This is a genomic window from Streptosporangium sp. NPDC049376, from assembly GCF_044466505.1.
Lineage (GTDB): Bacteria > Actinomycetota > Actinomycetes > Streptosporangiales > Streptosporangiaceae > Streptosporangium.
The window spans coordinates 110517-166575 of record NZ_JBITMT010000006.1 but is presented as its reverse complement, the minus strand read 5'-3'; the positions used below and the strand labels follow the sequence as shown (position 1 = coordinate 166575).

General features: G+C 71.6%; 51 protein-coding genes and 1 riboswitch (1 of these 52 running past the window's edge). Of the genes, 33 read left to right on the top strand and 18 right to left on the bottom strand.

Annotation, left to right across the window (positions count from 1 at the left end):
• Positions 1 to 119: 119 nt before the first annotated feature.
• Positions 120 to 701 (top strand): TIGR03086 family metal-binding protein, encoded by a 582-nt coding sequence (locus tag ACIBVQ_RS18820; RefSeq protein ID WP_399178793.1) that lies wholly within the window; start codon positions 120 to 122, stop codon positions 699 to 701.
• A 146-nt stretch (positions 702 to 847) separates the two neighbouring features.
• On the opposite strand, the gene ACIBVQ_RS18815 is transcribed toward ACIBVQ_RS18820, so the two are convergent.
• A complete protein-coding gene (locus tag ACIBVQ_RS18815) occupies positions 848 to 2089 on the bottom strand; it encodes an FAD-dependent monooxygenase (protein ID WP_399178791.1) in 1242 nt (413 codons plus the stop codon).
• Between the two features lie 112 nt (positions 2090 to 2201).
• Here ACIBVQ_RS18815 and ACIBVQ_RS18810 point away from each other — a divergent pair, with 112 nt between their 5' ends.
• From ACIBVQ_RS18810 to ACIBVQ_RS18780, 7 genes are all read left to right on the top strand, one after another.
• Positions 2202 to 2744: a TetR/AcrR family transcriptional regulator gene (locus tag ACIBVQ_RS18810; RefSeq protein WP_352012579.1), complete on the top strand. Its 543-nt coding sequence runs from the start codon at positions 2202 to 2204 to the stop codon at positions 2742 to 2744.
• A 192-nt stretch (positions 2745 to 2936) separates the two neighbouring features.
• The gene (locus tag ACIBVQ_RS18805; RefSeq protein WP_399178789.1) at positions 2937 to 3575 is read left to right on the top strand and encodes a biotin transporter BioY; all 639 of its coding nucleotides are present in this window, start codon (positions 2937 to 2939) and stop codon (positions 3573 to 3575) included.
• A gap of 7 nt (positions 3576 to 3582) precedes the next feature.
• A complete protein-coding gene (locus ACIBVQ_RS18800; RefSeq protein WP_399178787.1) occupies positions 3583 to 4971 on the top strand; it encodes a class I adenylate-forming enzyme family protein in 1389 nt (462 codons plus the stop codon).
• Between the two features lies 1 nt (position 4972).
• On the top strand, positions 4973 to 6127 hold the full coding sequence (locus ACIBVQ_RS18795) for a thiolase family protein (protein ID WP_399178785.1): 1155 nt from the start codon (positions 4973 to 4975) through the stop codon (positions 6125 to 6127).
• A complete protein-coding gene (locus ACIBVQ_RS18790; protein ID WP_362781306.1) occupies positions 6128 to 6802 on the top strand; it encodes an ABC transporter ATP-binding protein in 675 nt (224 codons plus the stop codon). It abuts the gene before it with no gap.
• Positions 6799 to 7404, top strand: a complete 606-nt coding sequence (locus tag ACIBVQ_RS18785; RefSeq protein WP_399178782.1) for an energy-coupling factor transporter transmembrane component T family protein — start codon at positions 6799 to 6801, stop codon at positions 7402 to 7404. The genes ACIBVQ_RS18790 and ACIBVQ_RS18785 overlap by 4 nt, the downstream gene beginning before the upstream one ends.
• A 48-nt stretch (positions 7405 to 7452) precedes the next feature.
• Complete coding sequence (locus ACIBVQ_RS18780) at positions 7453 to 8733, top strand: MFS transporter (RefSeq protein ID WP_399178780.1); 1281 nt, start codon at positions 7453 to 7455, stop codon at positions 8731 to 8733.
• Between the two features lie 54 nt (positions 8734 to 8787).
• Here the strand turns inward: ACIBVQ_RS18780 and ACIBVQ_RS18775 are convergent, their stop codons facing one another.
• Both ACIBVQ_RS18775 and ACIBVQ_RS18770 read right to left on the bottom strand, forming a co-directional pair.
• Positions 8788 to 10110: a M16 family metallopeptidase gene (locus ACIBVQ_RS18775; protein ID WP_399178778.1), complete on the bottom strand. Its 1323-nt coding sequence runs from the start codon at positions 10108 to 10110 to the stop codon at positions 8788 to 8790.
• Positions 10107 to 11417: a pitrilysin family protein gene (locus ACIBVQ_RS18770; protein ID WP_362916891.1), complete on the bottom strand. Its 1311-nt coding sequence runs from the start codon at positions 11415 to 11417 to the stop codon at positions 10107 to 10109. Before ACIBVQ_RS18770 ends, ACIBVQ_RS18775 begins: the two co-directional genes overlap by 4 nt.
• A 255-nt stretch (positions 11418 to 11672) precedes the next feature.
• Between ACIBVQ_RS18770 and ACIBVQ_RS18765 the strand changes: the two genes are divergently transcribed.
• Entirely contained in the window at positions 11673 to 13949 is a 2277-nt protein-coding gene (locus ACIBVQ_RS18765) for an FdhF/YdeP family oxidoreductase (protein ID WP_399178776.1), read from the top strand.
• Here the strand turns inward: ACIBVQ_RS18765 and ACIBVQ_RS18760 are convergent.
• The 7 genes from ACIBVQ_RS18760 to ACIBVQ_RS18730 all read right to left on the bottom strand — a co-directional run bounded on the left by ACIBVQ_RS18760 (position 13927) and on the right by ACIBVQ_RS18730 (position 22817).
• The gene (locus ACIBVQ_RS18760) at positions 13927 to 14670 is read right to left on the bottom strand and encodes a L,D-transpeptidase family protein (protein WP_399178774.1); all 744 of its coding nucleotides are present in this window, start codon (positions 14668 to 14670) and stop codon (positions 13927 to 13929) included. The genes ACIBVQ_RS18765 and ACIBVQ_RS18760 overlap by 23 nt on opposite strands.
• Positions 14671 to 14809: 139 nt before the next feature.
• A complete protein-coding gene (locus ACIBVQ_RS18755; RefSeq protein ID WP_399178772.1) occupies positions 14810 to 16234 on the bottom strand; it encodes a choice-of-anchor A family protein in 1425 nt (474 codons plus the stop codon).
• Positions 16235 to 16353: 119 nt separating this feature from the next.
• On the bottom strand, positions 16354 to 16719 hold the full coding sequence (locus ACIBVQ_RS18750; RefSeq protein WP_362916883.1) for a DUF488 family protein: 366 nt from the start codon (positions 16717 to 16719) through the stop codon (positions 16354 to 16356).
• A gap of 270 nt (positions 16720 to 16989) precedes the next feature.
• Entirely contained in the window at positions 16990 to 19833 is a 2844-nt protein-coding gene (locus tag ACIBVQ_RS18745) for a BTAD domain-containing putative transcriptional regulator (protein ID WP_399178770.1), read from the bottom strand.
• Between the two features lie 122 nt (positions 19834 to 19955).
• Positions 19956 to 20972: an alpha/beta fold hydrolase gene (locus tag ACIBVQ_RS18740; protein ID WP_362916879.1), complete on the bottom strand. Its 1017-nt coding sequence runs from the start codon at positions 20970 to 20972 to the stop codon at positions 19956 to 19958.
• A gap of 317 nt (positions 20973 to 21289) precedes the next feature.
• Positions 21290 to 21607, bottom strand: a complete 318-nt coding sequence (locus ACIBVQ_RS18735) for a molybdopterin synthase sulfur carrier subunit (RefSeq protein ID WP_399178768.1) — start codon at positions 21605 to 21607, stop codon at positions 21290 to 21292.
• A gap of 67 nt (positions 21608 to 21674) precedes the next feature.
• Positions 21675 to 22817 carry a globin domain-containing protein gene (locus tag ACIBVQ_RS18730; protein WP_399178766.1) on the bottom strand — a complete coding sequence of 381 codons (1143 nt, stop codon included), beginning with the start codon at positions 22815 to 22817 and terminating at the stop codon, positions 21675 to 21677.
• A 469-nt stretch (positions 22818 to 23286) separates the two neighbouring features.
• Between ACIBVQ_RS18730 and ACIBVQ_RS18725 the strand changes: the two genes are divergently transcribed.
• Entirely contained in the window at positions 23287 to 23973 is a 687-nt protein-coding gene (locus ACIBVQ_RS18725) for a gamma-glutamyl-gamma-aminobutyrate hydrolase family protein (protein WP_352012562.1), read from the top strand.
• A gap of 15 nt (positions 23974 to 23988) precedes the next feature.
• Here the strand turns inward: ACIBVQ_RS18725 and ACIBVQ_RS18720 are convergent, their stop codons facing one another.
• Positions 23989 to 24606: a class I SAM-dependent methyltransferase gene (locus ACIBVQ_RS18720; protein WP_386189289.1), complete on the bottom strand. Its 618-nt coding sequence runs from the start codon at positions 24604 to 24606 to the stop codon at positions 23989 to 23991.
• A 261-nt stretch (positions 24607 to 24867) separates the two neighbouring features.
• Between ACIBVQ_RS18720 and ACIBVQ_RS18715 the strand changes: the two genes are divergently transcribed.
• From ACIBVQ_RS18715 to ACIBVQ_RS18670, 10 genes are all read left to right on the top strand, one after another.
• Complete coding sequence (locus ACIBVQ_RS18715; protein WP_352012560.1) at positions 24868 to 25287, top strand: hypothetical protein; 420 nt, start codon at positions 24868 to 24870, stop codon at positions 25285 to 25287.
• A 389-nt stretch (positions 25288 to 25676) separates the two neighbouring features.
• Positions 25677 to 26111, top strand: a complete 435-nt coding sequence (locus ACIBVQ_RS18710) for a DoxX family protein (RefSeq protein ID WP_352012559.1) — start codon at positions 25677 to 25679, stop codon at positions 26109 to 26111.
• Between the two features lie 262 nt (positions 26112 to 26373).
• The gene (locus tag ACIBVQ_RS18705; RefSeq protein WP_352012558.1) at positions 26374 to 26928 is read left to right on the top strand and encodes a CDP-alcohol phosphatidyltransferase family protein; all 555 of its coding nucleotides are present in this window, start codon (positions 26374 to 26376) and stop codon (positions 26926 to 26928) included.
• A gap of 3 nt (positions 26929 to 26931) precedes the next feature.
• Positions 26932 to 29433, top strand: a complete 2502-nt coding sequence (locus ACIBVQ_RS18700) for a mannose-1-phosphate guanyltransferase (RefSeq protein ID WP_352012557.1) — start codon at positions 26932 to 26934, stop codon at positions 29431 to 29433.
• 246 nt (positions 29434 to 29679) lie between these two features.
• The gene (locus ACIBVQ_RS18695) at positions 29680 to 30192 is read left to right on the top strand and encodes an FHA domain-containing protein (protein WP_399178762.1); all 513 of its coding nucleotides are present in this window, start codon (positions 29680 to 29682) and stop codon (positions 30190 to 30192) included.
• Between the two features lie 26 nt (positions 30193 to 30218).
• Complete coding sequence (locus tag ACIBVQ_RS18690; RefSeq protein WP_352012555.1) at positions 30219 to 30869, top strand: MerR family transcriptional regulator; 651 nt, start codon at positions 30219 to 30221, stop codon at positions 30867 to 30869.
• Positions 30870 to 30948: 79 nt separating this feature from the next.
• The gene (locus ACIBVQ_RS18685) at positions 30949 to 31419 is read left to right on the top strand and encodes a bifunctional nuclease family protein (protein WP_184713884.1); all 471 of its coding nucleotides are present in this window, start codon (positions 30949 to 30951) and stop codon (positions 31417 to 31419) included.
• Positions 31420 to 31563: 144 nt separating this feature from the next.
• Positions 31564 to 32184, top strand: coding sequence for a MerR family transcriptional regulator (locus ACIBVQ_RS18680; protein WP_184713883.1), 621 nt, complete (start codon positions 31564 to 31566; stop codon positions 32182 to 32184).
• A 14-nt stretch (positions 32185 to 32198) separates the two neighbouring features.
• Positions 32199 to 32290, top strand: a riboswitch (glycine riboswitch).
• A 159-nt stretch (positions 32291 to 32449) separates the two neighbouring features.
• Positions 32450 to 35305, top strand: coding sequence for an aminomethyl-transferring glycine dehydrogenase (gcvP, locus tag ACIBVQ_RS18675; protein ID WP_362918689.1), 2856 nt, complete (start codon positions 32450 to 32452; stop codon positions 35303 to 35305).
• 81 nt (positions 35306 to 35386) lie between these two features.
• Positions 35387 to 36169: a hypothetical protein gene (locus ACIBVQ_RS18670; protein ID WP_399178759.1), complete on the top strand. Its 783-nt coding sequence runs from the start codon at positions 35387 to 35389 to the stop codon at positions 36167 to 36169.
• A gap of 17 nt (positions 36170 to 36186) precedes the next feature.
• Here ACIBVQ_RS18670 and ACIBVQ_RS18665 read toward each other — a convergent pair whose 3' ends face one another.
• Positions 36187 to 36567 carry a hypothetical protein gene (locus tag ACIBVQ_RS18665; protein WP_352012552.1) on the bottom strand — a complete coding sequence of 127 codons (381 nt, stop codon included), beginning with the start codon at positions 36565 to 36567 and terminating at the stop codon, positions 36187 to 36189.
• A gap of 82 nt (positions 36568 to 36649) precedes the next feature.
• Here ACIBVQ_RS18665 and ACIBVQ_RS18660 point away from each other — a divergent pair, with 82 nt between their 5' ends.
• The gene (locus ACIBVQ_RS18660) at positions 36650 to 37255 is read left to right on the top strand and encodes an alpha/beta family hydrolase (RefSeq protein WP_352012551.1); all 606 of its coding nucleotides are present in this window, start codon (positions 36650 to 36652) and stop codon (positions 37253 to 37255) included.
• A gap of 12 nt (positions 37256 to 37267) precedes the next feature.
• Here the strand turns inward: ACIBVQ_RS18660 and ACIBVQ_RS18655 are convergent, their stop codons facing one another.
• On the bottom strand, positions 37268 to 37459 hold the full coding sequence (locus ACIBVQ_RS18655; RefSeq protein ID WP_352012550.1) for a DUF5999 family protein: 192 nt from the start codon (positions 37457 to 37459) through the stop codon (positions 37268 to 37270).
• A gap of 357 nt (positions 37460 to 37816) precedes the next feature.
• Positions 37817 to 38422: a TetR/AcrR family transcriptional regulator C-terminal domain-containing protein gene (locus ACIBVQ_RS18650; protein ID WP_399178756.1), complete on the bottom strand. Its 606-nt coding sequence runs from the start codon at positions 38420 to 38422 to the stop codon at positions 37817 to 37819.
• Positions 38423 to 38602: 180 nt separating this feature from the next.
• Between ACIBVQ_RS18650 and ACIBVQ_RS18645 the strand changes: the two genes are divergently transcribed.
• From ACIBVQ_RS18645 to ACIBVQ_RS18635, 3 genes are all read left to right on the top strand, one after another.
• On the top strand, positions 38603 to 38983 hold the full coding sequence (locus tag ACIBVQ_RS18645; RefSeq protein ID WP_352012548.1) for a hypothetical protein: 381 nt from the start codon (positions 38603 to 38605) through the stop codon (positions 38981 to 38983).
• 287 nt (positions 38984 to 39270) lie between these two features.
• On the top strand, positions 39271 to 39915 hold the full coding sequence (locus ACIBVQ_RS18640) for an NAD(P)H-dependent oxidoreductase (protein ID WP_362781342.1): 645 nt from the start codon (positions 39271 to 39273) through the stop codon (positions 39913 to 39915).
• Entirely contained in the window at positions 39912 to 40229 is a 318-nt protein-coding gene (locus ACIBVQ_RS18635; protein ID WP_352012546.1) for a multidrug efflux SMR transporter, read from the top strand. The genes ACIBVQ_RS18640 and ACIBVQ_RS18635 overlap by 4 nt, the downstream gene beginning before the upstream one ends.
• 61 nt (positions 40230 to 40290) lie before the next feature.
• Here the strand turns inward: ACIBVQ_RS18635 and ACIBVQ_RS18630 are convergent, their stop codons facing one another.
• The 3 genes from ACIBVQ_RS18630 to ACIBVQ_RS18620 form a co-directional block, all read right to left on the bottom strand.
• Positions 40291 to 41628 (bottom strand): RNA polymerase sigma factor, encoded by a 1338-nt coding sequence (locus tag ACIBVQ_RS18630; RefSeq protein WP_399178753.1) that lies wholly within the window; start codon positions 41626 to 41628, stop codon positions 40291 to 40293.
• A 185-nt stretch (positions 41629 to 41813) separates the two neighbouring features.
• Positions 41814 to 42203: a hypothetical protein gene (locus ACIBVQ_RS18625; RefSeq protein ID WP_399178751.1), complete on the bottom strand. Its 390-nt coding sequence runs from the start codon at positions 42201 to 42203 to the stop codon at positions 41814 to 41816.
• 48 nt (positions 42204 to 42251) lie between these two features.
• On the bottom strand, positions 42252 to 43427 hold the full coding sequence (locus ACIBVQ_RS18620; protein WP_399178749.1) for an AMP-binding protein: 1176 nt from the start codon (positions 43425 to 43427) through the stop codon (positions 42252 to 42254).
• Positions 43428 to 43561: 134 nt separating this feature from the next.
• Here ACIBVQ_RS18620 and menB point away from each other — a divergent pair, with 134 nt between their 5' ends.
• The 9 genes from menB to clpB all read left to right on the top strand — a co-directional run bounded on the left by menB (position 43562) and on the right by clpB (position 53915).
• Complete coding sequence (menB, locus tag ACIBVQ_RS18615) at positions 43562 to 44407, top strand: 1,4-dihydroxy-2-naphthoyl-CoA synthase (protein WP_352012710.1); 846 nt, start codon at positions 43562 to 43564, stop codon at positions 44405 to 44407.
• A 156-nt stretch (positions 44408 to 44563) separates the two neighbouring features.
• Positions 44564 to 46219 carry a 2-succinyl-5-enolpyruvyl-6-hydroxy-3-cyclohexene-1-carboxylic-acid synthase gene (gene menD / locus ACIBVQ_RS18610; protein ID WP_352012543.1) on the top strand — a complete coding sequence of 552 codons (1656 nt, stop codon included), beginning with the start codon at positions 44564 to 44566 and terminating at the stop codon, positions 46217 to 46219.
• 63 nt (positions 46220 to 46282) lie between these two features.
• Complete coding sequence (locus ACIBVQ_RS18605; RefSeq protein ID WP_352012542.1) at positions 46283 to 46963, top strand: DedA family protein; 681 nt, start codon at positions 46283 to 46285, stop codon at positions 46961 to 46963.
• A gap of 84 nt (positions 46964 to 47047) precedes the next feature.
• On the top strand, positions 47048 to 47518 hold the full coding sequence (locus tag ACIBVQ_RS18600; RefSeq protein ID WP_352012541.1) for a general stress protein: 471 nt from the start codon (positions 47048 to 47050) through the stop codon (positions 47516 to 47518).
• A 117-nt stretch (positions 47519 to 47635) separates the two neighbouring features.
• A complete protein-coding gene (dnaK, locus tag ACIBVQ_RS18595) occupies positions 47636 to 49534 on the top strand; it encodes a molecular chaperone DnaK (RefSeq protein WP_399178746.1) in 1899 nt (632 codons plus the stop codon).
• Positions 49527 to 50030 (top strand): nucleotide exchange factor GrpE, encoded by a 504-nt coding sequence (locus ACIBVQ_RS18590; RefSeq protein WP_352012539.1) that lies wholly within the window; start codon positions 49527 to 49529, stop codon positions 50028 to 50030. The genes dnaK and ACIBVQ_RS18590 overlap by 8 nt, the downstream gene beginning before the upstream one ends.
• A complete protein-coding gene (locus ACIBVQ_RS18585; RefSeq protein WP_362918700.1) occupies positions 50027 to 50980 on the top strand; it encodes a DnaJ C-terminal domain-containing protein in 954 nt (317 codons plus the stop codon). The genes ACIBVQ_RS18590 and ACIBVQ_RS18585 overlap by 4 nt, the downstream gene beginning before the upstream one ends.
• A complete protein-coding gene (locus ACIBVQ_RS18580) occupies positions 50980 to 51300 on the top strand; it encodes a chaperone modulator CbpM (RefSeq protein ID WP_352012537.1) in 321 nt (106 codons plus the stop codon). Before ACIBVQ_RS18585 ends, ACIBVQ_RS18580 begins: the two co-directional genes overlap by 1 nt.
• Positions 51282 to 53915: an ATP-dependent chaperone ClpB gene (gene clpB / locus ACIBVQ_RS18575; protein ID WP_352012536.1), complete on the top strand. Its 2634-nt coding sequence runs from the start codon at positions 51282 to 51284 to the stop codon at positions 53913 to 53915. The genes ACIBVQ_RS18580 and clpB overlap by 19 nt, the downstream gene beginning before the upstream one ends.
• Positions 53916 to 54028: 113 nt before the next feature.
• Here clpB and ACIBVQ_RS18570 read toward each other — a convergent pair whose 3' ends face one another.
• Positions 54029 to 56059: the 3' portion of an AAA family ATPase gene (locus tag ACIBVQ_RS18570; protein WP_399178743.1), read on the bottom strand. Its footprint extends 225 nt past the window's final position; the window shows 2031 of its 2256 coding nt (coding positions 226-2256); the start codon falls outside the window, past its right edge; its stop codon occupies positions 54029 to 54031.

Genomic DNA, 56059 nt, shown 5'->3' with positions numbered 1-56059 from the left:
CATCTGCGAGACGACGGAACCGGACGCAGGCTCGAACACCGGGGCTGGAGATCGGCCCCGGATATTGTCTGAGCCCCGCGGTAGCGTCCCTGGCGACGCCGACGAGAACGGGGAACCCCATGAGTGACATCGCCACCCGCTATCGAACCCGTGCCGACATCTTCGCGGCCAAGATCGCCGCTGTGGAGCCCGGCCGCTGGTCCGACCCGTCCCCCTGTGAGGAGTGGACCGCGAGAGACGTCGTCGGTCACATCATCGACATGCACGCCGTGATGCTCAGGCCCCTGGGCCGGTCGCTGAGCCCCGCGCCGTCCGTCGCGCAGGACCCGCTCGCCGCCTTCACCGCGGCCCGCGCCGACGTGGAGGCCCTGCTCGACGACCCGGCCACCGCAGAGAGGAAGGTGGACACCCCGACCGGCAACATGTCCGTCGAGCAGCACATCGACCAGGTCGCCAGCGCCGACATGGTGCTGCACGGCTGGGATCTGTCCCGGGCCACCGGGCAGGACGACACGATCGACCCGGCCGAGGTCGAGGCGATGTGGCCCCATGCTCAGTACATTCCCGATGAGATGCGCATCCCCGGTGCCTTCGGCCCCGGGGTCGTCGTCCTGGGGCCGGAGGTCGAGGTCCCCGACGACGCCCCGCTCCAGCACCGCCTTCTCGGCTTGTTCGGCCGCGACCCGAACTGGTCCGCCTGAACCGGGGAGGGCGGAAGCCCCGGTCCGCGCGTCCGGGCCGGGAGGAGAGCTCGCCCATGCGTCCTTGGTCACGGTCCGCTTCATGAGCCCAGGCAGGAGAAAGAAGCACGCACACGGGTGGGAGAGGGGGTCCTCCGGCGGGGCGATCAGCCGGTGACGCCGGTCCTGGGGGTGAGGCCGCGTGAATAGTCCTTCGTCCTGACCTCGTCGTGCAGGCGCAGCCCCCTGGCGCCCATGTCGGTCAGGGTGCGGGCGGCGGAGGTGGGGATGTGGTTGATCAGCCACATCCCCCACGTCAGGGTCCGCAGTGCCCCGGGGCTGGTGGGGATGAGCCGCTTGGCCGCGCCGACGGCGAAGGAGCGGCTGCGCCGTACGTAGTCGCCGATCTCCCGCTCGTAGGCGGGGAAGGCGCGGGTGTGGTCGCCGCCTGACTCGGCCAGCTCGCCCGCCAGGACGTAGGCGCCGACGACGGCCAGACTGGTGCTGCCGCCGACCGCGGGGCCCGGGCAGTAGCCCGCGTCCCCGGCCAGGCTCACCCGCCCCCGTGACCAGGTGTCCATGCGCAGCTGGGTGATCGAGTCGAAGTAGAACGCCGTGGCGCGGTCGAGCTCCTCACCCAGCAGGCGGGGGACCTCCCAGCCCATCCCGGCGAACTGCTCCCGCAGCAGTTCCTTCTGCCGGGCGACGTCCCGGTGGTGATAGTCGAGTTCGGCCGGAGGGCGGAACAGGAAGACGGCGCGGGCGTCGTCCAGGTGGGCGCCGCCGTACACGCCGACCATCCTGTTGACGCCGGTGATGCCCGATATGCGGTCGCGCAGCCCCAGATAGTTGGGGATCGACATGACCGCCAGGTAGGCCCCGATCCAGGCCGTGTAGCGCGACTCGGGGCCGAAGACCAGGCGCCGGACGTTGGAGTGCAGCCCGTCGGCGCCGATGACCAGGTCGAACCTGCGGGCCGGTCCCCGTTCGAAGGTGACCTCGACGCCGTCGGCGTCCTCGGTCAGGGAGGCGATGGAGTCGTCGAAGACGTACTCGACGTCGTGCCGGGTGGCCTCGTACAGGATCTCGCCCAGGTCGTCGCGCATGATCTCGGCGTGCCGGTCGGACACGACGCGCATCAGCCTGCCGACGTCGAGTGTGTGCGGGCGGTCGCCGTTCTCCGCCAGGAAGGAGAGCCACTCGGTGCCGGTCTTCCTCGCCTGGACGGCCCCGGCCAGTCCCATCCTGTCGACGATGTCCATGGCCGGGCGGAACAGGTCGACCGCGTGGCCGCCGGCCTTGCGGGGGGAGGGGGCCCGCTCGACGACGGTGACGGCGAAGCCGTATCTGGTGAGCCAGTAGGCGAGGACGGGCCCGGCGACGCTGGCGCCGGAGATGAGGATCCGCATGCGCCGTCTCCTTACTTAACGGGAGGTAAGTTAATTACTTAACGATAGGTAAGCACGGTTGACGGCGGGGCGCAAGTCTTACTGAACGATAGGTAAGCGATACTCTTGGCTCATGGCGAGGCCCTCGGACACCAAGATCCGCATCCAGGCGACGGCGCGTGAGCTCTTTCGTGAGCAGGGTGTGCAGAACACCAGCCTCAAGCAGATCTCCGACCGGCTCGGCATCACCAAACCGGCTCTCTACTACCACTTCTCCTCACGGGAGGAGCTGGTCAGGAGCATCCTGCAGCCCGTCATGGACACCCTGGAGGCGTTCGTCATCGGGCGTGAGCCGGGGGAGGGGCGGCTACTGCTCGAAGACTACTTCGATCTCATCTGGCGCTACCGCGAGGAGATCTCGATGGTGCTGCACGCGCCGACCGTGCTCGCCGAGCTGGAAATGGTCGATCGGATGTGGCGCTGGCGCAAGGAGCTGACCGTGCTCCTGCTCGGCCCCGCTCCCTCGGACGCCGCCCGGATCCGCTCGACCGTGGCGCTGGGCGGCATGGCCGACTGTGTGGTCGAGCACGCGGATCTCCCCGCGCAGGAGGTCAAGGCCGCCGCCGTCGAGGCCGCGCTCGCCGCCCTCGGACCGCTCGGCCAGGCGACCCCCTGAGGATCACCGAAAGGCGCTTTTCGGGCACCTAAAGTGACCGTATACCCTCCTTCGTACGAGTATGGGTGGTGTACGGGTGGGGACCGGTATCCGTTCTCCCAGACGGCCGTGTGGAATGTTGTGGGGTTCCTCCATGCGTGACCCGGCACCTCCTGGTGTGGGATCGACCTCATGACAGATGAAGGGAAGACGGTGTCACAGCAGGAAGGGACGGCGGGCTCCTCGGCGGGCTCCTCGTCGGGCCGAGGCTTCTCCACCGGAGATCTGGCCAGGGTCAGCGTGTTCGCCGCGCTGATCGCCGTGCTCGGACTGCCCGGGGCGCTGAACGTCTTCGGCAACGCGGTGCCCATCACCCTGCAGACGTTCGGCGTCATGCTCGCCGGAGCGATCCTGGGCACCTGGCGGGCCGGGCTCGCCGTAGCGGTCCTCATGGCGCTCGTCGCGACGGGACTGCCGTTGCTGGCCGGCGGCCGTGGCGGACTCGGCGTCTTCGTCGCGCCCTCCGCCGGGTTCCTGATCGGCTGGCTGCCCGGCGCGATGCTGACCGGCTGGATCGTCGAGCGCGGCGGGCGCACCCCGGGCATCGTCCGCCTGCTGATCGCCTGCCTCCTCGGCGGCGTCGGGATGGTCTACCTCCTCGGCATTCCCGTGCAGGCGGCCGTCACCGGCGTCTCCCTGGGACAGGCCGCGCTGCTCAGCCTCACCTTCCTGCCCGGCGACCTGATCAAGGTGGTGCTCGCCTCCCTGGTGGTCAGGGGGACGCAGCGGGCCTACCCCGACGCCGTCCCCGCCGTGCGGCACGAGCGGCTCAAGGCCGCGGGGAGGCGTTGACCCGCCCATGCCGGTGGCCCTTCAGGTGGTGCGACACGCCTCGGAGCACCCGCGCCGGATCGCGCTGCGCGCTCCAGGAGGCGACCTGAGCTACGCCGGGCTCGCGAGGCGGACGGAGGCCGCCGCGGCGGCACTGCGGAGCCGGGGGATCGGCCGGGGCGCGCTGACGGCGCTCAGCCTGGCCGACCCGGCCGAGTTGCTCGTCGCTGTGCTCGCCGCGGACCTGGCCGGTGCCACGCCGCTGGTCTGCGACCACACCTGGGAGCGGGAACGGCGCGAGCGGATCATGGCGACGGTCCCGGCCCACGTCCGCGTCGAGGCCCCGCTGCCCTCGGACCCCGGCCCCGTCCCGGTGGACTCCGGGGCCTCGCCGCAGGACCGGGCGTGGGCCTGCTTCAGTTCGGGCAGCACCGGCAGGCCACGCGCCGTGGTACGAACCCGCGCGTCGTGGACGGGTTCGTTCCCGCACCTGAGCGCGCTCACCGGGATCGGCCCAGGCGACGTCGTGCTGGTCCCCGGCCCCCTGACCTCCTCCCTGTACGGCTTCGCGGCCGTGCACGCCCTGGCGACCGGCGCCACGGCCGTCGTCCCCGGCCGCTGGCCGGCGAGGCCGGCCGCCCACCTGGGCGACGTGACCGCGGTCCACGTGGTGCCGCACCGGCTGCCCGCCGTACTCGACGCGCTGCGGGAGAGCGGCGGTGCACGGGGGCAGCTGCGCACCGCGGTCGTCGGCGGGGCGGCGCTGGGCGCGGGCGTCCGTGACCTGGCGGTGCGGGCCGGGGTGGACGTGGTCGCCTACTACGGCGCGACCGAGCTCTCGTTCGTCGCCGCCGACACCGACGGCCACGGCCTGCGGCCCTTCCCCGAGGTGGAGATCCAGGTCAGGACCGATCCGGGCCAGGAACTCGGTGAGGTGTGGGCGCGCTCGCCCTGGCTGGCCGAGGGATACCTGACGACCGGGACGGGCCCGCTGCGGATCGACGGCGACGGCTGGGCGACGGTCGGCGACGTGGCGGAGCCGTACCGGGCGGGGGAGGTTCTGCGGCTGCGCGGCCGGGGCGGCGGCGCGATACAGACCGGCGGCGCGACCGTGGTGCCGGAGGACGTCGAGGAGGTCCTCCGACGGGCACCGGGGGTCGACGACGTCGTGGTCGTCGGCTCACCGCACCCGGAGCTCGGCTCCGTGGTCACCGCGATCCTGGAGACGGACGGTCCCCGGCGACCCTCACGCGCCACGCTTGAGGAGGTGGCGCGCGGCGGCCTGGACGCCGCGCAACGGCCAAGGCGCTGGTACGCCGTCCGCAGCCTGCCGCGAACCCCGGCGGGCAAACCGGCGCGCGGCCTGCTCGCCGCCCGCCTGGCCGACGGCGACCCGGACATCAGGCGGCTCACCTGACATGAGACGGGACCCATCCTCACGGCCGGTCGTCGTCGCGGCCCGCCGCGGCCCCATCGGCACCGCCTTCCACGCCTTCAAGGAACTGACGGTCGAGGCGCTCGCCGCCCCTGTCATCGACGCCGTCGCCCGGGACGTCGCCCACCTGGGCCCGCCCGTCGAGGACGTCGTGCTCGGCAACTGCACCGGCCCCGGCGGCAACGTCGCACGGATCTGCGCGCTGGCCGCCGGGCTGGGCCACGGCGTCCCCGGCGTCACCGTGGACAGGCAGTGCGGCAGCGGCCTGGCCGCGATCCTGCTCGCGGGGAACGCGGTCGCCGCGGGAGAGACGGACCTCGTCGTCGCCGGAGGGGTGGAGAGCGCCTCGACCGCTCCGCTGCGGATCCGCCGAGGAACGGCCGTTCCGTACGAGCGGGCGCCGTTCGTCCCCGCGGGGTGGCACGACCCCGAGATGGGGCCCGCCGCCGAGGCGCTGGCCGCCGCGCGCGGTGTGACCCGCGAACGTCAGGACGCCTACGCCCTGCTGAGCCACGCCAAGGCGCTGGCCGCGCGGGAGGCGGGCCGGTTCGCCCAGGAGATCGTCACGGTCGGCGGCCGGGACGACGACCAGTGGCCGCGCCCGCTGCGCGCCCGGTCGCTGGCCCGGCTGCCCGCCGCGTTCGTGCCCGGTGGCACGGTGACCGCGGGCAACTCCTCTCCGGTCAGCGACGGGGTGGCGGCCGTCGCCCTCGTGCCGGAGTCGCTGCGGGCCGAGCTCGGGCTTGCGGGACTGCGGCTGCGGGCCGGAGCCGTCGTCGGCTGCGACCCCGCGCTTCCCGGACTCGGACCGGTGCCCGCCGTACGGCGGGTGCTCGAACGCGCGGGGGCCGGCCTCGGGGAGGTCGTCGCGGTGGAGATCGTGGAGGCGTTCGCGGCGCAGGTGCTCGCGGTGACCGACGAACTCGGCCTCGACCCCCTCGGCGCGGACGCGGAGCGGGTCTGCGCGGACGGCGGCGCGCTCGCCCTCGGCCACCCGTGGGGCGCGACCGGCGCCGTGGTGGTCACCAGACTGTTCAGCAGGCTCGTACGGCAGGGCGCCCCAGCCGGGACACTGGGACTGGCCACGGCCGCGGTCGGCGGCGGCCTGGGCGTCGCCGCGTTGTTCGAGGTGGTGTAGATGATCGAGATGAACGACGTCGGGGTGCGGTTCGGGCGGCGTGAGGTGCTGCGCGGCATCACGGCCTCGCTGACCGAACGCAGGATCGGCGTGGTCGGGGCCAACGGCTCGGGCAAGAGCACCCTCGCCCGCCTGGTCAACGGCCTGGCCCTGCCGACCTCGGGCGGCGTCACCGTCTTCGGGCTCGACACCCGCCGTGACGCGGCCAGGATCAGGCGCCGGGTCGGGTTCCTGTTCAGCGACCCCGACGCGCAGATCGTCATGCCGACGGTCGCCGAGGACGTCGCCTTCTCCCTCAGGCGTGGAGGGCTGACACGGCAGGAGATCGACCTGCGGGTGCGGGAGGTCCTGGACAGGTACGGCCTGGCCGATCACGCCGACCATCCCGCGCACCATCTGTCCGGAGGCCAGAAGCAACTGCTCGCCCTGTGCTCGGTCATGGTGCTCGACCCGGAGGTCCTGGTCATGGACGAGCCGACGACGCTGCTCGACCTGCGCCACTCCCGCCAGGTCGCCGGCCTGCTGCGCGAGCTGCCGCAGCAGGTCGTGGTGGTCACCCACGACCTGCCGCTGCTGGCGGGTTTCGACCGCGTGCTGGTGCTGGACGAGGGACGGATCGTCGCCGACGACGAGCCGGAGGCGGCCATCGGCCACTACCGGAAGCTCATGGCGTGAACGCGCTCACCGGCGCCTACGTCCCTGGGGACTCGTTCCTGCACCGTCTGCCCGCCGGGGTCAAACTCCTCGGCCTGGCCCTGTCGTGCACCGCGCTCCTGCTGCTGCACCCGCCCGTGGCGCTGGCGGGGGCGGCGTTCGCCGTGGCGCTGCTGTACGCGCTCTCCGGGGTCGGCGCCGCGGCGGCCTGGGCGCAGATCAGACCGGTCCGCTGGTTCGCCGTGGTCCTGTTCGCCATGCAGTACCTGCTGGACGGCTGGGCGGGGGCGCTGTCGTCCGTGCTTCGTGTCCTGCTCGCCGTCGCGCTGGCCGGGCTGGTCACGCTCACCACGCGTACCGCGGTCATGATGGCCACCCTGGAACGGCTGCTGGCCCCCGTCAGGTTCGTCGGCGCCGACCCCTTCCGCCTGTCGCTGCTGCTCTCCCTCACCCTGCGCAGCGTGCCCGTCGTCGCCGGGCTGGCCACCCGGGTCAGGGAGGCGCAGCGCGCCAGGGGCACCGAGTGGAGCGTGCGGGCCTTCGCCGTACCGCTGGTGGTGAGCGCCCTGCGGCACGCCGACACCCTGGGCGAGGCCCTCAGCGCCCGCGGCCTGGACGACTGACCACAGATCTCCATAAAAGCGGAAAAATCCAGATCCTCCTCGGTTATCGTGTGGACGATCTTGGCGGCGACCGTCACCACGCGTCCGGAGGGAAATGTGGCCGAGGGCTTTCCTGACCGTGGGTTCAAGGCCTACTGGTCGGCGATCGGGGTCTCGCAGTTCGGCACCGCCGTCAGCATGGTCACCATCCCGATGGTCGCCGTGCTGACCATCGGGGCCACGCCGGGGCAGATGACCTGGCTGGTGGTGATGGAGCTCGCGCCCGCGATGCTCGCCGGGGTTCCCGCCGCGGCCTGGGCCGACACGCTGCACCGGCGGTTGCCGCCGCTCATCGGCTGCAACGTCGTCCAGGCGCTGGTCGTGGGGGCGATTCCGCTGCTGTGGTGGCTGGGCTCGCTGAACTATCCGGCGCTGCTGGCCCTGGTCGGGGTCTCCTCACTGGTCCGCGGCCTGCAGTCGGCGCTGTCCAGTCCGATCCTGGTGCAGATCGTGCCCAGGGAACACCTCGTCGACGCCAACGGGAAGACGAACGCGACCCGCAGCGTCGCCGACATCGGCGGCCCCGCGGCCGGCGGGATGCTGATGGCGGTCCTCGCCGCCCCCCTGGTCGTCCTGGCCGACGCGTTGTCGTTCCTGCTCTCCGCGGCGCTGCTCACCCGGGTCAGGACGCCGCCACCCTCCGAGCGAGCCCCGAGGGAGAGATCACGCGGCACCCTCGGCGAGGTCGTACGGCTGGCCCGCGCTCTGGGCCGCCGCTCCGGAGTGCAGGCACTGGCCACCCTGTGCGTCGCCCAGGGGATCATGCAGCCGATCCTCGTCCTGTTCCTGGTGCGGGAACTCGGCCTGGGGCCGGCACCGATCGGGCTGCTGCTCGGCCTGGGCGCGGTCGGCGGCGTCGGCGGGGGACTCCTGCTGGGCAGGGTCATCGGCCGGCACGGCCCGGGACGGACGCTGGCGCTCGGCACCGCCGTCTCCATGTGCTCGCTGCTCGCACTGCCCTTCTCCGCCCCCGGCGTCTCCGGAGCCGCCGCGGTCGTCCTGTTTGAACTCGCGGGCAGCCTCGGCGGCACCGTCATGGCCGCCACGGTCTACGGAACCCTCCAGAGCGCGGCCAAGGACGGTGAGGTGGCCAAGGTGATGGTGCTGGCGGGCACCTTCCTGCAGGTCGGCGGCCTGGTCGGCTCCTTCGCCGGGGGAGCGCTGGCCACGGCGTTCGGGCTGCGCGCCGCCGCAGGAACGGCCGCCGCCCTGATGCCGCTGCTCCTGCTGCCCCAGCTCGTCCGCTGGTACACGGCCCGGTGGCGGATCGACACGGCCACCATCGGGTGAATCCACGGTCGAATCCACGGTCCCGCCCCGGGGCGCTGCGGGACCGTGGATGTGTCACCTGGTCTCGACGGGCATGACCGAGGAGAGGCTCCGCTCGACGCGCTCGGCGTCGCCGAGCAGCACCGCCGTGGCCCGGCCCGGTCCCATGTAGGTCGAGGCCACGCGGTGCACGTCCTCGACCGTGGCCGCGGTGAGCCGTTCGACACGCCGCGCCAGGTGGTCCAGCCGCAGGCCGAACCCCGCCAGCGTCCCGGCGAACCTGGCCAGCCCCGCCTGGGTGGCCGTGGCGACCTGCAACGTGCCGATGGCGTACCGCCGGGCCTGCTCGACCTCCTCCGGCTCCGGCGGCAGCGTGGCGATCCTGCCCAGCTCGTAGAGGGTCTCGACCAGCGCGGGAGCCGTCACCTCGGTGGAGACGTCGACGGAGAGTATGACGGCGGAACCGCCGAGCGAGTGGTCGACGATCGAAGCGGGACCGTAGGAGTACCCCTTGTCCTCGCGGATGTTCTCCGTCCAGCGGGAGGAGAAGTAGCCACCGAAGATCAGGTTGGCCAGCTGCATGGCGGCGCTGTCCGGGTGGTCACGGCCGGGGGCGGGCAACGCGAACCGTATCGACGACTGGAGCGTGCCCGGCCGGTCGACCAGCAGCAGCGGCCCCGGCACCGGTGACGGTGCGGGCGGCATCGTCACCTTGTGCCCGCTCCCGGCCCACCCCCCGAGCCTGCGCCCGGCCAGTTCGATCGCCTCGCCGGGGTCCAGGTCGCCGACCAGCACCAGGACGGCGCCGTCGGGACGCATCCGCCGCTCGTGCAGGGCGCGTACCCGCCCGGCCTCGACCGCGCCGACCCGCTCGGGATCGGGCGTCTCCACCGCGTACGGGTGCGTGCCGTAGACCCGCTTCAGCAGTTCGGCCCTGGCCAGCGCGGGCGGCTGGCTCAGCGTCACCCGGAACCGGTCGGCGAGCCTGTCCCGTTCGACGGAGAACTCATGGTCGGGGTACCGGGCGTCGCAGAGCGCGTCCGCGAGCACCTCCAGCAGCCGGTCGAGACCGGAGGCCAGGCAGTCTCCGCTGACCAGCCACCGGTCGGGGCTCGCCCCACAGTCGAGACTGCCACCGATGGCCTGCGTCTCCTCGGCGATCACGGCGGCCGAGCGGGTCCCCGTACCGGAGAACAGCGTCTGCGCCAGCAGGGCGCCCTCGGCGATGTCCACCTCCGCCATCGGCACCCACAGCCGCGCCTCGACCAGCGGCGTGGTACGGCGGGCGATCGCCACCACCGTCAGCCCCGAGGGCAGCACCGCCTCCGCCTGCGGTGGCAGGACCAGAGGAACGGCGGGCTCCAGATCGGGCAGGGGCCGTACGGCCTGGGCGCTCATCGGCCCCTCCCCGCCACGACCTCGACCGAGGCCCGCCGGTCCGGGACCAGCCTGGCCGCGGCCGCTCCGACCTGCTCGGCCGTCACCGAGGACAGCAGCGCGGGCAGCTCGTTGAGCAGCGCCGGATTTCCTCGTTGCAGCTCCAGCACGGCCAGCCGTGTCGCCCGGTCGATCATCGTGTCCCCCTCGCGCAGCAGCAGAGCGGTCATCCGCGCCTGGACGCGCGACAGTTCCTCGGGAGCCGGGCCCTCGGTGGCCAGCCGCTCGGTCTCCTCGCCGATGACGTCGAGCACGTGCCCGGCGGACCCGCCCGCGGGCAGGTTGGCCTGCAGCAGCAGCGCCGTGGGGTCGAGGACGTCGAAGGGGTCGCCCATGAAACCCACGTAGCCGCTGACGCCGGTGGCCAGACGGTCCCCGAGCACGAGCCGGGAGACCAGACGCGAGGAGGCGCCGTCGGTGAGCACCTCCGACAGCACCACGTACGGCAGATAGCCCGCCAGGTCGGAAACCGGGTCGGGCACTCGCCACGCCGCCGCGACCGCGGGGGTCGGCGCCGCCGCGTCCACGTAGGAGTGGTGCCGGGCCGCGGTGAGATCGGGCTCCGCCAGGACGGGCGCGGGCGGCGCCGGGCGCGCGGGCACGTCGCCGAAGTGCCGCCTGACGAGCACCTCGGCCTGTTCCACGGAGAAACCACCGGTGACGCACAACACGGCGTTCCCGCAGGCGTAGTACCGGTCGAAGAACTCCTCGGCCTCGTCGACCCCGGCCGCGTCGAGGTCGGTGAAGGAGCCGTAGCCGTCGTGCGCGTTGGGGAAGGTGTCGAACATCACCGGGGGGAGCCGCAGCCACGGGAAACCCCCGAAGGGACGGTTGAGGACGTTGACCCGGATCTCCTCCTTGACCACGTCCACCTGGTTGCGCAGGGTCTCCGGAGTGATCCGCGGCGCGCGCATGCGGTCGGCCTCAAGGAACAGCACCCGTTCGAGGGCGTTGGCGGGAACCGTCTGGATGTATCTGGTGTAGTCCAGGTGGGTCGAGCCGTTGAAGGTGCCTCCGGCTCCCTGGATGTGCCGGAAGTGCGCGAGTTTCTCCAGGTTCTCCGACCCCTGGAACATGAGGTGCTCGAACAGGTGGGCGAATCCGGTACGGCCCTGCGGCTCGGACCGGATGCCGGCGCCGTACACGACGGCGACCCCGGTCACGGGGCAGTCCGGCTCGGGGGCGAGCACGACCCGCAGCCCGTTGTCCAGGGTGAGGCGCTCGACCCGGTAACCGGTGCGCGGCCGGATGAGGTTTGACGTCGGCATTCGCGGCTACCCCCCGACCTGGGGCGCGTGCCCGAAGAGGGGGATCAAGCCGTCCTGGCCGATCGGTTCTCCCGCTGCCATGGTGTCCTTTCGTGATCGCCGGGCAGATGCCTCCCCAGTCTTCCCAGTCGGAGCCCGGGGCGGAAGTGGGTCCCTGATCACGTCTGGATTGTCCGTTTCCTGGACAGTCGTGCGAGACTTTCGAGAGCGAGGTCCGCCCGCTGCTGGGCGGCACGTGAGGAAAGAAGGTCCGGGATGGTCAGGAAGGCTCCGCGAGAGGACGTCAACGAGGACGGGCTGGAGGTCGGCCCGCCCAAGGAGTGGGCGGCGGGCATCCCCGGGGTGACCCGGTCGCTGCTGACGTCCTACGCCCAGATGGGCGCGGGCCGTACGTTCCTCACCCTGGCCCGGGTCAACCAGAAGGACGGCTTCGACTGCCCCGGCTGCGCCTGGCCGGAGGGCGGGCACCGCAGCCCGGCGGAGTTCTGCGAGAACGGCGCCAAGGCGGTCGCCGAGGAGGCCACGACCCGCAGGGTCACCCGTGACTTCTTCGCCGCCCACACGATCGGCGACCTGGCCCGCCACACCGACTACTGGCTGGGCCAGCAGGGGCGGCTCACCGAGCCGATGTACAAGCCGGAGGGCGCCGACCGCTACGAACCGATCACCTGGGAGCGGGCCTTCGGCGTCGTCGCCGAGGAACTGCGCGCGCTCGGCGGCCCCGACGAGGCGGTCTTCTACACCTCGGGCCGCACCTCGAACGAGGCGGCGTTCGTCTACCAGCTCCTCGTGCGGCGCTTCGGCACCAACAACCTGCCCGACTGCTCCAACATGTGCCACGAGTCGAGCGGTTCGGCCCTCACCCAGACCCTGGGCATCGGCAAGGGCACGGTCTCACTGGAGGACCTGCACCGCGCCGACCTCGTCTTCGTGGTCGGCCAGAACCCCGGCACCAACCATCCGCGCATGCTGTCGGCCCTGGAACGGGCCAAGCGCAACGGGGCGCGGATCGTCGCGGTCAACCCGCTGCCCGAGGCGGGACTGCTGCGCTTCAAGAACCCGCAGCGCCCCTCGGGGCTGGCCGGGCGCGGCACGACACTGGCCGACCGGTTCCTGCAGATCCGCCTCAACGGCGATCTGGCGCTGTTCAAGGCGCTGTCCCGGCTGCTGCTGGAGGCCGAGGACGCCGCCCCCGGCACCGTGGTCGACCACGCCTTCGTCCAGGAGCACACCCACGGCTTCGAGGAGTGGGCGGCCGACACCCGTGCCCTGGACTGGGCGGAGGTCGAGGAGGCGACCGGGCTCGACCGCGGGGCGGTCGAGGAGACCGCCCGCGACGTGCTCGGCGCGAAGTCGGTGATCGTCTGCTGGGCGATGGGTCTCACCCAGCACAGGAACTCCGTCGCCACCATCAGGGAGGTGGTCAACTTCCTGCTGCTGCGCGGCAACGTCGGCCGCCCCGGGGCGGGGGTCTGCCCGGTCAGGGGCCACTCCAACGTCCAGGGCGACCGGACGATGGGCATCTACGAGAAGCCCTCCGAGGCCTTCCTCGACGCGCTCCGTGACGAGTTCGGCTTCGAGCCGCCCCGCGAGCACGGCCTGGACACCGTCGAGGCGATCAGGGCGCTGCGCTCGGGCGCGGCGAAGGTGTTCTTCGCGATGGGCGGCAACTTCGTGGCCGCGACGCCGGACACCGAGGTGACCGAGGCGGCGCTGCGCCGCGCCAGGCTGACCGTGCAGGTCTCCACCAAGCTGAACCGCTCCCACGCCGTCTGCGGCGAGCGGGCGCTGATCCTGCCGACGCTGGGCCGTACCGAACGCGACAACGACCGGTTCGTCACGGTCGAGGACTCCATGGGCATGGTCCACGCCTCCCGGGGCAGGCTCAGGCCAGCCTCGCCGGACCTGCTGCCCGAGGTGGCGATCGTCTGCGGCCTGGCCCGCGAGCTCTTCGAGGACGACCCGCATGTGCCCTGGAAGGAGTTCGAGGCCGACTACGACGCGATCAGGGAGCGCATCGCGCGGGTCGTGCCCGGCTTCGGCGACTTCAACACCCGGGTCCGCGCCCCCGGCGGATTCGCGCTGCCCAACGCGCCCCGCGACGAGCGGCGTTTCCCGACGGCGACGGGCCGGGCGACCTTCACCGTCAACCCGCTTGAGGTGCTGCGGGTCCCCGAGGGACGGCTGCTGCTGCAGACGGTCCGCAGCCACGACCAGTACAACACGACCATCTACGGCATGGACGACCGCTACCGGGGCGTGAGCGGCGGGCGCAGGGTCGTCTTCGTCAACCCGGACGACCTGGCCGAACGCGGCCTGGCGGACGGTGAGACGGTGGACCTGGTGAGCGAGTGGCCGGACGGCGAACGCAGGGCGGAGCGGTTCCGCGTCATCGCCTATCCGACCGCTCGGGGGTGCTGCGCGGCCTACTTCCCCGAGACCAACGTGCTCGTGCCGCTGGACTCCGTCGCGGAGACCTCCAACACCCCGACCTCGAAGAGTGTGGTCGTCAGGCTCGTCCGGCCCAACTGAGCACCGGGCGGCGGACGTGGACCGGCTCCCCGGGGCGGAGCATGCGAAACAGCGGTATGGCGTTGTGCAGCGGCACCCGCACGCACCCGTGGGAGGCGGGACGGCGCGGTACGAGCGTGGAGCCGTGCACGGCGATGCCGCCGTTGAAGTAGACCGGGTAGTACATCGCCCCCAGGGGGCCGGTCGACCAGCCGTGCACCCGCTCGCCGACCGTGAAGTCGCCGGGCGGCGTGTCGGCGAACCCGCAGTGTCCCCGGTCGCAGTAGGACTTGCGCGCGCCGGTCGAGACATGGCTGACGAGTACGGCCTTGCCGTCCCGCCACACCGTGAGCAGCTGGCGGGTCAGGTCGATCTCGACCCGTGAGGGGCTTCCCCCGGGCACCAGTGGCCTGATCCGCGCGGGCCTGGCCATCGCCCGCCGGGTGGCCGTGTCCACCCGGTCGAGGGCGGGCAGCCCGTTGGCCTTCTGGAAGGCCCACACGGCCATGCGCAGGGCGGAGTCGTACTCGGGGCCGGGAGCGCCGGGGGCGAACCCCAGCTCGCGCAGGCGCCTCTTCACCTGGCGGACCTCCTGCAGCCGGACGCCGAAGCGCAGGGTCTGCGGTGGCTGCCCGGCCGCCGAAGGAGGCGCGTCGTCCGCGTGGGCGGGCCCCGTGGACATGAGCGCGGTCGGGGTGAGAGCGGTGAGCACGACCAGAAGACAGCGGCCGACGGTACGCATGGTTCACGCCTGTCCGTTGCCGGGAGCGGATGTTCCCGGTGATCTTCCCGCAACGGCATGGAGTTGACGGGCTTTCCAGTGGTGTTCGTGCCGGGAGGGACGTGGCCCGGCGGGGAACGCCCGCCGGGCCCGTGGACCTCTACGACAGGAAGCGGGAGGTCATCATGCGAAGGAGCGGGCGCTTCTCATGGATCGCCCCGGGACCCCGGCCGTGGCACACCGGCCGGTGGCAGCCGAACCAGTGACGGCCGCCGTCGAGGTGGTGCCTGCTGTGGGTCCACACCTTCCCGGCCTGCCCTCCCGTTCCACCCTCCACCGGAGGCTTGGGTGGACGCGGGGTCCGGGTGGGACTGGGCGTGGGTGTGGGAGTAGGTGTCGGGGTGGGTGTGGGTGTGGGTGTGGGTGTGGGTGTGGGTGTCGGAGTCGAGGTGGGTGTCGGCGTTGGGGTCGGGGTGGGCGTGGGTGTCGGTGTTGGTGTGGGCGTCGGTGCCCCGCAGTCGGGAAGGTCCCCGTTGAAGGGGTAGGCGTGGATCTCGTATCCGCCGTTCCCCGTGTGCGTGAGAGAGCCGTTGACGAACAGCCGCCCGTTGAAGCCCGGCATGCTCAGCGTCGTGGTGCTGGCCGGGTCGGCCACCAGGACGCTGCCCTGGAAGTTGCCGCCGCCCTGCAGATTCACCGTGGTCGCGTCGGGGAAGTTCCACAGCGACCGCTCACGCAGCGCGTTCCACGGGTCGGCGTCGGCGATGTCGCCGCTGAAGGTGTTGATCGTACGGCTGGTGCCCAGCATGTTGATCAGGACGGTCGCGTTCGCGGGGATGCCCTCGAACACGATGCCCTGCGTGGAGCCCCCGGGGCCGGTCAGGTCGAAGTCGACGTTGAAGACCTGGAGCGCGGAGGTGCCGTCACCGGTGAACAGGGTCTGGGCGCCCTGGTTCACCGCGGTCCCCGTCGGTGTGCTCGGAGGGTTGCCGGTCGAGTCGGCGTAGCACCGGCTGGCCTGCTGCAGCGCGGGCACCAGGTCCAGATAGGGGGTCGCCGCGTCCGGGTCCTCAACGAGGGTTCCGGTGACCGTGCCCGTCAGGGGACCCGCGTGCCGTACCACTCCGCCTTCGGCCAGGAGGCGCTGGCCCGGAGCGACGGTGACCGATCCGCCGGTGGTCAGGAAGTCGGCCCCCTCAGGAGGCGGCACCCGTGAGCCGACCCCCGCGATGCCCACGTTGTAGGCGGGGGAGGCGGCGGCGTTCTTGTTCTGGTCGAAGTCGCCCAGCACGACCGCCCGGCCCTCGGCCTCGGCCGCGAAGCCCCGGACCAGGAAGTCGCCGCCGACGAAGGTGTTGATGGCGTTGTCACGGCCCGCGAAAGGCCCGTTGTTCACCGGAGGGAAGGGGGAGGGGCAGCTGCCCGGTACGCAGGGGCCCAGGCCGAAGGGCAGCGTCGCGGCCATGACGGCGGGAAGGGCGATGACGCCTCCCACCACGACGGCGAGGACCCCGGCACCTCCCGTCAGCAGCGAAGGGCGGCTGAAAACCCGGTATTTCCCGGGCCGTCGCATCTTTTGGAGCATGATCGATTCCTTTTTCCGAACGAGTCCTCCTCATCCTGAGCGGGAACATGATCATCTCCGTGATGGAAACCCCCTGGTTGGTCACTGTTTGCGATCTACGGGGAAAAGCAAGGCGAAGATCAGTGCGGGACCGTGGCGAGCAGGTGCCGCAGGTGGTCCCGCAGGACCACGGCGTTGTTGTGCTCGGTGTCCCGTGCCGAGTACAGCAGGGTGACCGGCCCCTTCCTGGCGGCGTCGAGCAACGGCCGTACGGCCTCCGGGTTGGCCTCTAGCTCCCGCAGGTAGCGGTCACGGAACTCGGCGAACCGCTCGGGGCGATGCCCGAACCATGTCCTCAGCTCCGGCGAGGGCGCGACGTCGCGTGTCCAGCCGTCGAGCCTGAGGTCCTCCTTGCGCACGCCCCTCGGCCACATCCCGTCCACGAGGAAGACCGCCCCCGTGGTGGGTTCGGGATCGTACGCCCTGCTGATCGTGATACTCCCCATCCTCCGGACCTACCCGTCGCCGGTGCCGTGAAGCCGTACCAGAGGTTATGAGGATTTTGTGAGGGATCTGCCAGAGAAGGTTCCTAGATTCGTCCTCGCCTCACCGAAACGCCTCACCGAGACAAGAAAGACGAGGACGAATGGACATGACCATGTGTGCCGTCACGAAGGGACCGTCGGACCCGGCGCGGACGTTCGCCGGGCGCGGGGGCGCCGGCCACGGGGACGCGGTGCGGGACGACGGCGTCCGCATCACCCGTGGCGTTCGCATCACCTGATCCGGGCCGGGGAGGGGTGGACGGGGGTGTGCGCCCCTCCCCGGTTCTCAGCCTCGGCCAGGCGCAGCCGTACGGCCGCCGCCCGGTCGTCGTCGAGCTCGGCGAAGATCTCCGCGGCCTCCCGCCAGTGCGCCCGAGCCGCCTCGTGGTCGCCGGAGTCGCGCAGGACCTCGCCGAGCAGGTCCAGGATCTCGGCCTCGTCCAGACGGTCGTCGAACTCCCGCATCACCCGCAGCGCCTGCGACAGCAGGACGCAGGCCTCCTCGTGCCGGCCGAGCCCGGCGTTGGCCGTGCCCAGCACGCGCAACGCCTCACCCACGCGATAACGGTCACCGAGCTCGGTGTAGCCGTCGAGCGCCGCCCGCGCGCCGGCCAGCGCCTCGTGATGGCGGCCGAGTTCGTTGTCGTTCCTGGCCAGGTCGTTGAGCGCCTCGGCCTCAAGACGCCGGTCACCGCTCAGCCTGGCGATCTCCAGCGCCCGGCCGTAGCACGACGCCGAGTCGGCGAACCTGCCGAGCCTGAAGTAGGTGGCGCCCATGTTGACCAGGACGTCCCCCTCAAGCCCCGGCTCCCCGATCCGCCGGGCCACCGCCAGCGCCTCCTCGTAGTGCGCGACGGCCTCCTCCGGCCTGCCGAGCAGCGCGCTGACCCAGGCCAGGTGGTTGAGGGCGAACCCCTCCTCGTACGGCTCACCCGCCCGCCCGCTCGCCTCGGCCGCGACGCGGAAGACGGTGGCCCAGGCCTCTCCGGGCACGTGCAGGTCGAGGAAGGAGGCCAGCAGCCGGGGAATCCGCCAGGCGGCCTCGTGCCGGTCAAGCGACGCCGCGCGCCGGGCGGCGGCCATCAGGTTGGGCAGTTCCTCCTCGTACCAGTCGACCGCCTCCTCGGGACCGCCGAAGCTCGGCAGGCTGAGCCCGGGCGGAACCGGCCCGTGTCCCGAGTCCCACACGGCCGGCGGCAGGTGTTCGGCGGCGGCGCGGGCCGCGTGCAGGTACCAGTCGAGCACCCGGCCGAGCGCGGCCTCCCGCTCCCGCCGGTCCTCTCCCTCCCCGGCCCGTTCGGTGGCGTAGTCGCGCAGCAGGTCGTGGAAGTCGTACCGGCCGGGGAAACGGGACCTGAGCAGATGGTCGGCGGTGAGCCGGTCGAGCAGCGGGGTGACCTCCGCGAGGCCCGCGCCCATCAGCGCGGCCGCGGCCCCGGCGCTCACCTCGGGTCCGGGGTGCAGGCCGAGGAGCCGGAACAGCCGTGCCGCGTCCTCCTCAAGGGCGCCGTAGGTCCACGAGAAGACCGTGCGCAGGTCGGTGTGCCCGCCGTCCCCGGCGTCGAGCGCCGACAGCCGGGTCGCCTCGTCCCGCAGGTCGGCGACGAGCCTGCCGAGCGGCACGGCGGGGAAACGCGCCGCGCGCTCGGCGAAGATGCGCAGCGCCAGCGGAAGACGGGCGCACCGTTCGACGGCCTCCGCGACCGCCTCCGGCGCGGCGGCGACCCGGTCCCGGCCGAGGACCCCGGCCAGCAGTTCCGTCGCCTCCCGCTCGGACATCTGGTCGAGTACGACGCGCCGCGCGCCGTACTCGACGACGAGGCCGCGCAGCTGGTTGCGGCTGGTGACGACGACCACCCCGCCGGAACCGGGGATCAGCGGGCGGACCTGCTCGCTGCTGCCCGCGTTGTCGAGCATCAGCAGCGTCCGCCTGCCGCTCAGCAGCGTCCTGAACAGGGCGGAGCGCTCGTCGAGACCGGCGGGAATCCGGCCCGCCGGGGTGCCGAGGGCCCGGAGCAGCGTCTCCAGTGCCTTGGCAGGGTCGACGGGCGGTTCGGGGCCGTAGCCGTGCAGGTCGAGGTAGAGCTGCCCGTCGGGGAAACGGTCGGAGATCCGGTGCGCCCAGTGGACGGCCAGCGCCGTCTTGCCGGACCCCGCGGTCCCCTGGAGGGAGACGATTCTCGGCCCCGTCGTGGGAACGTCCTTCCCGAGCAGCAGGTCGAGCGCGGCCAGCTCGGTCCTGCGACCGGCGAAACCCGGCGTGTCGGGCCGCAACTGCCGGGGGACGGGAGCCTCCTCACGCGGCGCGGCTGCGGGTGCCCGCAGAGACCGGCCGGGCGACTCACCGGCCAGGATCGCCTGGTAGGCGGCGCGCAGCGAGGGGGCGGGATCGACACCGAGCTCCTCGGCCAGCAGCTCACGCAGTGAGTGGTAGGCCTGGATCGCCTCCGCGTGACGCCCGCAGCGGTGCAGCGCGAGCATCAGCAGCTCCCAGAACGGCTCCCGCAGCGGGTGGGCACGGGTCAGCTCGCGCAGCGGGGTGACCAGCTCGGCGTGCCCGCCGGTGCGCAGCCCGATCTCCAGGCGTTCCTCCTGCAGGCGCAGCCACTCCTCGGTGAGCGGCCCGACCTCCTGGTCGTGGAGCACGGCCGAGTCCACGTTGGACAGCGCCGGGCCCCGCCACAGCCCCGCCGCCTCGGACAACGCCCGCGAGGCCGCGGCCAGGTCGCCCGCGGCGGCGGACCGCCGCCCGCTCTCCGCCAGGGAGCGCAGCCGCAGCAGGTCCAGCGACCCGGCGTCGACCTCGGCCCGGTAACCGTCGGGAAGGGTACGGATGACCTCACCGGGTTCCAGTTGCCGCCGCAGCCGGTTGACGTAGCTGTGCACGGTCGCCCTGGCCCTGGCGGGGTCGTCCGTCTCCTCCTCCCACAGCCAGGAGACAAGCCGGGAGACCGGGACGGTCTCACCGGGGCGCAGCAGCAGACCGGCCAGCACGACACGCAGCTTGTTGCCGCCGACCGGCACCTCCCGGCCCTGGGAGATTACGGTCAGCGGGCCGAGTACACGAAATCTCACACCATCACCTGTGACGCGGAACCGACGAGCCCGCCGTCCGGTCCTGGGACGGCGGAGGCGGCGCGCCACACGCTACCGCCGCTCGGCCCCACATGCCTCCTTGTACGGCGGAGGCGGGCGGCTCAGGCGTCCCGGGCGAGCAGTTCCTTGAGCGCGTCGTCGATGAAGGCGGTGTCCACCGGGTTGAGGCCGCCACCCGCGAAGTGCCCCCACGAGCCCGGGATCACCCGCAGTTCGGCCGAGGGCATGTGGGAGACCTCCCACTCGTTGTCCTCCGGCGGGAAGTAGAGGTCCTGCCGGCCGGGCATGATGATCGCGGGCATCCTGATCGAGGACAGCGCCTGCTCGGTGCCGCCGGCCCCGGGGGTCTTGCCGATGTCGGCGTTCTGCCAGGTCCACAGCATCGTGAGCAGGTTGTTCGCGTCGCGTTTGACGAACAGCCCCTCCCAGAAGCCGACGAGGAAGTCCTCAAGCGAGCCGTAGTCGAACGGGTCGCGCTCGTAGGTCCTCTCCCGGTAGAACTGCTGGGAGAAGCCCCAGCCCGCGTAGACCCGCGCCAGCGCCCGCAGGCCGGTCCAGGGCTCCTCGGTGTACCAGCCGTGCTTCCAGGCGGAGTCGGCGGTGAGCGCGGCCTTGACCCCCTCAAGGAAGACGATGTTGTGCAGGCTGGTCCTGGCCGAGCCGCAGAAGGGCAGGATGCGCCGCACCATCTCGGGATGGCTGACCGCCCACTGGTAGGTCTGGCCCGCTCCCATCGACCAGCCGGTGACCAGCGCGAGACGCTCGATGCCGAACACCTCGGTGACCAGGCGGTACTGCGCCTCGACGTTGTCGTACATCGTCACGTCGGGGAAGCGCGCCCTGTCGTGCGGCGGCGGGGTGTTGCTCGGCGACGACGACAGGCCGTTGCCGAACATGTTCGGGATGATGATGAAGTATCTCGACGGGTCCAGGGCCATGCCCTCGCCGATCAGCCACTCGTTGTCGTAGTGCTGGCCCGAGTACCACGTGGGGTAGACGATCGCGTTGCCCTTGTCGGCGTCGAGCTCGCCGTAGGTCTTGTAGGCGAGCTTCGCGCCGGGTAGCGTCGCGCCGTTCTGCAGCCGCACGTCCCCGAGTTCGAACACGTCGTAGTCCATCGTGGCCTCCCTCGCCGACCACCGGTCCCGGCCGTCCCAACCCCCTCATGGTAACCGGGACACTTCGGACAATCAGGAGGTAGGCGGGGATCTGACCTGCCCTTTCCCCACGCCGTACCCGCCCCCGCGCCACAAGCCCGCGGCGCGGTCCGAGACCACCGGGGTCGCCACCCGTACCGGGCGCCGCGCGAGTCTTCTCTTCGTGGGGGTTCTCGGGGCGCGCGACGGCCGGGTGGCGCTCTGGCGGGAGTATCAGGACACCGCGGGCATCGCGCGGGCCCTCGGAGCGGGCTGACCCCGCGCGGGGAAGGGCGCGCTCAGCCCACCCGGGACAGGACGGGGAGCAGGTGGACCTCGGCGGCCGAGGGGAGGGCGCAGGCGAGCCCGCCGAGCCCCCTGGCGTTCTCGCCGCAGACGAACACGCTGATGTGACGGCGCATCCGCCCGTGGTCGTCGCGGAGCCTGCGCTCAAGCGACGGGTGGGTACGGCAGAGCGTGTCGAGGGCGGCCCCCAGGGTGGGGCGGCCGCCGTCGCGGTCGGCGACCGCGAAGACGCGAAGCTCGACCATGTCGCCCGCCCAGCGTCCCAGGGCTGAGGGGAACACGAAGGTGACGAGTGTGGCGGACCTGGTCAACGTTCTTCCTTTCCGATGCGGCCTCATGCTGTCACGGCGCGGGACGCCGCGTCCCGCGCTCAGCCGGTCAGGTATGGCAGTGGGCGCCCCGGCGCCGTCCCTCCTGGGGGCGGTCCCGGTGGATGTCCGCGGGCGGGACCCCACCGCGCTGGAGCCTGAGGATCGTCTCCTCGACCATGTCGTCGGGTCCGCAGACGTAGACCTCGTGCCCGGCCCACGGCCGCAGGCGGTCGACGACCTCGGGCAGCCGCCCCCGTTCACCGCCGTAGCGGGGCTCGTCGGAGACCACGGGCACCACTTCGAGCCTGGGCACGCGTGAGCGCATCCTCATCAGGTCGGGCAGGTCGTAGAGCTCGCGCGAGGTGCGGGCGCCGTACAGCAGGCGGACGCGGGGCGGGGTGGCGTCCGAGGTGATCACGTGTTCCACGATGGCCTTCAGCGGGGCCAGGCCGGTGCCCCCGGCGACGCACAGGATGTCACGTCCGCGCTCGGGCGGCGTCATCGTGCCGCCCGGCGCGCCGAGCGTCACCGTGTCCCCGATCCGGGTGTGCCCGACAAGGGCGGAGGAGACCCAGCCGCCGGGGACGGCCCTGACGTGCAGGCGGACGGTGTTGTCCCGCCTGGGCGCGTTGGCGATGGAGAACGGGCGCCACACCCGCGGCCAGCGCGCGGTCTGCACGTCGACGTGCTGGCCCGGCAGGTACGGCAGCGGCTCGCCGGGCCGCAGGGTTATCACCGCGATGTCCGGGGCGCGCAGTTCGTGACCGATCACCTCGGCGGTCCACCAGGCGGGCGAGGTCCGGGCGTCCTCCTCGGCGGAGGTGATCATGATGTCGGCGGCGGCGGTGTAGGCGGCCAGCCACGCGGCCTCCATCTCGGGGCTCCACACCTCGGAGGCGAAGCGTCGCACCGTGGCCAGCAGGGCGCTGCCGAGCGTGGTGTAGTGCTCGGGGAGCACGCCGTACCTGCGGTGGCCCCGGCCGAGCTCGCCGAGGAACGACGACAGGCCGTCGAGGCTGTCGAGGCTCCACACGATTCTGGTCAGCGCGCCGAACAGGCGGTCGCGCTGGGTGTCCATCGCCGGGGGGAACATGGCCCGCATGTGCGGGTTCTCCGCGAACAGACGGCCGTAGAAATACGCGGCGGCCTTGTCCGCGACGGGTTCGATGACGGCGAAGCTTTCCTTCACGAGACGCGGATTCAAGGACATGGACGGAACCCACCCTAATTGACCGGATCGAATGTCCGATCACGCAGACCTACCTCCTGACGAATCCGGGTGATGAGCGTCCTGCGGCCCCGGCGCACCAGAGCGCTCGCATTTGAGTCTTCCATCACCATGTGAGGCTCACAACGTGTTCTCAGCAATATGGCGGGAATTCAAACTATCTGTAATTGCGAGACTATTTTTGGCGATCGTGCTATAGGAGTGGCCTGGGTGGTTGCAAATCGTATTTATCCGAAGTTTGTTATTTATCCCTTGTGTGGGTGTTTGCCGTGTCGCCTGGTGCGGCCCGTCCCGTCCCTGCGTGGCGACGGCGCGGTGAGACGACACTGAGACCTTCAAAAGCGTGACATAACCGAAATAGGGTGCGCCATGATAGGGAAGTTGCTGAAGACGGGACGGGTGCCGCCCGGAACGGGGACGCCGCCGTCGCATGGCCCCCTTGGAGTTCCACATGCCCCGACCCCTGATCGGTGTCACCGCTTACCTTGAGGCCGCCCGCTGGGGCGACTGGGTCCGCGAGGCCGTCCTGTCGCCCCCCTCCTACGTGCGCGCGATCGAGAAGGCGGGCGGGATCGCCGTACTGGTCCCGCCGACGAACCCGGCCGCGGCCGGCGACCACGTGCGGCGTCTGTCCGGGCTGGTCCTCGCGGGCGGTGGCGCGCTCGACCCCTCCCTGTACGGCGCGTCCCCCGAGGGCCGCGCGGGCGCGCCCCAGCCCCACCGCGACCGGTTCGAGCTCGCCCTCGCCCGCGCCGCCGTACGGGAGGGTCTGCCGTTGCTGGCCGTGGCCAGGGGCATGCACGTCCTCAACGTCGCCCAGGGCGGCTCGCTGATCCCGTGGCTCTCCGACGAGGTCGGTCACGACCGTCACTCCGCCGCGGGCCGGGAGCACCTGATCCAGATCAGCGTCTCAAGCGGCCTGGGCAAGGCGGTCGGCGACCACGCGGAGGTGACCGCGCCGCACCACCAGGCCGTCAAGAGGCTGGGTGAGGGGCTGCTCGCCGTCGCGTGGGCCGACGACCAGATCGTCGAGGGGGTCGAGCTTCAGGGGCACCCCTTCTGCGTCGGCGTCCAGTGGCACCCGGAGCGCGCCGGCGACAACCGGCTGTTCGAGGCGCTGGTCCAGGCGGCGCGCTGAGGTGCCCCCGAGGTGTCACAGGTCGCAGGCGCCTGCGGTGTCGAGGCTCCGAGGCCTGCGCACGTGGTAGACGAAGGCGGGGGGAAGGTTGCCCCAGACGGTCCTGCCGACGACGACCTCCTCGAAGGTCTCGTGCAGACGGCGCCGGAAGCGCTGCGCGGGCCGCATGCGCTTGGCGAAGCTGTAGGCGAAGGTCGTGAAGGCCGTGTGCGGGCTCATGGTGGCCACGACGGCGTCCAGCAGGCGCGTCTGGGTGTCGGCGGAGAAGGCCGCCCAGGGCAGGCCGCTGATGACGGCGTCGGCCTTCTCAAGACCGCGCTCACGCAGCATCTCGGGCAGCCGCGCCGCGTCGCCGACCACCACGTCCACCTTCGGGTGCCGCTCCGACAGGAACGAGGCCAGCGCGGGATTGATCTCCACGGCCAGGTGGTGCCCCCTGCCGTTCAGCCGCCGCTGGATCTCCGCGGTGAACGCCCCCGTCCCCGGGCCCAGCTCGACGATCACGGGATCGCCCCGCTGGGGGACCGGGGTGGTCACCGTCTCGGCCAGCCGCCGTGAGCTCGGCGCCACCGCCCCAACGGTTCCCGGGGAGCGTAGCCACTGCCCCAGAAAGAGCGTGGTGTCTTTGGTCATGCTGTGAAGGGTAGAGGCTGAAGCGGGCGGAATGGCCCCGTAATCCGATTGATTTTCCTTCCGCCATGAGGAGGAGAGGGCCGACCTACCTCAGGAGGAGAGGCGCGGGCGCCGCGAACGGGTTCCGTCCCGGCGCCGTCCCCGGAGCACGGCGAATCCGCCACGCGGCGGATCGGCGGGTACCCCTGGAGGCTGACGACCCGGCGGATCCGCGCGGCCACGATGTGTCCCTGAACAGTCATTGCAGGAAGGACACATCTCATGCAGGAGGGCATCACCCGGCCGCTCGCGGCACCGGAGCGCTCCGTCTCCGCGGGCCTGCTGTACGGCCTGCGCGTTCTGGTGACCGCGCAGGCCGTCGGTCTGATCGTCGCGGCCTCCTTCGCGGGCCAGGCCGTACAGGGCGGAGCCGATCTGGCCGAGACCCACGTCATGGTCGGGATGGTGGTGCACCTGATCGCACTGCTGCAGACCGTCGCGGCCGTGCTGTTCTGGCGGCCGGGCCGAGGCGCGGGATGGCCCGCGGCGGCCAGCGCGGGCCTGCTCCTGATCGGCATGGGGCAGCACTTCACCTGGAACCTGCTCGGCACACACGTGCCCAGCGGGCTCACCCTGTTCGGGCTGACCGTGGCCCTGCTCGTCTGGGTCTGGTCGCCCCGCGCCGCGGTCCGCGGCCGCTGAGGCGCGGCGCGGGCGGTCTCCCGGCCCGCGCCTCGCCCGACCCCCGGAACCTCGGAAGGCCCGGGACGCACGAGACGGATCCGTCTCGTGCGTCCCGGGCCTTCGCCGTGCCGCCAGGGCCGCCCGGAGACGAAGGTCGTTGACAACGACAGTTGCGAATAGTTGGATGTTATGTGGGTCAAGGAACATCCGTGGCCGGGTCCGTCACCCGCCGTCCTTGTCGCCCGTTCGGTGACGATCGAAGTGCTCGTGCTGTGAAAGCACAGTTCCGGCCCCATTTTTGGCGTTTGTGCAGCGCCGTACCATGCCCAAATAGTTCAACGTTCAACCAAACGTCGACCTGTGGGTGCCGGTTCATCAGTGAACTACATCGCAACAGGAGAAAAGTCATGCTGGAGAGAATCGGGCCTTACACCCTTTTGCTCGCCCGGGTCGTCATCGGCATCGTGTTCATCGCGCACGGCCTTCAGAAGCTCCTCAGCAGCGGGATCGACGAGGTCACGGCCGGGTTCACCCACCTCGGCATCCCCCTCGCCGCCGTGGCGGCCCCGGCCGTGGCGGGCAGCGAGGTCCTCTGCGGCCTCGCCTTCATCCTCGGCGCCGCCCTGCCTGTCGCGGGCGTCATCCTCGCCCTCAACATGGTCGGCGCCTACGTCTTCGTCCACGCGGGCAAGGGCTTCTTCTCGCAGCAGGGTGGGTTCGAGTACGTCCTGGTCCTGTTCGCCATCTGCCTGGCGATCGGGTTCAGCGGCGGCGGGGCGCTGGCCCTGGACAGGCTGTGGCGGCGTGACCGCTCCCCGGTCGCCGTGGGAGCCGCGAACTGAGCCGTTGCGGCGGGCCGTGACCGGGTCCGCCGAATCCTCCCCGGGTGCGGGACGGGCGACACGCCCGGCCCGCGCCCGCGGCACACTCCCCCCACGACCTCGAAGAACCTTCACAAGGTTCCTGCCGAAGCTGTGAAGAGACCTGTGGTGCCCGTCACCTGCGGGATGCCGCGGCGAACGCAGTAGGGTCGGCTTCAGGTACGGGGAGGGAGACATTCGGGTGAATCCGGAAGCATCGGGTGCCGAAGACCGCATTTTGACGGTGCCCAACGCGCTGAGCCTGGCCCGGCTTGTCGGAGTCCCGGTCTTCCTGTGGCTGGTCCTCGGGCCGAAGGCCGACAGCTGGGCCGTGGCGCTGCTGATGCTGGCCGGCCTGTCCGACTGGCTCGACGGCAAGATCGCCCGCGCGTGGAACCAGACCAGCAGGCTCGGCCGCCTCCTCGACCCGCTGGCCGACCGCCTCTACATCCTGGCCACCCTCTTCGGCCTGGCCATGCGCGAGATCATCCCCTGGTGGCTGGCCCTGGCGATCCCGCTGCGCGACGTCATGCTGCTGGGCATCCCGCCCATCCTGCGCCGCCTGGGGTACGGCCCCGCGCTGCCCGTGCACTTCCTCGGCAAGGCCGCGACGGCCAACCTGCTCTACGCCTTCCCCCTGCTCTTCCTCGCCCACCACGACGCCTGGTACGCCGGGCCCGCCCGCATCGTCGGCTGGTCGCTCGCGATCTGGGGCACCGGACTGTACTGGTGGTCCGGGGCGCTCTACTGGGTACAGGTGCGTCAGCTCATACGCGGAGCCGGACGCATTAAGAGGTGATGTGTGAAGGCCGTCGTGATGGCGGGCGGGGAGGGGACTCGGCTGCGGCCGATGACCGCCAACCAGCCCAAGCCACTGCTACCAGTGATCAACCGGCCGATCATGGAACACGTGCTGCGCCTGCTGAGGCGGCACGGGTTCACCGAGACCGTGGTGACCGTGCAGTTCCTGGCGGCGCTGGTCCGCAACTACTTCGGTGACGGCGACGAGCTCGGCATGAGCCTGTACTACGCCACCGAGGACACCCCTCTCGGCACGGCGGGCAGCGTCAAGAACGCCGCGGACAAGCTCAGGGACGAGCCCTTCCTGGTCATCTCCGGCGACGCGCTGACCGACATGGACCTCACCGACATGATCCGCTTCCACCGGGAGAACGGCGCGCTGGTGACGATCGGGCTCAAACGCGTCCCCAACCCCCTGGAGTTCGGCATCGTCATCGTCGACGACCGGGGCAGGGTCGAGCGCTTCCTGGAGAAGCCGACCTGGGGCCAGGTCTTCTCCGACACCGTCAACACCGGCGTCTACGTGATGGAGCCCGAGGTCCTCGACGAGATCGCCGCGGGCGGGGTCGTCGACTGGTCCGCCGACGTCTTCCCCCGCCTGCTGGCGCGCGGCGCCCCGCTGTACGGCTACGTCGCCGACGGTTACTGGGAGGACGTCGGCACCCACGAGAGCTACCTCAGGGCGCAGGCGGACGTGCTCTCCGGGCGGGTGAGGGTGGACATCGACGCCTTCGAGGTCTCCCCGGGTGTCTGGGTGGCCGAGGGAGCCTCGGTCGACGCCGACGCCGTGCTCAAGGGCCCCCTGTACGTCGGCGACTACGCCAAGGTCGAGGCGGGGGCCGAACTGCGCGAGTTCACCGTGCTCGGCAGCAACGTGGTGGTCAGGGAGGGCGCCTTCCTGCACCGCGCCGTCGTCCACGACAACGTCTACGTCGGCCCGAGCGCCCACCTGCGCGGCTGCGTCGTCGGCAAGAACACCGACCTGATGACCGGGGTCAGGATCGAGGAGGGCGCCGTCGTCGGCGACGAGTGCATCATCGAGGCCGAGGCGTACGTCTCCTCGGGCGTCAAGGTCTACCCCTTCAAGACCGTGGAGGCCGGGGCGGTCGTCAACACCAGCGTCATCTGGGAGCCCAGGGGCCAGCGCAGTCTGTTCGGCCCGCGCGGCGTCTCCGGCCTGGTCAACGTGGAGATCACCCCCGAACTGTGCGTACGGCTCGCCAGCGCCTACGCGACCACGCTGAGGAAGGGCGCCTCGGTCATCACCTCCCGGGACTCCTCCCGGGCGGCCAGGGCGCTGAAGCGGGCCGTGATCAGCGCGCTGACCGCCAGCGCGATCAACGTGCTCGACCTGGAGGCGGCCCCGCTGCCCGTCTCGCGCTTCCACACCGCCAGGGAGAACGCGGTCGGCGGGATCGCGCTGCGCACCACCCCGGGCGACCCGCAGAGCGTGGACATCGTCTTCATGGACGAGCACGGCGCCGACCTCTCCCAGGGCGCCCAGCGCAAACTGGAGCGGGTCTTCTCCCGCCAGGAGTTCCGCCGAGCCTTCCCCGGGGAGATCGCCGAGCTGAGCTTCCCGGCCAGGGCGATCGAGGACTACACCTACGAGCTGCTGCGCTGCGTGGACGTCACCGGGGTGCGCGACGCCGACCTGAAGGTCGTCGTCGACTGCGCGGGCGGCACCTCCTCACTGGTGCTGCCCAGCCTCCTGGGCAGGGTCGGCGTCGAGGTGCTCACCGTCAACAACCGCCTGGACGACGCCTCGCCGACCGAGACCCTCGCCGAGCGCCGCCGGGCCCTGCAACGCCTGTCCGAGCTGGTCGGCTCGGCCAGGGCGGCCTTCGGCGTGCGCTTCGACCCGGTGGGGGAGCGGATCGCGCTCGTCGACGAGACGGGCCAGCTGATCAGCGAGGAGCGCGCCCTGCTGGTCGTGCTCGACCTGGTCGCCGCAGAGCGGCGCGGCGGCAGGGTGGCCCTGCCGGTCACCACGACCCGGGTGGCCGAGCAGGTCTGCCGCTTCCACGGCGTGCAGGTCGAGTGGACCTCGACCGCGCTGGACGCGCTGACCACCGCGGCCAGGGCGGAGGGCATGGTCTTCGCCGCGGACGGGCGGGGCGGCTTCGTGGTACCCGAGTTCGGCCCGACGGTCGACGGCCTGGCGGTGTTCCTTCGGCTGCTCGGCCTGGTCGCCAGGACCCGCCTTTCGCTCAGCCAGATCGACGCCAGGATCCCGCAGGCCCGGTTGCTGCGCCGTACGGTCCCCACGCCGTGGGCCGCCAAGGGCGTGGTGATGCGCTCGGTCATCGAGGCCGCCGAGCTGTACCGGATAGACACGACCGACGGGGTGCGCGTCGTGGCGCAGGACGGCAGCTGGGCGCTGGTGCTGCCGGACCCGGCCGAGGCGGTGACCCACCTGTGGGCGGAGGCGGGGGACGTCGACTCGGCGCAGAGCCTGATCGAGCACTGGGCCAGGGTCGTGGAGGGGGCGGCGGCGACCTGAGGTCTCCCCTGGGATCCCCGGCCCGGAGAGCGCGAAAACCCAGCGCGGCGGCATGGACCGGGGCGCCGCCCGGCGGTAACTTTGTCCTCGACCGAACCCGTCCTCGAGCGTCGGACTTGATCTTTCTCGCTATTCGGTGTATGTTGCGGCATTCGCAGTCTGAGCAAATACTTGAGAAGCGATGAAGCGAGGCGCGCGTACCGAGAACCGTTGCCGCGTCCTCGCGGTAGGAGGCCGAGCCGATCGATGCCGAGCGTCTACTGCACGCAGTGCGGTCATGCCAACCCTGAGGACGCCCGTTTCTGTTCACGATGCGGGTCGCCGCTGACCAGGTTCGACTCCCCGGGAGACAGTACGTCGACGATCTCCCTGTCCGGGATCGAGGCCTACGAGGCGGAGACGGGAGAGACGCTTCTCGCCGAGCGGCAGGCCGTCGAGCAACTGCCTACGGGCGCCGCGCTGCTCGTCGCCATGCGTGGTCCCAACGCGGGCAGCCGCTTCCTGCTGGACAGCGACCTGACCACGGTCGGACGTCACCCCGAGAGTGACATCTTCCTGGACGACATCACCGTCTCGCGGCGTCACGTCGAGTTCTACCGGCGCGGCGGAGGGGTGTTCACCGTCCGTGACGTCGGCAGCCTCAACGGCACCTACGTCAACCGCGAGCGGATCGAGGAGGTCCCGCTCTACGGCGGCGACGAGGTGCAGATCGGCAAGTTCCGCCTGGTCTTCCTCACCCGTGGCGCCGCTGGAGGATGATGAGCTCCCAGGCGGCTCGTTCGCACATGAGCATCGGGGAGGTGCTCGCCCTGTTGCAGGGCGAGTTCCCCGACGTCAGCATCTCCAAGATCCGTTTCCTGGAGGGCGAGGGGTTGATCGAGCCGGAGCGCAGTCCCTCCGGCTACCGGAAGTTCAGTTACGCCGACGTCGAGCGGCTGCGTTACATCCTCGGCGAGCAGCGCGACCGTTACCTGCCGCTGCGTGTGATCAAGGACCGGCTCGAGGCCGCGGACCGCGAGGACCGGCCGGTCACCCCTCCGCGGGCCCTTCCCGGCGAGGCGCCGCCGGAGGTTCGTCTCACCCGCAAGGAACTGCTCGCCGCCGCCGAGCTCGACGAGGAGACCCTCACCGAGCTTGAGGACTTCGGCCTGCTCGCCGCGGTCGCCCGCCACTACGACGCCGAGGCGCTGGCCGTGGCCCGCAGCGTGGGGGCACTGGCCGCCTTCGGGCTCAGGGCACGCCACCTGCGGGTCGTCAAGGCCGCGGCCGAGCGGGAGGCCACCCTCGTCGAACAGGCCATCGCACCGTTGCTTCGCCGCCGAGGCCCGGGGGCCATCGACCGGGCCGACGAGACCGCCAAGGAGATTTCTGGTCTTCTGCTGGAATTGCACGCCTCGCTCCTGCGTTCCGCCGTGCGTGGGGGCTTGGGCCGGTGAGAACCTGACCAGGCACTCGTCCCCTCACGAGTGTTACGTTGAACAAACCGGTCATAATCCAGCGAAGACGGAGCAGCCCGTGTTGCAGATGGAGGTCGTGGGCGTTCGGGTTGAGATGCCCTCAAACCAGCCTATTGTCCTGCTGAAGGAGGCACATGGGGAGCGGTACCTGCCGATCTGGATCGGCATGACCGAGGCGACGGCGATCGCGATGGCCCAGGCCGAAGAGCCGCCACCCCGGCCACTCACCCATGACCTCTTCCGCGACGTGCTCGACGCGCTCGGCGTCCGGCTGAGCACCGTGAACATCGTCGCACTCCGTGATGGGATCTTCTTCGCCGATCTCGTGTTCTCCAACGGGGTCGAGGTGAGCGCCCGTCCTTCGGACTCCATAGCCCTGGCGTTGCGTACGGGAGCCCGTATCTTCGCCAGTGAGGACATCGTCAGGGAGGCGGGGGTGATCATTCCCGACGACCAGGAGGACGAGGTGGAGAAGTTCAGGGAGTTCCTTGACACGATCACGCCCGAGGACTTCGGTCGCGCGGGGTAGGTATTTCGGTGCATTTACGCTTCACGACGCGCCGGGGAGGGTCGTTGACTGATCTTGGCCCCAGTCCTACGGTGCAAGTGAAACCCGCGGCTGTGCGCAAACCCCCAGATCAGGCCGCGGGATGAGAGAAAGCCGGAGGTCCGCGTGGCGGTCAGCAGCGGCGAGGGTAGAAACGCCGACCAGGATGACCCGGAACGGCGCGGGGAGGCACGTCAGCGTGCGGGCGAAGAGGGCCTGCTGTTCGACGGGCAGCCGGTGAAACTGCCCGCCGACATCGGATACCGCGGTCCCACCGCCTGTGCCGCGGCCGACATCACCTATCGGCAGCTGGACTACTGGGCGCGCACCGGTCTGGTCGAGCCCACGGTCAGGGCCGCTCACGGTTCGGGTTCCCAGCGCCTGTACGGCTTCCGCGACATCCTGGTGCTCAAGGTCGTCAAACGGCTGCTCGACACGGGTGTGTCCCTCCAGCAGATCCGCATCGCCGTCCAGCACCTGCGCGACCGCGGCGTCAACGACCTGGCCCAGATCACCCTCATGAGTGACGGGGTGAGCGTGTACGAGTGCACCTCACCCGACGAGGTCATCGACCTGCTCCAGGGAGGGCAGGGTGTCTTCGGCATAGCCCTCGGCCGCGTCTGGCAGGAGGTGGAGGGCTCCCTGGCCGACCTGCCCGGAGAGCGCGCGGAGTCCGGCCAGAGCCCTTTAGGCGATCACCACGCGGATGAGCTGGCCCGTCGTCGCCGGGCTCGCCGCACCGGGTAAGGTTGTCTCGCTGCTGACTCTGCGCGGGAGAGACCCCGGCATGATCGGGGCGCCGAAGGAGCAACCTCCCCGGAATCTCTCAGGCACCCGGTACCGCGTGGGCGAGGCGACTCTGGAAAGCAGGCACGCCCGCCAGGCGCGTCTCACCGACGGGGAAAGCCTTCCACGCACCGGAAGGTGAAACTCTCAGGTCGCGATGACAGAGGGGGAGATCCGGCATACGCCCGCGCCCAGCGCCGGTCTCCAACGTCTCGGGAGGCTTCCCATGACCGACCTGTCACCGCTCAGCGAGCTGACCCCCCCGCCGTTCGCCACCCGTCACATCGGGCCCGCGGACGCCGACCAGACCCGCATGCTCGAGGCGGTCGGATTCGCCTCGACCGCCGACCTGGTCGCGGTGGCCGTCCCCGAGGCCATCAGGGCGAAGGACAGGCTCAACCTCCCGCCCGCCGCGAGCGAGACGGAGGCCATCGCCGAGCTGCGCGCCCTCGCCGGGCGCAACACCGTGCTCACCTCGATGATCGGCCTGGGCTACCACGACACGATCACCCCGGCGGTCATCCGCCGCAACCTCCTGGAGAACCCCGGCTGGTACACCGCCTACACGCCCTACCAGCCCGAGATCTCCCAGGGGCGCCTTGAGGCCCTGCTCAACTTCCAGACGGTCGTCTCCGACCTGACCGGTCTCGACGTGGCGGGCGCCTCCCTGCTGGACGAGGCCACCGCCGCCGCCGAGGCGATGACGCTGGCCCGCAGGGCGGTGCGCGGCTCCTCGAACGTGTTCGTCGTCGACGCCGGCTCGTTGCCGCAGACCAAGGCCGTGCTGCGCACCAGGGCCGAGCCGCTCGGCATCGAGCTGGTCGAGAGCGACTTCACCGAGGCCCTTCCCGACTGTTTCGGCGTGCTCGTGCAGTACCCCGGGGCCGACGGTGAGATCAGGGACTTCCGTGCCGTCGCCGAGGCCGCCCACGCGCGCGGCGCCCAGGTGGTGGCCGCCGCCGACCTGCTGGCCCTGACCCTGCTGGCCGCCCCCGGCGAGCTCGGCGCCGACATCGCGATCGGCTCCTCGCAGCGCTTCGGCGTCCCGCTGGGCTTCGGCGGCCCGCACGCCGCCTACATGGCCGTCCGCGACGGCCTGCAGCGGCAGATGCCCGGCCGTCTGGTCGGCGTCTCCCAGGACGCCGACGGCCGCCCCGCCTACCGCCTGGCGCTGCAGACCCGTGAGCAGCACATCCGCAGGGAGAAGGCGACCAGCAACATCTGCACCGCGCAGGTGCTGCTCGCGGTCATCGCGGGCATGTACGCCGTCTACCACGGCCCCGAGGGCCTTCGCAGGATCGCCAGGCGCGTCCACCGGCACGCCGTCGTGCTGGCCGCGGGCCTGCGCCACGGAGGCGTCGAGGTCGTCCACGACGCCTTCTTCGACACCGTGCTCGCCCGGGTGCCCGGCCGCGCCGCCCGGATCGTGGCCGCGGCCCGCGACAACGGCGTCAACCTGCGCCTGGTCGACGCCGACCACGTCGGTGTCACCTGCGACGAGCGGACCGAGCAGCTCCACCTGGAGCAGGTCCTGGCCGCCTTCGAGGTCAGCGGCGCCGTACTGACCGACCTGGACGCCGCGGCGCACGACGCGCTGCCCGAGGGGCTGGCGCGCACCGGCGACTACCTGACCCACCCGGTCTTCCACAGCCACAGGTCGGAGACGGCCATGCTGCGCTACCTGCGCAGGCTCCAGGACAAGGACGTCGCGCTCGACCGGTCGATGATCCCGCTCGGCTCGTGCACCATGAAGCTCAACGCGACCACCGAGATGGAGCCGATCACCTGGCCCGAGTTTGCCGGGCTGCACCCCTACGCCCCCGCGGAACAGGCCGAGGGCTACACGGAGCTGGTGCGGGAGCTTGAGGGCTGGCTGGCCGAGGTCACCGGCTACGACGCGGTCTCCATCCAGCCGAACGCGGGCTCCCAGGGTGAGTTCGCCGGGCTGCTGGCGATCCGCGCCTACCACCACGCCCGCGGCGAGGCCCATCGCGACGTCTGCCTGATCCCCTCCTCCGCGCACGGCACCAACGCCGCCAGCGCGGTCATGGCCGGTATGCGGGTCGTCGTGGTCGCCTGCGACGACAACGGCAACGTGGACCTCGCCGACCTCGACGCCAAGCTCGGCAAGCACCGCGACCGGCTCGCCGCGATCATGGTGACCTACCCCTCGACGCACGGCGTCTACGAGGAGACCATCACCCAGATCTGCGAGCGGGTGCACGAGGCGGGCGGCCAGGTCTACGTCGACGGCGCCAACCTCAACGCCCTGGTCGGCCTGGCCAAGCCGGGCGAGTTCGGGGCGGACGTCTCCCACCTGAACCTGCACAAGACCTTCTGCATCCCGCACGGCGGCGGCGGCCCCGGCGTCGGCCCCGTCGCGGTCCGCGCCCACCTCGCCGGCTACCTGCCCGGTCACCCGCTGCGCGACGACTCGCCGGTCGGTCCCGTCTCCGCCGCGCCGTACGGCTCGGCGGGCATCCTGCCCATCTCCTGGGCCTACGTCAGGATGATGGGCGCAGACGGGCTCAAGGCGGCCACCGAGCAGGCCATCCTGTCGGCCAACTACCTGGCCCGCAGGCTCGCCCCGCACTACCCCGTCCTCTACACCGGCCGGGGCGGCCTGGTCGCCCACGAGTGCATCGTGGACCTGCGCCAGATCACCAAGGAGACCGGTGTGACCGTGGACGACGTGGCCAAGCGCCTGGTCGACTACGGCTTCCACGCTCCCACCATGTCCTTCCCGGTGGCCGGTACGCTGATGATCGAGCCCACCGAGAGCGAGGACCTGGCCGAGCTCGACCGGTTCTGCGAGGCGATGATCGCGATCAGGGGGGAGATCGAGAAGGTCGCCTCCGGCGCCTACGACAAGACCGACAACCCGCTGCGCAACGCCCCGCACACGGCTGCCTGCCTGCTGGCCGACGACTGGGAGCACGCCTACTCGCGGGCCGAGGCGGCCTACCCGCTGCCCTCGGTGCGCGAGGCCAAGTACTGGTCGCCGGTCCGCCGGATCGACCAGGCGTACGGCGACCGCAATCTGGTGTGCGCCTGCCCTCCGCTTGAGGCCTACGAGGACTGATTCGCACCGTTAAGATCCACCTCGTGGACAGGGCTCCGGGCCACCGGGCCCGGGGCGATTCCTTACCCGGAGGGACCCTGCATGCCAGAGGTGGACACCCGACCGCTGGAGACCGCGCGGCGGCTGGCCGAGGACGGTGACCTGGACGGCGCCGCGGTGATTCTCGCGGAGCTGGCCGCGGACCCCGAGGGGCCCGACCGCGCGCAGGCGGCGGTCGGGCTGGCGGTGGTGCTCGAGGAGCGGGGGGACGCGGCCGACGCCAGGGCGGCGGCCCGTGCCGCGCTGGCCACCGGCCATCCCGAGTTCGCCGGGCAGGCCGCCTGCCTGCTCGCCAGGAGCTTCGAGCGCGACGACCTGCCCGACCAGGCGCGGGCGGCCTGGCAGGCCGCGCTGGGCACCGGGAACGCCGCCTGCGCTCCGCTGGCGCACATGGGCCTGGCCAGGCTCGCCGTGGGCCCCGTGGAGGCGGAGGAGGCCCTGAGGGCCGCGCTGGCGACCGGAGAGCCGGAGATCTCCTCCCTCGCCGCCCAGCGGCTGGCCGAGATCCTCCTTGAGGAGGGGGAGGCGGCCGAGGCGGCGGGAGTGCTCGTCGAGGCGCTGTCCGTGCCGGACGTCGTGGAGACGGCGAGGCTGCGGGTGCTGCTCGGCATCGCCCATCTCGAACTGGCCTGCGCCGAGCTCACCGGGGCGGTGGAAGAGGGCGGCGACGCCGAGACCGGGGCGCTGGCCATCGAGCTGCTGGCCCGCACGCTGCCGCTCAGAGGGCGTGAGGAGGACGCCGAGCGGGTGTGGCGTTACGGCCTGGACAGCGCGGACGAGGAACTGGCCGAGGAGGTCAGGCTGCGACGCAACCGGGACGCCTGAGTCTCCGGCCCCGCTCTTCAGTCGCGGTGGCGCAGCCCGCCGAGGGCGTGGGCGATGTTGATCACCACGATGCCGCCCCAGGCGACCAGGATCCCCACGGTCCCGCCCTCGGCGGCGACGGCGGTCAGCGGGATGGCCAACCCCAGCGAGCCGAGCGCGATCGGGACGGTGCCGTTCCCCTTGCGCCGCGGCGCGGGGGGAGGACCCTGGGGGTGCGGATAGTGCTGCTGGGGGTGATAACCCGTGGCCTGCAGCTCCGCCCGCACCCTGGCGGCGATCGTCGAGTCGAGGCGTTCGACGAAGGACTCGACGAGCGCGGCCTCGTACTCGGGGCCGAGGTCACGGCGGGCCCCGATGGTCGCCCGTACGTCCTGTCGGATATCGTGATGATCCTGCACCCTGAGATTGTCCGCCCTGCCGCAGGCCCGGACATCAGCCGTTAGGACTAGATCGGTGTCCATCCGGAGTACTGCCTCGTCCGTGGAGATCGGCACCGTTCACGGCCCGGCCGTGGCCGAGATCGACGAGGTGGCCGATCCACGTTTCCTGCTGGTGCTCACCCACGGCTCGGCCGGGGGAGTGGACGCACCCGACCTGCTGGCCGTACGGGACGCGGTGACGCCGATCGGCGGAGTGGTCGCCCGGGTGCTCCAGCCGTTCAGGATGCGAGGGGCCAGGGCTCCCGGATCGGCGGCCAGGCAGGACGAGGCCTGGCTGGAACTGGTCGCCGGGCTTCGCGGGCTCCGGCCCGGTCTGCCGCTGGTGCAGGGCGGGCGGAGCAACGGGGCCAGGGTCGCCTGCCGTACGGCCTCGCAGGCGGGGGCGACGGCGGTGGTCGCGCTGGCCTTCCCCCTGCATCCTCCCGGTAAGCCGGAGAGGTCGCGCGCGCAGGAACTGCGCGCGGCGGGGGTCGACGTGCTGGCGGTCAGCGGTGACCGTGACCCGTTTGGGGTCCCCGAGGCGGCGGACACCTCGCGCCTGGTGGTGCTGCCCGGTGAGGGGCACGATCTCAAAAGGCATCCCGGCAGGGTGGGCGAGGTGGTCGCGCACTGGCTCGGCGCGAGGATGCGCGCCGCCGCGGAGTGATCGGTCAGGCGATCAGGCGACGCCGGCCAGGGGCCGGTGCGGCTCGATGACCCCGCCGTCGGGCAGGATCTCACCGGTGTCGTCGAACAGCACCACACCGTTGCAGAGCAGGCTCCAGCCCTGCTCGGGGTGGGCGACCATCGTACGGGCGGCTTCGCGGTCCAGCGCCTCGGCGGGCGGACAGGACGGCTGGTGCGGGCACATCGGCGTGCCTCCGGATCTCTATCGTCGGCTCGCTGGATCGACATCGGACAGCGGGTGGACACCGTGTCCCCGATGGGAATCCGTTCCCATCGCGTGACGGGTGACGAGCATCTGGTGTGGACATGTGGGTCGTGCGTGCCTCGAACGGGGTGAGGTCCGCACGTTGGTCAAACTCAAGTGTGCGATCTGGATCTCACCCCGGGACATAGCCCGTTAGGACTGTTTGCGAACTCTGGAGAGTGGTCCTTCAGGGCTCTTCCGGAGGTGTGACCTATAGCACAGGATGCCTCATAGCGGACATCTGGCCAAGCGAAACGCGCCATCTGGCAGGTAAAAAAGGATCGGCCTCGCGTTTCTTTACCGTTCAGTCTCCGTTCGCTTTCCGTTGAGTCCCGCCAGCAGGGCGTTCAGCCCGTGCTCGAAGTCGGTGTCGGCCGCCGCGGAGCCTCCGCCGGCCGACGGGGGACGCCACGGTTCGGCGCCGTCCGCCGGGGGGTCGGCCCATCCGGAGCGCTGTACCTCGACCGCGACCGCGCCGAAGACGTAGGCCCGCAGCGTCCGTACCGCCTGCGCCGCGTCGGGCAGCCCGGCGTCGGCGAGCTGCTCGGTCTGCTCCATGAGGGCGATCGCCGCGCGGCCCTTCGGGGGCTTGGTCAGCGCCAGCGCCAGCACCCCGGGATGCTCCCTGAGCGCGTCCCTGCTCGCCCTGCACCACGCCCTCGCGCTGTCCTGCCAGGTGCTCGCGGGCTCGGCGTGGACGGCCGTGACGTGCTCGGCCAGGGCGTCCATGAGGGCATCCTTGCCGCGCGGCAGATGGTGGTAGATGGCCATGGCCTCGACCTGGAGCGCGTCGCCCAGGCGCCGCATCGTCAGCCGCCGGAGCCCCTGGCTGTCGGCGATGTGCAGGGCGGCCTCGATGATGCGTTCCCTGGAGAGCGGGACGGGTGGTCGTTTGGCGGGCATGGCCGCATCCTGTCATCGGTGACCTTACTGTGTAAAGGGCGCCGCGCCGTGCCGTCCAGGGTGGGCCGGTCCCTGAGTGGGTGGTCCGGGGGTCGACGGCGTAGGCTACAGCCGTGATCCGCCGGGAGGTTCCCGGCGACGGGTGAGAGAGGGCAGACGATGGCGTTTTTCCGACCGGGCGTGAGCCGGGAGGCGGAGGTCCGTCACCACGCCGACCAGGAGGTCGGGAAGAGCTTCCCCGAGTTCCTTGAGAGGGCGCGCACGGCCGAGGCCGAACTGCGCCGGGTGCAGGCGGCCGGGGCGTCCCCTGAGGAGCTCAGGGCCGCCGGGCTGGTCTTCGACGCGGCGCTGACCGAGGCGCTGCGCGCGGCCGAGGCGGGCCAGCGGGCGACCTTCGGGCCCAAGGCCTACGACGACAGGATCCGCCGCCGCAAGGGCAGGGCGACCCCCAAGGGAGCGGAGTGGACCGCCGAGGTCAACCGGCTGCGCACCCTGCGCGAGGAGAACCGGCTGACCGGCATCGCCCGCGTCCCGCGGCCGGTGACCACCGTCGTCCGCTGACTTCTCGTGTGAACGACCTGCCGGGTCGTTCACGCACCAGGCGGCTCCGGGATACCGGGGCCGCCTTTCTCATGCCCGGATGCCTCGACATGCCCGGGTGGCCGGTGGTCGTTCCCGGCGTCGCCTCCGAGGCGCCCCTCTCGCCGCGCCGTGCCCGTCGCCGCGTGCGATGACGGGCGCCGCCCTCCGGCCGACCGGACCCGGGGTCAAATGGACATCGTGTCCGCTTGCCGCTATGGTGATTAAGCGGACACAACGTCCGCTTTGGCATCGAGGATCGGAGAGCCGTGAGCCGCCTGCTGCACCTGGACGCCAGCGCCCGCCGTGCGTCCTTCTCCCGCACCCTGTCGGGGATCTACGCCGCCGCGTGGCGCGCGGCCAACCCGGAGGGCGGATACACCTACCGGGACCTGGCCGCCGACCCCGTCCCGCACATCGGGCAGGCCTGGACGGAGCTGTGCGACCGTGTCCTGGCCGGTCAGATCACCGACATCGGCCGCTACCACGAGGTGGTGAGCACCCCGGAACAGGCCGAGGCCTGGGCAGTGGTCGAACCGCTGCTCGACGAGCTGGTGGCCGCGGACGTCGTGCTGATCGGCACGCCGATGTACAACTTCTCCATCCCCTCGGCGCTGAAGGCCTGGATCGACCAGGTGACCTTCCCCAAGATGAAGCTCACCGGCCGGACGTTCGTCGTCGCGGGCGCGCGGGGCGGCGCCTACGGCCCCGGCACCCCCAGGGAGCCCTTCGACCACGAGGAACGCTATCTGCGTGACTTCTTCCTCGGGCACTTCGCCGTCGAGGACGTCACGTTCGTCCACGCAGAACTGGTCAACTCCCTGGTGGACCCGGCCCTCGCCGACCGGCGGGCCGTGCACGAGCGGTCCTACGCCGCCGCGCGGGAGCTGGCAGGGAAGCTGGCCGTCCGATGAGCTGGCTGCTGCTCATGGCGGCCGGGCTGGTGGAGATCGCCTGGTCGCAGAGCATCAAGCCGACCGAGGGGTTCACCCGGCCGCTGCCCACGCTGGTCTGTTTCGCGCTGGGGGCGCTGGCGGTGTGGCTGCTGTCGAAGGCCATGCAGCAGGGACTCCCCGTCGGCACCGCCTACGCCGTCTTCACGGGCATCGGCGCAGTCGGCGCCATCACCCTGGGGATCGTACTGCACGGCGATCCCGTCGGGGCGGGACGCGTCGCGGCCCTGGCGTTGATCGTCGGCGGGGTCGTGCTGGCCAGGGCGCTCGCCTGACCCCGGGCACGCGTGAGGGGCGTCGCGGACCGGTGGTCCACGACGCCCCTCACGAGCGGGTCTAGCTGGCCCAGTCGAGCAGCGGGCGGGTGTTGCTCGGGTGGCGCAGCTTCGACAGCGACTCCTTCTCCAGCTGGCGGATGCGCTCGCGCGTCAGGCCCAGGTGCTTGCCGATCTCGTCGAGGGTGTGAGGCTTGCCGTCGACGAGGCCGAAGCGCAGAGCCATGATCTTGGCCTCCCTGGGGGAGAGGTTGCCCAGCACGCCGCGCAGCTGCTCACCCAGCAGCTGACGGTCGACCACCTCGGACGCCTCGGGCGAGTCGACGTCCTCGATGAGGTCGCCGATGGTGGTCTCGCCGTCGTCGCCGATGGTCGCGTTGAGGCTGATCGGCTGGCGGCTGGTGCGCAGCAGTTCCTCGATCTGGTCGGGGGTCTTGTCCAGCTCGACCGCCAGTTCCTCCGGGGTGGGCTCACGGCCGAGACGCTGGTGCATGTCACGCTCGACGCGCGACAGCTTGGAGAGCATCTCCAGCACGTGCACGGGAAGGCGGATGGTGCGCGCGGAGTCGGCGAACCCACGCTGGATGGCCTGGCGGATCCACCACATGGCGTAGGTGGAGAACTTGTAGCCCTTGGTGTAGTCGAACTTCTCAACCGCGCGGATCAGGCCCAGATTGCCCTCCTGGACCACGTCGAGCAACGCCATGCCACGGTCGGTGTACTTCTTGGCGACCGAGACGACCAGGCGGAGGTTGGCCTCAAGCATGTGGTCCTTGGCGCGGCGGCCGTCCTCGGCGATCCATTCGAGGTCGTCGCGCATGGCGGCGGGCAGGCCGGGCTCGGCCTCAAGCTTGGACTCGGCGTACAGCCCCGCCTCGATCCGCTTGGCCAGCTCGACCTCCTGGGCGGCGGTGAGCAGGGTGCGCCTGCCGATCGACTTGAGGTAGGTGTGCACCGAGTCGCCCATGACCGAGGACTGGTCGTCCAGGTCCATGGTCTGCTCGGCCTCGAGCTCGGCCTCCTCGGGGGTCCACTCCTCCTCGCCGATCTCCGGCTCGGCCTCGGCGGGGGCCCCGGCGGTCTCGGCCTTCTTGGCGGTGGTCCTGGCGGCCCTGGTGGTGGCCTTGGCGGGCGCGGCCTTCGCCTTGCGGGAGGTCCGGCGCCCGGCGGTCTTCTTGGACGCGCCGCTGAGCGTGGGCTCGTCCTCGGCGGCCAGGATGACGCCGGCCTCGGTGAGCTCCCGCAGGATCGAGCGGCCCTCCGTGGGGCTGGTCCCGGACTCCGCGAAGGCGTGGCGCAGCTCCGCGAGCGAAAGGTGACCCTGGACTCGCCCTCGGTCAAGGAGCTTCTCAAGGGGCGTCGGGGCCTCCGATGAGGTCGCCACGGCGGTTTGGGGCATGAGGACACCTCCTCCATCACGGAGTCGTCTGCTTACAGATTGTCGGGTGGGGCGGCCTGCGGGCCGCTCAGCGCACCAGTACCAATAACCCCAGTCAAGAACTTTATGTTCCCGACTTGACGGGGAAAATAAGATGGGCGGATCGTCCCGAGGCGGTCCGTTCCGTCATCAGCCGTGGTCAGGGGCTATTCGATCCCCTCCACCCGGCTTCCGGAGGGCCCCGCCGGGTCGTCGGCCTCGGGCATGGGGAAGGGGCTCGCCTCCTGCAGGCGCTGCTCGGTCCAGTAGGTCGTGACCGACCCCGGGTCGGGGTTGACGTCCCTGGAGACCACGGACCCGTCGTCGGGCGCCGACGTGGGCGCGGACGTCGGCTCGGAGCGCGGTGTGTCGTCGTCGGCCTGCGGCTGCGCGGTCTGTCGCGTCGCCGGTGACACGGCGGGCCCGGAGCCGGACTCCACGACCCTCCAGATCTTCTCCACCCGGCCGGCAGAGGCGGCGGCCGTCACGGAGACGCCGCCCACGAGGATCACGCCGACGACTCCAGCGGAGACCAACGCCTTGCGGGTGATATGCATGGGGTCGTCCCTTCTGTCGCGGCTGTCTGTTTGACGTGCCGGGTCTCCTCACGGTTCCCGATCACGACCATAACGGAGGGCGGCGAGATTCGGCTTGCCATTGGGCAGAAGTGGTATTTCGGACATCACGACCAGTTCGGCGGGGGCCGCGCAGGCGGGGAGCCGTTCCTTGACGAAGGCCCGCAGCTCGGCCAGCGACGGCGGGTCGGGGGAGACGACGACGGCCACGACGCGCTCGCCCCACTCCGGATCGGGGCGGCCGACCACGACGGCGTCGGCGATAGCGGGGTGCTCGGCGACGGCGGCGGCGGCCACGGCGGCCACGACCTTTTCGCCGCCGGTGTTGATGACGTCGTCGCAGCGGCCGAGCACGCGCAGGCCCCCGCCGTCCATGACGCCGAGGTCGGAGGTGACGAACCAGTCGCCGTCGAGGGCCGAGGCGGTCAGCTCGGGCCGCAGCCGGTAGCCGGAGAACAGCACCGGGCCCGCGACGCGAATCCGCCCGTCGTCGCCAATCTTGAGATCTACATTGTAAAGGGGGGTGCCGTCGTAGACGCACCCGCCACAGGTCTCGCTCATCCCATAGCTGAGCACCACCCGCGCGCCTGCGGCCCTGGCCTCCTCGACCAGCCCCGGCGGCGGCGCCGCGCCCCCCAGCAGGATCGTGTCGAACACCGACAGGTCGGCGTCCAGCAGCCGACGCAGCTGCGTCGGAACCAGCGAGACGTGCCGGGCACCGCTGGAGAGCACCGCCTCGGGGGAGAAGCCCTCGTGCACGATCGGTTCCGTCCCGCCGACCAGTGACCTGACCAGGACCTGAAGCCCCGAGACGTGGGAGGGGGGCAGGCAGCAGAGCCAGCGCTCGCCGGGCCGGGCGCCCAGACGGTGCAGCGAGGCCGAGGCGGAGGCGCGCAGGGCCGCGGCCGACAGCTGGACCCCCTTCGGCGCCCCGGTCGTGCCGCTGGTGGCGATGACGACGGCCACCTCGCCGGGCACCCCCACACCGTGCTCGCGCCGTACACCGTTGACATGGGTGGGGCGCAGGGCGTCGAGCGTGGCCCGCAGCGCGGCGGCGGGCAGGGCGGGAGACAGGGGAAGCACCGCGGGGCCGCCGTCGAGCGCGGCGCCGACCGCCCTGAACAGCTCCGGTCCCGGCGGCAGCACGAGCGCGTGCAGCTCCCGCCACCCGCAGGACGACTCCGCGTGCACAGGACCGTTCGTCACAGTCGTAAGGTTAGTGCCGGGAAAACGGACGGCAGCCGGGCGGGTCCCGGCGAGGCGGAAGGGACGCAGTCATCGTGAGCACGGAGCAGGCGGTGCCGGGCACGGACGGGCGGGCGAAGGGCGAGGCCAGGCCCATGCCGGAGAGCGTCCAGGTGCGCGCCGCCGACTGGAGGCGCTCCGGGGACTACGAGGACATCGTCTACGAGACCGCCGAGGGCATCGCGAAGATCACGATCAACCGGCCGGAGCGGCACAACGCCTTCCGCCCGACGACGCTCTTCGAGCTCAGGGACGCCTTCAACGTCGCCCAGGAGGACTCGGAGATCGGTGTGATCATTCTCACCGGCGCGGGCGACCGGGCCTTCTGCTCGGGCGGCGACCAGAAGATCCGCGGTGACGACGGCTACGTCGACAAGTCGACCCCGCACGTGGGCAGGCTGAACGTGCTGGACCTGCAGGTGCAGATCCGCCGCTGCCCCAAGCCGGTCATCGCGATGATCGCCGGCTACGCGATCGGCGGCGGCCACGTGCTGCACGTCTGCTGCGACCTGTCCATCGCCGCGGACAACGCGGTCTTCGGCCAGACCGGGCCCAAGGTCGGCTCCTTCGACGGCGGCTACGGGTCCTGGCTGCTCGCCGAGACCGTCGGCCTGAAGCGGGCCCGTGAGATCTGGTACCTGTGCCGTCAGTACGACGCCGAGACCGCCCTCGGCTGGGGCCTGGTCAACACGGTCGTCCCGCTGGAGCGCCTGGAGGAGGAGACGGTCGCCTGGGCCAGGGAGATGCTGGAGAAGTCCCCGCTGGCCCTGCGCATGCTCAAGGGCGCGCTGAACGCGGTCACCGACGGCGCGGCGGGCATGCAGCAGTTCGCCGGCGACGCCACCCTGCTCTTCTACATGAGCGAGGAGGCGCAGGAGGGCCGCGACGCCTTCAAGGAGAAGCGCACCCCCGACTTCGGCAAGTTCCCGCGCAGGCCGTGAGCCGCAGGCGATTCCAGCGATGAGGCGAAACCGGCCCGTCCCCGCAGTGCGCCGCCCCGGCGCGGTGAGGACGGCGCCGGTCCGCCGTCAGCCGTCGTGTCCGTCCTTTCGGACACGGCTTCTCTCAGCACGACGACGACCAGAGGAGGCAGTGCGGTGAATCCCGCCACCGCGCTCGCGACCGTGCTGGTCGACGAACTCGTACGCTGCGGTCTCACCGAGGTGGTGCTCGCGCCGGGCTCACGCTCGGCTCCGCTCGCACTCGCCGCGCACGCCGACAGCCGCGTACGGCTGCACGTGCGCATCGACGAGCGCTCGGCGGCCTTCCTCGCCCTCGGACTGGCCAAGCGCGGCGGCCGGCCGGTCGCGCTGATGTGCACCTCGGGCACCGCCGCGGCGAACTTCCACCCCGCGGTCGTCGAGGCGCACGAGTCGGGGGTGCCGCTGCTGCTGCTCACCGCCGACCGGCCGCCCGAGCTGCGCGACACCGGCGCCAGCCAGACCATCGACCAGATCAAGATGTACGGAACCGCGGTCCGCTGGTTCAGCGAGGTCGGCGTGCCCGAGGACCGGCCTGGGCAGGTCGCCTACTGGCGTTCCCTGGCCTGCCGCGCCTACCAGCGTTCCCTCGGCCCGGCCGACCCCGGCCCGGTCCACCTCAACCTCGCCTTCCGTGAGCCGCTCGTCCCGGACGGCGACGTCTCCTGGAGCGAGTCCCTTGAGGGCGACGCCAACGGGCCGTGGGTCCGCGCCAGGGTCGCGCCTCCCGCGGCCGCGCTGCACCTGCCGCCGACCCGAAGGGGCGTGCTCGTCGTCGGGGACGGCGCCGCCAACATGCGCAGATACGTGGCGGCGGCCGGCATGGCCGGATGGCCGGTCCTGTCGGAGCCGAACGGCGGCGCCCGCTACGGCGACCACGCGGTCTCGACCTACCACTTCCTGCTCGGCACCCCCGAGTTCGCCGACCGGCACCGTCCGGACGTGGTGGTCACCCTGGGCCGTCCCGGCCTGTCCAGGCCGCTGCTGAACTGGCTCAGGCACGCCGAGGAGCACATCGTCGTCGCCCCCGACCTGTCCCGCTGGCCCGACCCGACCCGTTCCGCGACCCAGGTGGCGCAGGCGGTCGAGATCCCGGTCGCGGCCGGGGACGACGACTGGCTGCGCTCGTGGCGGCGCGCGGACACGGCGGCCAGGGCGGCGATCGACGAGGTGCTCGACGCGGGCGGGCTCAGCGAGCCGCGCCTGGCCAGGGACCTGGCCGAGCAGCTGCCCAACGGGGCGCTGCTGTTCTCCGGCTCGTCCATGCCGATCCGTGACCTCGACCAGGCGATGCGCCCGAGGAGGGGGCTGCGGATCCTGTCCAACCGGGGCGCGGCGGGGATCGACGGCGTGGTGTCCTCCGCGATGGGCGCGGCGCTGGCGCACAACGGTCCCTCCTACGCGCTGATGGGCGACCTGACGTTCCTGCACGACCAGAACGGGCTGATCCTCGGTCCCCGCGAGCCCCGCCCCGACCTGTGCCTGGTCGTGGTGAACAACGACGGGGGCGGGATCTTCTCGCTGCTGCCCCAGGCCGCGCTGCGCGACCCCTTCGAACGGGTCTTCGGCACCTCGCACGGAGTGGACCTGTCCCACGTCGCGGCGGCGACCGGCACGCCGTACACCTTCGTCGGGGAGGCGGAACAGCTGCCCAAGGCGTTGCGCGGGGAGGGGGTGCGCATCGTCGAGGTCCACACGGACCGGGAGCCGAACGCGGTGCTGCACGCCGCGCTGCGCGAGGCGGCCCACACCGCGATCCACGGCGTCCTGTGAGGGCCTGACACCGGCCCCTGCGAGGCCGGATGAGATCGGGGAGGACGCAATAAGGTGACGGGCATGCATGTCGACGAGTTGCTCCAGGCGATTCCCGCGGTGTGGATCTACGTCCTGGTCGGCCTGGTGATCGGGATCGAGAGCCTGGGCATCCCGCTGCCCGGCGAGATCGTCCTGGTCAGCTCCGCGCTGCTGGCGGCCAAGGGCGTGGTCGACCCGCTGTGGGTCGGCGCCTGCGCCGGCGTCGGCGCGATCGTCGGCGACTCGATCGGCTACGCCGTCGGGCGCAGGGGCGGCAAGCCGATGTTCGACCGGCTCGGACGCAGGTTCCCCAAGCACTTCGGGCCGGAGCACATCGGCAGGGCCGAACGCTACTTCCACCGCTACGGCATGTGGACGGTCTTCCTCGGCAGGTTCGTCGCGCTGCTGCGCATCCTGGCGGGGCCGCTGGCCGGGGCGCTGCGCATGCCGTACTGGAGGTTCCTGGTCGCCAACGTGCTCGGCGGGATCGTCTGGGCGGGCGGGACCACCGCGGTGATCTACTACCTGGGCATGGCCGCCGAGCGGTGGCTGCGGGGCTTCTCCTGGGTCGCGCTGGTCGTCGCGTTGCTGTTCGGCGTCGCGACCACGCTGTTCGTCAAGCGCAGGGCCGCGCGGGCGGTGGCCGAGACGTCCGGGGAGCCCGGGGTGGCCGAGGGAGACCCGGAGGCCGGACAGGCGGGCAGTCCGGTCGGCGCGGGCTGATCTGCTACCAGACCTGGGGATGTGCGCCGGGCCGCGGGCCGGTCACGCTGAGTCGGTACGGACTCACCGTGGAGGGGAGGCGGCATGCTATCCGACCAGACCTTGACCGGCTATGAACCGGTAGCCACCTACGGCCGTTACGAGGAGGCCCAGCGGGCCGTCGACTACCTGTCGGACCAGCGTTTTCCCGTCCAGCACGCGATGATCGTCGGGATGGACCTGCGGATGGTCGAGAAGGTGCTCGGGCGGCTGACCTACCTGCGCGCCGCGGGGATGGGGGCGGCGACCGGTGCCTGGATCGGACTGCTGATCGGCCTGTTCTTCGCGATCTTCACCCCCGGCAGGTTCCCCTGGATCCTGGTCCTGTGGAGCGTGATCTGGGGTGTGGTCGCCGGAGCCATCTTCGGGCTCATCGCCCACGCCTTCACCGGCGGCAGGAGGGACTTCCTCTCGTCGAGCGCCATCGTCGCCAACCGCTACGAGCTGCGGGTGACGACGCCCCAGGCCGCCGAGGCCCGCAGGCTGCTAGAGACCGGCATACCCCAGCACACCTAGGGCGGCGACCGCCCGCGGGGTTCACGCCGGGTCGCGCCTCAGGGGCCCGTCCGTCAATCCGAGGACGCGGCCCCGCGCGCCGTACGGCCGTCGCGGGAGGCCCAGAAGGAGACCAGCATGGCTAAGGCAGTCGGGATCGACCTGGGGACGACCAACTCGGTGATCGCCACGATGGAGGGCGACAAGCCCACGGTGATCGCCAACGCCGAGGGGTCGCGGACGACCCCGTCGGTCGTCGCCTTCACCGAGGACGGCGAACGCCTGGTCGGGCAGCTGGCCCGTCGTCAGGCGATCCTCAACCCGAAGGGGACGATCTACTCGGCCAAGCGTTTCATCGGCCGCCGCTACGACGAGGTCACCACCGAGATGCACGCCGTGTCGTTCGACGTGGTGCCGGGGCCGGACGACGCGGTCCGTTTCGACGTGCGCGGCAAGATGTACGCCCCGGAGGAGATCTCCGCCCTGATCCTGCGCAAACTCGTCGACGACGCCTCCAAGTTCCTCGGGGAGAAGGTCACCGAGGCGGTCATCACCGTGCCCGCCTACTTCAACGACTCCCAGCGCCAGGCCACCAAGGACGCGGGGAAGATCGCCGGTCTTGAGGTGCTGAGGATCGTCAACGAGCCGACCGCCGCGGCCCTGGCCTACGGGCTCGACCGCAAGGAGAACGAGACGGTGCTCGTCTTCGACCTGGGCGGCGGAACGTTCGACGTCAGCATCCTGACCATCGGGGACGGCGTCGTCGAGGTACGTTCGACCGCGGGCGACACCCACCTCGGCGGTGACGACTTCGACCGGCGCATCGTCGACTACCTCGCCGACGAGTTCCAGCGGGACACCGGCGTCGACCTGCGCGCCGACCCCCAGGCTCTGCAACGGCTCTTCGAGGCGGCGGAGAAGGCCAAGGTCGAGCTGTCCTCGGTCTCCCAGACGCAGATCAACCTGCCCTTCATCACGGCCGACGCCTCGGGCCCCAAGCACCTGAACACCACGCTGCGCCGGGCGACGTTCGAGGACATCACCTCCGACCTGCTGGAACGCTGCAAGGGGCCGGTCGAGCAGGCCATGGCCGACGCGCGGCTGAGCACCGGGGACATCGACGAGGTGATCCTGGTCGGCGGATCGACCAGGATGCCCGCCGTACAGGCCCTGGTGCGCAGGATGACCGGGGGCAAGGAACCGAACATGACGGTCAACCCCGACGAGGTCGTCGCGCTCGGCGCGGCGGTGCAGGCGGCCGTCATCAAGGGCGAGCTGAAGGACGTCGTCCTGCTGGACGTGACGCCCCTCTCGCTCGGCATCGAGACCCTCGGCGGCATCATGACGAAGGTCATCGACCGCAACACGACGATCCCCGCCCGCCGTTCCGAGGTGTTCAGCACCGCCGAGGACAACCAGAACGCGGTGGACGTCGTGGTGCTGCAGGGCGAGCGCGAACGCGCCGGGGACAACCGGGTGCTCGGCCGCTTCAGGCTGGAGAACATCAGGCCCGCGCCGCGCGGTGTGCCCCAGGTCGAGGTCACCTTCGACGTCGACGCCAACGGGATCCTGAACGTCTCGGCCAAGGACAAGGACACCGGCGCCGAGCAGCGCATCACCATCAGTGAGAGCTCGACCCTCGACACGGGCGAGGTCGAGCGGATGGTCGCCGACGCCGAACGGCACCGGGAGGAGGACCTGCGGCTGCGGCAGGTCGTGGACGCGCGCAACGAGCTCGACAGTGTCGCCTACCAGGTGGAGCGGCGGCTTTCCGAGCTGGGGGATGCCGTGCCGGTCCATGAGAAGGCACGGGCCGAGATGCTCGTCTCCGACGCCAGGGAGACGGTCAGGCAGCAGGAGACACCGATCGACCGGCTGCGCTCGCTGACCGGCGAGCTGCAACAGGTCTACCAGGGGCTGGGCACGGTCTCGGCCTCCGGCGGCCAGAGCGGCCAGAGCGGCCAGGGCCCGCAGGGGGCTCAGGGCGGCGGCCGGGACGACGACGTCATCGACGCGGAGTTCACGACCGATGAGTGAGGAACCCCGCGACGACGAGGCCGTGAGGCAGGAACCCGACGGCCTCCAGGAGCGCGTCACCGAGCTTCAGGACGAGGTGGCCGAGCTCCAGGACCGGTGGCGGCGAGCCCTGGCCGACCTCGACAACCTGCGCAAACGGGTCAGCCGTGACGCGTCCCGGGTGCGGGAGGAGGAAAGGGCCAGGGCGGCGGCCGAATGGCTTCCGGTGCTGGACAACCTGGAACGCGCCCTCGAACACGCCGGAAACGACCCCTCCTCCGTCGCCGAGGGGCTGCGGGCCATCCACGAGCAGGCTCTCGACGTGCTGGCCCGCCTGGGCTTCCCGCGCCGCGACGACACCGGCGCGAGGTTCGACCCCGCCAGGCACGAGGCGGTCGGCGTGCTCAGCCAGGAGGGCACACCGGACGGGACCGTCCTGCACGTGGTGCAGCCCGCCTACGGGGACGGTGAACGGCAACTGCGGCCCGCGACGGTCGTCGTCTCCAAGGCGGAATGATGCCGGCAGCCCGGGACTTCTACGAGATCCTCGGCCTGCAGCGCAACGCGAGCCAGGAGGACATCCAGCGCGCCTACCGCAAACTTGCGCGGGCCAACCACCCCGACGTCAACAAGGACCCCGAGGCCGAGGACCGCTTCAAGGACATCTCCGAGGCCTACAGCGTCCTGTCCGACCCCAAGACCCGCCGCCGCTACGACGCGTTCGGCCCCGACTTCCGCCAGGTCCCCGAGGACGTGGACCCCGAGACCTGGGCCCGTGCCGGGGCGGGACGCGCGGGGGCAGGGCGGGGCGGCCGGGGGAGCGGCTGGCCCGGTCAGGGCCCCTCCGGCTTCGGGGAGGGCGTCGACATCGACGACCTGCTGGAGGGACTCTTCTCCGGCAGGGCGGGCGGCGCGGGCAGGGCGGGCCCCGGATGGGGGCCCATCCCCGGCGCCGACCAGGAGGCCGAGCTGGAGCTGAGCGTCGAGGACGCCTACCGGGGCGGCCGTAAGTCCCTCACCGTCGGGGGCCGCAGGATCGAGGTCCGCATCCCCGCAGGGGTGACCGACGGCCGGCGGATCCGCCTGGCGGGCCAGGGCGGCAGGGGCGGTGACGGGGCACCCCCCGGAGACCTCTACCTGATCGTCAGGATCGCGCCGCATCCCCGTTACCGGGTCGAGGGACGCGACATCCACATCCGGCTCCCGATCACACCCTGGGAGGGGGCGCTCGGCGCGGCCGTAGCCGTCGAGACACCGGGCGGCGAGACCAAGGTCAAGGTGCCGCCGGGCACGTCGAGCGGGCGGCGGCTGCGGCTGCGCGGCCGGGGCATGCCCAGTCCGAGGGAAGGCCCCGGCGACCTGTTCGCCGAGATACAGATCATGGTGCCGCCACGGCCGACCGACGAGGAGAGGCAGCTGTTCGAGCAGCTCGCGGCGGTGTCGGAGTTCGACCCGAGGAGGCGGTGATGCCCTACGCCCTGACCAGGCCGCGACGCCTGGACATCGAGTCGTTCGCCCGCCTGACCGGCACGCACCCCGACCTGGTGCGCCGCCTGGTCGTCCTCGGCGTGCTCGACGCGCAGCGGGACGCGGCGGGGGAGCTGTGGTTCCCGCTCTCCCAGCTGCCGGCCATGGCCAGGGTCCAGCGGCTGCGCGCCGGGTTCGCCCTCAACTACGCGGCCCTCGGCCTGGTGGTCGACCTTCTGGACCGCATCGCCGAGCTGGAGAGCGCCGCGCGTGGGCGCTCCCGCACCCCGGGAGGACCGAAGTGGACGTCAACCAGCTGACGCAGAAGTCGCAGGAGGCGCTGCACGACGCGCAGACCAAGGCCCTGCGCCACGGGCACACCGACGTCGACGGCGAGCACCTGCTGCAGGCGCTGCTCGACCAGCCGGACGGGCTGATCCCACGGCTGCTCCTGAACGCCTCCGTCGACACCGACCGGCTCGGCGCCGACCTGGAGGCGGCGCTGAACCGGATGCCGAGGGTCAGCGGGCCGGGCGTCGAACCCGGTCAGGTCCGGGTGACCCAGCGCCTTTCCCGGCTGCTGGAGACGGCCAAGCGGGAGGCCGACCGGCTCAAGGACGAGTACGTCTCCGTCGAGCATCTGCTCGTCTCCCTGATCGAGGAGGGCGAGACGACGCCCGCCGGGCGGCTGCTGCGCCAGCAGGGGCTGACCAGGGACTCCTTCCTGCAGGCGCTCACCGCCATCCGCGGAAACCAGCGCGTCACCTCGGCGATGCCCGAGGTCGCCTACGAGGCGCTGACCAAGTACGGGCGGGACCTGGTGGCCGACGCCGCCGCGGGCAGGCTCGACCCGGTCATCGGGCGCGACGCCGAGATCCGCCGCGTCATCCAGATCCTGTCCCGCAAGAGCAAGAACAACCCGGTGCTGGTCGGCGACCCCGGAGTCGGCAAGACCGCCATCGTCGAGGGACTCGCCCAGCGGATCAGCAACGGCGACGTGCCCGAGGGCCTGCGGGACAAGGTGGTCTTCAGCCTCGACATGGGATCCCTGGTCGCCGGGGCGAAGTACCGGGGGGAGTTCGAGGAACGGCTCAAGGCCGTGCTCACCGAGGTGGTGGCCGCGGAGGGCCGCATCCTGCTGTTCGTCGACGAACTGCACACGGTCGTCGGGGCGGGCGCGGCCGAGGGCGCCATGGACGCGGGCAACATGCTCAAGCCCATGCTGGCCCGCGGCGAGCTGCACATGATCGGCGCGACGACGCTTGAGGAGTACCGCAAGCACATCGAGAAGGACGCCGCCCTGGAACGCCGCTTCCAGCCCGTCACGGTCGACGAGCCCTCCGTCGAGGACGCCGTCTCGATCCTGCGTGGCCTGCGCGAACGGCTGGAGGTCTTCCACGGGGTGACGATCCAGGACGCCGCCCTGGTGGCCGCCGTGGTGCTGAGCCACCGCTACATCTCCGACCGCTTCCTGCCGGACAAGGCCATCGACCTGGTCGACGAGGCCTGCGCGATGCTCAGGACCGAGATCGACTCGATGCCCGCCGAGCTCGACGAGCTCACCCGCAGGGTGATGCGCCTGGAGATCGAGGAGGCCGCGCTGGGCAAGGAGGAGGACCAGCAGAGCCTGGCCCGCCTCGACGAGCTGCGCAGGGAGTTGTCCGACCTGCGCGCGGAGGCCGACGCCATGCGCGCCCAGTGGGAGGCCGAACGGCACGCGCTGCGCGGCGTCCAGGGGTTGCGCGAGGAACTGGAGAACGTGCGCGCCGAGGCGGAGCGGGCCGAGCGTGACTACGACCTCAACCGTGCCGCCGAGCTGCGGCACGGCAGACTGCCCGAGCTGGAACGGCGGCTGAAGGCCGAGGAGGAACGCCTGCGCAGCAAGCAGGGGGTCGCCAGGCTGCTGCGCGAGGTGGTCACCGAGGAGGAGATCGCACTGATCGTCTCCAGGTGGACGGGCATCCCGGTGAGCCGCCTGCAGGAGGGCGAGCGCGAGAAGCTCCTGCACCTGGACGAGGTCCTGCACGAGCGGGTGATCGGCCAGGACGAGGCCGTGCAGACGGTCTCCGACGCCATCATCAGGGCCCGCTCGGGGATCAAGGACCCGCGCCGCCCGATCGGGTCGTTCATCTTCCTCGGGCCGACCGGGGTGGGCAAGACCGAGCTGGCCAAGGCGCTGGCCGCGGCGTTGTTCGACACCGAGGACAACATGATCCGCATCGACATGAGCGAGTACCAGGAGCGGCACACCGTCAGCCGCCTCGTCGGCGCCCCGCCCGGTTACGTGGGCTACGAGGAGGGCGGCCAGCTCACCGAGGCCGTACGGCGCAAGCCGTACTCGGTGGTGCTCTTCGACGAGATCGAGAAGGCGCACCCCGACGTGTTCAACACGCTGCTGCAGGTCCTCGACGACGGGCGGCTCACCGACGCGCAGGGCAGGACCGTCGACTTCCGCAACACGGTGCTGATCATGACCTCCAACATCGGCTCGGTCTACCTGCTTGAGGGCGTCACCTCAAGCGGGGAGATCAAACAGGACGCCCAGGAGCTGGTGATGGCGGACCTGCGTTCGCACTTCCGCCCCGAGTTCCTCAACCGCGTCGACGACATCGTGATCTTCAAGCCGCTCACCGAGGAGGAGATCGAGCGCATCGTGGGCCTGATGTTCGGTGACCTGCGCGCGCGGCTCGGCGAGCGGGGCATCCTGCTGGAGGTCTCCGAGGACGCCACCAGACACATCGCCGAACGGGGCTACGACCCCGTGTACGGCGCCCGCCCGCTGAGGCGCTTCATCGCCAAGGAGGTCGAGACCCGCATCGGGCGTGCCCTGTTGCTCGGCGACGCGCACGAGGGCGCGGTGATCCGGGTCGGCATGGCCGGGGGGGAGCTCGTGGTCACCGTCGCCCAGGAGACCGAGACGGCCAAGGTGGCCTGAAGCTCACCGGCCAACCCGCCGGTGGAGAAGGCTTTTGGCCGGGACCCTACCGGCGCCGTGCCCAAGCCCCGCGACGCCGCCAGGCGGAGCAAGGAGACACAGCCAGACACAACCTAGGGGCCGCCGCGGCCAAGGGTGAGCCTGGTCAGCTCGACCCGCGAGTGGATGTCCAGCTTGCGGAAGATCTGACGTAGGTGGAAGGCGACGGTGTGCTCGCTGATGAACATCTGCTCGGCGGCCTGGCGGTTGGTCAGCCCCTCGGCGACGAGGCCGCAGACAGCCAGTTCGGTGCCGGTCAGGCTGTCCCAGCCGGAGACGGGGTGGTCGGTGGTGACCCAGTGGCGGCGGCGTTCCCCGAGGGCGCGCAGCCTGCCGCGAACCCGGGCCGCGTCGCGCAGCGCCCCCACCTCGTCGTAGCGGGACAGCGCGTCGTCCAGGGCTCGTACCGCCAGGTCGCGGCAGCCGCCGTCGGAGCCGAGCAGTACCCCGAGGTCCTCGGCGGCCGAGGCGCGGGCCCACGGGTCGGTGTGCCCGTCCACGGCGCGGCCGAGCGCCTGCCGGTCGCGTTCGCGCAGGCCCCGGGCGTGGACCGCGGAGATCGCGGGGTTGGGCAGGCCGGGGTTGCGGCGGGCGATGTCCTCGGCGGCGCCGACCACGGCGTCGGCCCTGCGTGTGTCGTCGACGGCCATGGCCACCCGCACCAGCCAGGCGGCGGCGGCCGGTTCGCTGGTCAGCGCCCCGGTGTGCCGGGGCAGCGCGTCGTAGACCCGGCCGAGGGAGCTCATCCCGCCCGCGGCCCCGTCCAGGGCCTCGCTGATGCGGCCCGCCGCCAGTTCCGAGCGCAGCCGCGCGTATGGCGGCGCGTCCCGTGCTCCCCGCGCCAGTTCGCTCTCCAGGCATCGGATCGCCCTGGGCAGGTCTCCCGCCCGCAGTGACGCGGTGCCGAGCACGGACAGGGCGGAGGAGGTCAGGGACGGTACGCGCAGGGCCTCGGCGGCGGTCAGGCCGGTCTCCGCCCGCGCGATCGCGCTGCCGAACCGCCCGGCGGCCAGGTCGAGGCGGGCGCGCAGCAGCGGGATCTCCACGGCCCACTCGGGGTGGCGGGCCGCCTGCGTCTCCGCGTCGGCCGTGACGGCCTCGGCCTCATCGAGCAGCCACAGGTCGATGAGCATCGTGGCCAGTACGGCCCTGGGCCCGGGGTGGTGCCCGGCGCCCGGCCGCTCCACGGCCTCGCGGGCCAGGTCCAGGCCGTGGGAGAGCCTGCCCTCGTCCCAGGCCAGCAGGGCGGGCAGCATCAGCGTCTCGGTGCTGGCGCCGCCGTTCACCCGGTGCGGCCCGGCGACCGGTACGGCCCGTTCGATCTGGCCGTGCAGCGCCCGCCGTACGGGGGCGGGGACCGTCTCGACGACCGAGCGCCACAGCAGTTCGTGCCGGAAGGTCAGTTCCTCGGGGGTGGCGTCCAGCACGCCCGCGGCCAAAGCCTCCTCAAGGGCGGGCAACAGGGCGGCGGGGGTCTCGCCGAGCATCTCGGCGGCGTAGGCGGGGGAGAAGGACCGGCCGAGTACGGCCGTCGCCTCAAGCAGGTGCCTGGTCCTGGTGCTGACCTCCTCAAGGCGCCGCCGTACCGCGGTGTGCACGCGGCGGGGCAGCGTGGGGCCGGTCAGCCTGGCGAGGCCGTCCTCGACCTTGACCGCGTCCTCCTCGCGCAGCCCGGTGAGCAGTTCGACGAGCAGGAACGGGTTTCCCCCCGCCTGCGCGGCCAGGGCCGTCAGTTCCTCGTCCGGCGGCGCCCCGAGCGTGTCGGCGGCCACCAGGGCCACCGCCTGCCCGCACAGGGGGCGCAGTGTGACCGTCGCGGCCCCCTCGCTCCGCAGCAGGCCGAACAGGCGGGCGTCGTCGGTGCCCTCCACGGGACGGCGGGCCAGCAGCCAGGCCAGGGGGAGGCCGGTCAGCTGGGCGGGCAGCGCGCGCAGTGCCATGAGTGTGGCGGGGTCGGCCCAGTGCAGGTCGTCGAGGGTCACCAGCAGCGGTCCCCGCTTCGCGCGCCGTTCGAGCGCGTCGCGCACCTGATCGGCCAGCCACATCAGCAGGCTCGGCGCGTCGGGCATGGCGTTCCTGGTGACGGCGGCGGCGGAGGGGGACTC

What these genes read in the sequence shown, in the direction of transcription:
- ACIBVQ_RS18820 (WP_399178793.1), top strand. Translation starts at nt 120, where the DNA reads ATGAGTGACATCGCCACCCGCTATCGAACCCGTGCCGACATCTTCGCG.
- ACIBVQ_RS18815 (WP_399178791.1), bottom strand. Translation starts at nt 2,089, where the DNA reads ATGCGGATCCTCATCTCCGGCGCCAGCGTCGCCGGGCCCGTCCTCGCC.
- ACIBVQ_RS18810 (WP_352012579.1), top strand. Translation starts at nt 2,202, where the DNA reads ATGGCGAGGCCCTCGGACACCAAGATCCGCATCCAGGCGACGGCGCGT.
- ACIBVQ_RS18800 (WP_399178787.1), top strand. Translation starts at nt 3,583, where the DNA reads ATGCCGGTGGCCCTTCAGGTGGTGCGACACGCCTCGGAGCACCCGCGC.
- ACIBVQ_RS18795 (WP_399178785.1), top strand. Translation starts at nt 4,973, where the DNA reads ATGAGACGGGACCCATCCTCACGGCCGGTCGTCGTCGCGGCCCGCCGC.
- ACIBVQ_RS18790 (WP_362781306.1), top strand. Translation starts at nt 6,128, where the DNA reads ATGATCGAGATGAACGACGTCGGGGTGCGGTTCGGGCGGCGTGAGGTG.
- ACIBVQ_RS18775 (WP_399178778.1), bottom strand. Translation starts at nt 10,110, where the DNA reads ATGAGCGCCCAGGCCGTACGGCCCCTGCCCGATCTGGAGCCCGCCGTT.
- ACIBVQ_RS18770 (WP_362916891.1), bottom strand. Translation starts at nt 11,417, where the DNA reads ATGCCGACGTCAAACCTCATCCGGCCGCGCACCGGTTACCGGGTCGAG.
- ACIBVQ_RS18765 (WP_399178776.1), top strand. Translation starts at nt 11,673, where the DNA reads ATGGTCAGGAAGGCTCCGCGAGAGGACGTCAACGAGGACGGGCTGGAG.
- ACIBVQ_RS18760 (WP_399178774.1), bottom strand. Translation starts at nt 14,670, where the DNA reads ATGCGTACCGTCGGCCGCTGTCTTCTGGTCGTGCTCACCGCTCTCACC.
- ACIBVQ_RS18755 (WP_399178772.1), bottom strand. Translation starts at nt 16,234, where the DNA reads ATGCTCCAAAAGATGCGACGGCCCGGGAAATACCGGGTTTTCAGCCGC.
- ACIBVQ_RS18750 (WP_362916883.1), bottom strand. Translation starts at nt 16,719, where the DNA reads ATGGGGAGTATCACGATCAGCAGGGCGTACGATCCCGAACCCACCACG.
- ACIBVQ_RS18740 (WP_362916879.1), bottom strand. Translation starts at nt 20,972, where the DNA reads ATGGACTACGACGTGTTCGAACTCGGGGACGTGCGGCTGCAGAACGGC.
- ACIBVQ_RS18730 (WP_399178766.1), bottom strand. Translation starts at nt 22,817, where the DNA reads ATGTCCTTGAATCCGCGTCTCGTGAAGGAAAGCTTCGCCGTCATCGAA.
- ACIBVQ_RS18725 (WP_352012562.1), top strand. Translation starts at nt 23,287, where the DNA reads ATGCCCCGACCCCTGATCGGTGTCACCGCTTACCTTGAGGCCGCCCGC.
- ACIBVQ_RS18720 (WP_386189289.1), bottom strand. Translation starts at nt 24,606, where the DNA reads ATGACCAAAGACACCACGCTCTTTCTGGGGCAGTGGCTACGCTCCCCG.
- ACIBVQ_RS18715 (WP_352012560.1), top strand. Translation starts at nt 24,868, where the DNA reads ATGCAGGAGGGCATCACCCGGCCGCTCGCGGCACCGGAGCGCTCCGTC.
- ACIBVQ_RS18710 (WP_352012559.1), top strand. Translation starts at nt 25,677, where the DNA reads ATGCTGGAGAGAATCGGGCCTTACACCCTTTTGCTCGCCCGGGTCGTC.
- ACIBVQ_RS18695 (WP_399178762.1), top strand. Translation starts at nt 29,680, where the DNA reads ATGCCGAGCGTCTACTGCACGCAGTGCGGTCATGCCAACCCTGAGGAC.
- ACIBVQ_RS18690 (WP_352012555.1), top strand. Translation starts at nt 30,219, where the DNA reads ATGAGCATCGGGGAGGTGCTCGCCCTGTTGCAGGGCGAGTTCCCCGAC.
- gcvP (WP_362918689.1), top strand. Translation starts at nt 32,450, where the DNA reads ATGACCGACCTGTCACCGCTCAGCGAGCTGACCCCCCCGCCGTTCGCC.
- ACIBVQ_RS18670 (WP_399178759.1), top strand. Translation starts at nt 35,387, where the DNA reads ATGCCAGAGGTGGACACCCGACCGCTGGAGACCGCGCGGCGGCTGGCC.
- ACIBVQ_RS18655 (WP_352012550.1), bottom strand. Translation starts at nt 37,459, where the DNA reads ATGTGCCCGCACCAGCCGTCCTGTCCGCCCGCCGAGGCGCTGGACCGC.
- ACIBVQ_RS18650 (WP_399178756.1), bottom strand. Translation starts at nt 38,422, where the DNA reads ATGCCCGCCAAACGACCACCCGTCCCGCTCTCCAGGGAACGCATCATC.
- ACIBVQ_RS18635 (WP_352012546.1), top strand. Translation starts at nt 39,912, where the DNA reads ATGAGCTGGCTGCTGCTCATGGCGGCCGGGCTGGTGGAGATCGCCTGG.
- ACIBVQ_RS18630 (WP_399178753.1), bottom strand. Translation starts at nt 41,628, where the DNA reads ATGCCCCAAACCGCCGTGGCGACCTCATCGGAGGCCCCGACGCCCCTT.
- ACIBVQ_RS18625 (WP_399178751.1), bottom strand. Translation starts at nt 42,203, where the DNA reads ATGCATATCACCCGCAAGGCGTTGGTCTCCGCTGGAGTCGTCGGCGTG.
- menB (WP_352012710.1), top strand. Translation starts at nt 43,562, where the DNA reads ATGCCGGAGAGCGTCCAGGTGCGCGCCGCCGACTGGAGGCGCTCCGGG.
- ACIBVQ_RS18605 (WP_352012542.1), top strand. Translation starts at nt 46,283, where the DNA reads ATGCATGTCGACGAGTTGCTCCAGGCGATTCCCGCGGTGTGGATCTAC.
- ACIBVQ_RS18600 (WP_352012541.1), top strand. Translation starts at nt 47,048, where the DNA reads ATGCTATCCGACCAGACCTTGACCGGCTATGAACCGGTAGCCACCTAC.
- dnaK (WP_399178746.1), top strand. Translation starts at nt 47,636, where the DNA reads ATGGCTAAGGCAGTCGGGATCGACCTGGGGACGACCAACTCGGTGATC.
- ACIBVQ_RS18590 (WP_352012539.1), top strand. Translation starts at nt 49,527, where the DNA reads ATGAGTGAGGAACCCCGCGACGACGAGGCCGTGAGGCAGGAACCCGAC.
- ACIBVQ_RS18585 (WP_362918700.1), top strand. Translation starts at nt 50,027, where the DNA reads ATGATGCCGGCAGCCCGGGACTTCTACGAGATCCTCGGCCTGCAGCGC.
- ACIBVQ_RS18580 (WP_352012537.1), top strand. Translation starts at nt 50,980, where the DNA reads ATGCCCTACGCCCTGACCAGGCCGCGACGCCTGGACATCGAGTCGTTC.